This is a genomic window from Microbispora sp. NPDC046973, from assembly GCF_040644495.1.
Lineage (GTDB): Bacteria > Actinomycetota > Actinomycetes > Streptosporangiales > Streptosporangiaceae > Microbispora.
In genome coordinates this window covers 169,317-225,447 of sequence record NZ_JBEYWQ010000002.1, presented here as the reverse complement: position 1 = coordinate 225,447, position 56,131 = coordinate 169,317, and the positions used below count along the sequence as shown (strand labels likewise).

54 protein-coding genes and 1 pseudogene (2 of these 55 only partly in view) are annotated in these 56,131 nt (G+C 72.6%); 32 read left to right on the top strand and 23 right to left on the bottom strand.

From position 1 onward, the window contains the following. A protein-coding gene (locus tag ABZ860_RS05105) for a GNAT family N-acetyltransferase (protein ID WP_357215258.1) crosses the window boundary here: on the bottom strand, positions 1-251 show its start. The gene continues 472 nt to the left of window position 1, outside the view; only the first 251 of its 723 coding nucleotides appear in the window; the start codon lies at positions 249-251; the stop codon falls past the left edge of the window. Between the two features lie 345 nt (positions 252-596). Here ABZ860_RS05105 and ABZ860_RS05100 point away from each other — a divergent pair, with 345 nt between their 5' ends. Further along, positions 597-1,370 (top strand): MerR family transcriptional regulator, encoded by a 774-nt coding sequence (locus tag ABZ860_RS05100; protein WP_357215255.1) that lies wholly within the window; start codon positions 597-599, stop codon positions 1,368-1,370. A 231-nt stretch (positions 1,371-1,601) separates the two neighbouring features. Here the strand turns inward: ABZ860_RS05100 and ABZ860_RS05095 are convergent, their stop codons facing one another. Next, positions 1,602-4,181 carry a protein kinase gene (locus tag ABZ860_RS05095; RefSeq protein ID WP_357215253.1) on the bottom strand — a complete coding sequence of 860 codons (2,580 nt, stop codon included), beginning with the start codon at positions 4,179-4,181 and terminating at the stop codon, positions 1,602-1,604. A gap of 298 nt (positions 4,182-4,479) precedes the next feature. On the opposite strand from ABZ860_RS05095, the pseudogene ABZ860_RS05090 reads away from it, so the two are divergent. The 3 genes and pseudogenes from ABZ860_RS05090 to dnaE all read left to right on the top strand — a co-directional run. Continuing rightward, a pseudogene (locus ABZ860_RS05090) lies at positions 4,480-5,037 on the top strand (hypothetical protein); the annotation flags it as partial. Positions 5,038-5,226: 189 nt separating this feature from the next. Continuing rightward, entirely contained in the window at positions 5,227-5,535 is a 309-nt protein-coding gene (locus ABZ860_RS05085; RefSeq protein ID WP_357216305.1) for a chorismate mutase, read from the top strand. Between the two features lie 80 nt (positions 5,536-5,615). Continuing rightward, positions 5,616-9,137 (top strand): DNA polymerase III subunit alpha, encoded by a 3,522-nt coding sequence (gene dnaE / locus ABZ860_RS05080; protein ID WP_357215251.1) that lies wholly within the window; start codon positions 5,616-5,618, stop codon positions 9,135-9,137. A gap of 69 nt (positions 9,138-9,206) precedes the next feature. Here dnaE and ABZ860_RS05075 read toward each other — a convergent pair whose 3' ends face one another. From ABZ860_RS05075 to murA, 3 genes are all read right to left on the bottom strand, one after another. After that, entirely contained in the window at positions 9,207-10,301 is a 1,095-nt protein-coding gene (locus tag ABZ860_RS05075) for a non-reducing end alpha-L-arabinofuranosidase family hydrolase (RefSeq protein ID WP_357215249.1), read from the bottom strand. A gap of 634 nt (positions 10,302-10,935) precedes the next feature. Continuing rightward, complete coding sequence (locus ABZ860_RS05070; protein ID WP_357215247.1) at positions 10,936-13,704, bottom strand: transglycosylase domain-containing protein; 2,769 nt, start codon at positions 13,702-13,704, stop codon at positions 10,936-10,938. A gap of 52 nt (positions 13,705-13,756) precedes the next feature. After that, the gene (gene murA / locus ABZ860_RS05065) at positions 13,757-15,061 is read right to left on the bottom strand and encodes a UDP-N-acetylglucosamine 1-carboxyvinyltransferase (RefSeq protein WP_357051837.1); all 1,305 of its coding nucleotides are present in this window, start codon (positions 15,059-15,061) and stop codon (positions 13,757-13,759) included. A gap of 102 nt (positions 15,062-15,163) precedes the next feature. On the opposite strand from murA, the gene ABZ860_RS05060 reads away from it, so the two are divergent. After that, on the top strand, positions 15,164-15,649 hold the full coding sequence (locus ABZ860_RS05060) for a hypothetical protein (RefSeq protein ID WP_357215244.1): 486 nt from the start codon (positions 15,164-15,166) through the stop codon (positions 15,647-15,649). Positions 15,650-15,748: 99 nt separating this feature from the next. On the opposite strand, the gene ABZ860_RS05055 is transcribed toward ABZ860_RS05060, so the two are convergent. Beyond that, entirely contained in the window at positions 15,749-16,288 is a 540-nt protein-coding gene (locus ABZ860_RS05055; protein ID WP_357215241.1) for a hypothetical protein, read from the bottom strand. A gap of 153 nt (positions 16,289-16,441) precedes the next feature. Here ABZ860_RS05055 and ABZ860_RS05050 point away from each other — a divergent pair, with 153 nt between their 5' ends. Beyond that, on the top strand, positions 16,442-17,416 hold the full coding sequence (locus ABZ860_RS05050) for a winged helix-turn-helix domain-containing protein (RefSeq protein ID WP_357215238.1): 975 nt from the start codon (positions 16,442-16,444) through the stop codon (positions 17,414-17,416). A 57-nt stretch (positions 17,417-17,473) separates the two neighbouring features. Here ABZ860_RS05050 and ABZ860_RS05045 read toward each other — a convergent pair whose 3' ends face one another. The 8 genes from ABZ860_RS05045 to ABZ860_RS05010 all read right to left on the bottom strand — a co-directional run bounded on the left by ABZ860_RS05045 (position 17,474) and on the right by ABZ860_RS05010 (position 26,430). Next, positions 17,474-18,868, bottom strand: coding sequence for an amidase (locus ABZ860_RS05045; RefSeq protein ID WP_357215235.1), 1,395 nt, complete (start codon positions 18,866-18,868; stop codon positions 17,474-17,476). 77 nt (positions 18,869-18,945) lie between these two features. Continuing rightward, positions 18,946-19,443 carry a Cys-tRNA(Pro) deacylase gene (ybaK, locus tag ABZ860_RS05040; protein WP_357215232.1) on the bottom strand — a complete coding sequence of 166 codons (498 nt, stop codon included), beginning with the start codon at positions 19,441-19,443 and terminating at the stop codon, positions 18,946-18,948. A 55-nt stretch (positions 19,444-19,498) separates the two neighbouring features. Beyond that, the gene (locus tag ABZ860_RS05035) at positions 19,499-19,855 is read right to left on the bottom strand and encodes an arsenate reductase family protein (RefSeq protein ID WP_357215229.1); all 357 of its coding nucleotides are present in this window, start codon (positions 19,853-19,855) and stop codon (positions 19,499-19,501) included. A gap of 106 nt (positions 19,856-19,961) precedes the next feature. Continuing rightward, a complete protein-coding gene (locus ABZ860_RS05030; RefSeq protein WP_357215227.1) occupies positions 19,962-21,233 on the bottom strand; it encodes an FAD-dependent oxidoreductase in 1,272 nt (423 codons plus the stop codon). Further along, on the bottom strand, positions 21,230-22,663 hold the full coding sequence (locus ABZ860_RS05025; RefSeq protein WP_357215225.1) for an NAD(P)/FAD-dependent oxidoreductase: 1,434 nt from the start codon (positions 22,661-22,663) through the stop codon (positions 21,230-21,232). Before ABZ860_RS05025 ends, ABZ860_RS05030 begins: the two co-directional genes overlap by 4 nt. Continuing rightward, complete coding sequence (locus ABZ860_RS05020) at positions 22,660-24,099, bottom strand: FGGY family carbohydrate kinase (protein ID WP_357215222.1); 1,440 nt, start codon at positions 24,097-24,099, stop codon at positions 22,660-22,662. The genes ABZ860_RS05025 and ABZ860_RS05020 overlap by 4 nt, the downstream gene beginning before the upstream one ends. Beyond that, a complete protein-coding gene (locus ABZ860_RS05015; protein WP_357215219.1) occupies positions 24,096-25,589 on the bottom strand; it encodes an amino acid permease in 1,494 nt (497 codons plus the stop codon). The genes ABZ860_RS05020 and ABZ860_RS05015 overlap by 4 nt, the downstream gene beginning before the upstream one ends. A 76-nt stretch (positions 25,590-25,665) precedes the next feature. Continuing rightward, on the bottom strand, positions 25,666-26,430 hold the full coding sequence (locus ABZ860_RS05010) for a DeoR/GlpR family DNA-binding transcription regulator (protein ID WP_357215216.1): 765 nt from the start codon (positions 26,428-26,430) through the stop codon (positions 25,666-25,668). Positions 26,431-26,628: 198 nt separating this feature from the next. On the opposite strand from ABZ860_RS05010, the gene hisD reads away from it, so the two are divergent. The 9 genes from hisD (at position 26,629) to hisF (ending at position 32,798) form a co-directional block, all read left to right on the top strand. Then, positions 26,629-27,936, top strand: a complete 1,308-nt coding sequence (gene hisD / locus ABZ860_RS05005; protein WP_357215213.1) for a histidinol dehydrogenase — start codon at positions 26,629-26,631, stop codon at positions 27,934-27,936. Continuing rightward, on the top strand, positions 27,933-29,009 hold the full coding sequence (locus ABZ860_RS05000; RefSeq protein ID WP_357215210.1) for a histidinol-phosphate transaminase: 1,077 nt from the start codon (positions 27,933-27,935) through the stop codon (positions 29,007-29,009). Before hisD ends, ABZ860_RS05000 begins: the two co-directional genes overlap by 4 nt. Then, complete coding sequence (gene hisB / locus ABZ860_RS04995) at positions 29,006-29,611, top strand: imidazoleglycerol-phosphate dehydratase HisB (protein WP_357215208.1); 606 nt, start codon at positions 29,006-29,008, stop codon at positions 29,609-29,611. Before ABZ860_RS05000 ends, hisB begins: the two co-directional genes overlap by 4 nt. Further along, positions 29,611-29,763 (top strand): hypothetical protein, encoded by a 153-nt coding sequence (locus ABZ860_RS04990; protein ID WP_179155475.1) that lies wholly within the window; start codon positions 29,611-29,613, stop codon positions 29,761-29,763. The genes hisB and ABZ860_RS04990 overlap by 1 nt, the downstream gene beginning before the upstream one ends. After that, complete coding sequence (gene hisH / locus ABZ860_RS04985; RefSeq protein ID WP_357215205.1) at positions 29,760-30,392, top strand: imidazole glycerol phosphate synthase subunit HisH; 633 nt, start codon at positions 29,760-29,762, stop codon at positions 30,390-30,392. Before ABZ860_RS04990 ends, hisH begins: the two co-directional genes overlap by 4 nt. A 108-nt stretch (positions 30,393-30,500) precedes the next feature. Next, positions 30,501-30,872, top strand: a complete 372-nt coding sequence (locus ABZ860_RS04980; RefSeq protein ID WP_357215203.1) for a hypothetical protein — start codon at positions 30,501-30,503, stop codon at positions 30,870-30,872. Positions 30,873-30,876: 4 nt separating this feature from the next. Then, positions 30,877-31,602 (top strand): bifunctional 1-(5-phosphoribosyl)-5-((5-phosphoribosylamino)methylideneamino)imidazole-4-carboxamide isomerase/phosphoribosylanthranilate isomerase PriA, encoded by a 726-nt coding sequence (gene priA, locus ABZ860_RS04975; protein ID WP_357215201.1) that lies wholly within the window; start codon positions 30,877-30,879, stop codon positions 31,600-31,602. Further along, positions 31,599-32,024 carry a RidA family protein gene (locus ABZ860_RS04970; RefSeq protein ID WP_357215198.1) on the top strand — a complete coding sequence of 142 codons (426 nt, stop codon included), beginning with the start codon at positions 31,599-31,601 and terminating at the stop codon, positions 32,022-32,024. The genes priA and ABZ860_RS04970 overlap by 4 nt, the downstream gene beginning before the upstream one ends. Positions 32,025-32,027: 3 nt before the next feature. Then, positions 32,028-32,798, top strand: coding sequence for an imidazole glycerol phosphate synthase subunit HisF (gene hisF, locus ABZ860_RS04965; RefSeq protein ID WP_139574373.1), 771 nt, complete (start codon positions 32,028-32,030; stop codon positions 32,796-32,798). A gap of 43 nt (positions 32,799-32,841) precedes the next feature. Here the strand turns inward: hisF and ABZ860_RS04960 are convergent, their stop codons facing one another. Beyond that, positions 32,842-33,072, bottom strand: a complete 231-nt coding sequence (locus tag ABZ860_RS04960; protein ID WP_357215196.1) for a hypothetical protein — start codon at positions 33,070-33,072, stop codon at positions 32,842-32,844. Between the two features lie 226 nt (positions 33,073-33,298). On the opposite strand from ABZ860_RS04960, the gene ABZ860_RS04955 reads away from it, so the two are divergent. Then, positions 33,299-33,586 (top strand): chorismate mutase, encoded by a 288-nt coding sequence (locus ABZ860_RS04955; protein WP_357215193.1) that lies wholly within the window; start codon positions 33,299-33,301, stop codon positions 33,584-33,586. A gap of 298 nt (positions 33,587-33,884) precedes the next feature. On the opposite strand, the gene ABZ860_RS04950 is transcribed toward ABZ860_RS04955, so the two are convergent. From ABZ860_RS04950 to ABZ860_RS04940, 3 genes are all read right to left on the bottom strand, one after another. Continuing rightward, positions 33,885-34,046 carry a hypothetical protein gene (locus ABZ860_RS04950; RefSeq protein ID WP_167530286.1) on the bottom strand — a complete coding sequence of 54 codons (162 nt, stop codon included), beginning with the start codon at positions 34,044-34,046 and terminating at the stop codon, positions 33,885-33,887. Between the two features lie 192 nt (positions 34,047-34,238). Continuing rightward, positions 34,239-34,403: a hypothetical protein gene (locus tag ABZ860_RS04945; protein WP_357215191.1), complete on the bottom strand. Its 165-nt coding sequence runs from the start codon at positions 34,401-34,403 to the stop codon at positions 34,239-34,241. Positions 34,404-34,505: 102 nt separating this feature from the next. Next, positions 34,506-35,141, bottom strand: a complete 636-nt coding sequence (locus ABZ860_RS04940; protein ID WP_357215188.1) for a TIGR03085 family metal-binding protein — start codon at positions 35,139-35,141, stop codon at positions 34,506-34,508. A 314-nt stretch (positions 35,142-35,455) separates the two neighbouring features. On the opposite strand from ABZ860_RS04940, the gene ABZ860_RS04935 reads away from it, so the two are divergent. Both ABZ860_RS04935 and ABZ860_RS04930 read left to right on the top strand, forming a co-directional pair. Continuing rightward, positions 35,456-37,246, top strand: coding sequence for an ABC transporter ATP-binding protein (locus ABZ860_RS04935; RefSeq protein ID WP_357216302.1), 1,791 nt, complete (start codon positions 35,456-35,458; stop codon positions 37,244-37,246). Positions 37,247-37,337: 91 nt separating this feature from the next. Further along, positions 37,338-39,104, top strand: a complete 1,767-nt coding sequence (locus tag ABZ860_RS04930) for an ABC transporter ATP-binding protein (RefSeq protein ID WP_357216301.1) — start codon at positions 37,338-37,340, stop codon at positions 39,102-39,104. Here the strand turns inward: ABZ860_RS04930 and ABZ860_RS04925 are convergent, their stop codons facing one another. Further along, complete coding sequence (locus tag ABZ860_RS04925; RefSeq protein ID WP_357215185.1) at positions 39,105-39,512, bottom strand: nuclear transport factor 2 family protein; 408 nt, start codon at positions 39,510-39,512, stop codon at positions 39,105-39,107. Positions 39,513-39,597: 85 nt separating this feature from the next. Here ABZ860_RS04925 and ABZ860_RS04920 point away from each other — a divergent pair, with 85 nt between their 5' ends. Beyond that, positions 39,598-40,167, top strand: coding sequence for a TetR family transcriptional regulator (locus ABZ860_RS04920; RefSeq protein WP_357215182.1), 570 nt, complete (start codon positions 39,598-39,600; stop codon positions 40,165-40,167). A gap of 16 nt (positions 40,168-40,183) precedes the next feature. Here ABZ860_RS04920 and ABZ860_RS04915 read toward each other — a convergent pair whose 3' ends face one another. From ABZ860_RS04915 to ABZ860_RS04900, 4 genes are read right to left on the bottom strand one after another with little or no spacing between them, the layout of a single operon-like run. Next, entirely contained in the window at positions 40,184-40,984 is an 801-nt protein-coding gene (locus tag ABZ860_RS04915) for an ABC transporter permease (protein WP_183539757.1), read from the bottom strand. 10 nt (positions 40,985-40,994) lie between these two features. Beyond that, the gene (locus tag ABZ860_RS04910; protein WP_357215180.1) at positions 40,995-41,864 is read right to left on the bottom strand and encodes an ABC transporter permease; all 870 of its coding nucleotides are present in this window, start codon (positions 41,862-41,864) and stop codon (positions 40,995-40,997) included. A gap of 58 nt (positions 41,865-41,922) precedes the next feature. After that, on the bottom strand, positions 41,923-43,155 hold the full coding sequence (locus tag ABZ860_RS04905; RefSeq protein WP_357215177.1) for an ABC transporter substrate-binding protein: 1,233 nt from the start codon (positions 43,153-43,155) through the stop codon (positions 41,923-41,925). Positions 43,156-43,202: 47 nt separating this feature from the next. Then, positions 43,203-44,255 (bottom strand): ABC transporter ATP-binding protein, encoded by a 1,053-nt coding sequence (locus ABZ860_RS04900; RefSeq protein WP_357215175.1) that lies wholly within the window; start codon positions 44,253-44,255, stop codon positions 43,203-43,205. A gap of 120 nt (positions 44,256-44,375) precedes the next feature. On the opposite strand from ABZ860_RS04900, the gene ABZ860_RS04895 reads away from it, so the two are divergent. The 13 genes from ABZ860_RS04895 to ABZ860_RS04835 all read left to right on the top strand — a co-directional run. Further along, a complete protein-coding gene (locus ABZ860_RS04895) occupies positions 44,376-45,119 on the top strand; it encodes an FCD domain-containing protein (RefSeq protein ID WP_357216299.1) in 744 nt (247 codons plus the stop codon). Positions 45,120-45,124: 5 nt separating this feature from the next. Further along, the gene (locus ABZ860_RS04890; protein ID WP_357215172.1) at positions 45,125-45,913 is read left to right on the top strand and encodes a cache domain-containing protein; all 789 of its coding nucleotides are present in this window, start codon (positions 45,125-45,127) and stop codon (positions 45,911-45,913) included. A gap of 170 nt (positions 45,914-46,083) precedes the next feature. After that, on the top strand, positions 46,084-46,434 hold the full coding sequence (gene hisI, locus ABZ860_RS04885; protein WP_030509961.1) for a phosphoribosyl-AMP cyclohydrolase: 351 nt from the start codon (positions 46,084-46,086) through the stop codon (positions 46,432-46,434). After that, positions 46,431-47,057, top strand: a complete 627-nt coding sequence (locus ABZ860_RS04880) for a Trp biosynthesis-associated membrane protein (RefSeq protein WP_357215169.1) — start codon at positions 46,431-46,433, stop codon at positions 47,055-47,057. The genes hisI and ABZ860_RS04880 overlap by 4 nt, the downstream gene beginning before the upstream one ends. Before the next feature lie 435 nt (positions 47,058-47,492). Then, positions 47,493-48,176 carry an RDD family protein gene (locus tag ABZ860_RS04875; protein ID WP_357215166.1) on the top strand — a complete coding sequence of 228 codons (684 nt, stop codon included), beginning with the start codon at positions 47,493-47,495 and terminating at the stop codon, positions 48,174-48,176. A gap of 10 nt (positions 48,177-48,186) precedes the next feature. Further along, positions 48,187-48,612 (top strand): DUF2752 domain-containing protein, encoded by a 426-nt coding sequence (locus ABZ860_RS04870; protein WP_357215164.1) that lies wholly within the window; start codon positions 48,187-48,189, stop codon positions 48,610-48,612. Positions 48,613-48,756: 144 nt separating this feature from the next. Further along, on the top strand, positions 48,757-49,581 hold the full coding sequence (trpC, locus tag ABZ860_RS04865; protein ID WP_357215162.1) for an indole-3-glycerol phosphate synthase TrpC: 825 nt from the start codon (positions 48,757-48,759) through the stop codon (positions 49,579-49,581). A 65-nt stretch (positions 49,582-49,646) separates the two neighbouring features. After that, a complete protein-coding gene (gene trpB, locus ABZ860_RS04860) occupies positions 49,647-50,852 on the top strand; it encodes a tryptophan synthase subunit beta (protein ID WP_357216297.1) in 1,206 nt (401 codons plus the stop codon). 22 nt (positions 50,853-50,874) lie between these two features. Further along, positions 50,875-51,669, top strand: a complete 795-nt coding sequence (gene trpA, locus ABZ860_RS04855; protein ID WP_357215159.1) for a tryptophan synthase subunit alpha — start codon at positions 50,875-50,877, stop codon at positions 51,667-51,669. Positions 51,670-51,806: 137 nt separating this feature from the next. Further along, positions 51,807-52,376, top strand: coding sequence for a MauE/DoxX family redox-associated membrane protein (locus ABZ860_RS04850; RefSeq protein WP_357215157.1), 570 nt, complete (start codon positions 51,807-51,809; stop codon positions 52,374-52,376). A gap of 124 nt (positions 52,377-52,500) precedes the next feature. Beyond that, positions 52,501-53,247 (top strand): thioredoxin domain-containing protein, encoded by a 747-nt coding sequence (locus tag ABZ860_RS04845; RefSeq protein ID WP_357215154.1) that lies wholly within the window; start codon positions 52,501-52,503, stop codon positions 53,245-53,247. Positions 53,248-53,454: 207 nt separating this feature from the next. Continuing rightward, positions 53,455-53,616, top strand: coding sequence for an alpha helical protein (locus tag ABZ860_RS04840; RefSeq protein WP_079315866.1), 162 nt, complete (start codon positions 53,455-53,457; stop codon positions 53,614-53,616). 34 nt (positions 53,617-53,650) lie between these two features. Beyond that, positions 53,651-56,131: the 5' portion of an HAD-IC family P-type ATPase gene (locus tag ABZ860_RS04835; protein WP_357215151.1), read on the top strand. Its footprint extends 240 nt past the window's final position; 2,481 of the gene's 2,721 nt are visible here — the first part of the coding sequence; its start codon is at positions 53,651-53,653; its stop codon lies off the right edge, out of view.

The following is a 56,131-nucleotide window of genomic DNA, read 5'->3' as shown; positions in this document are numbered from 1 at the left end:
TCCGCGGGCGGGGCCGCCGGGCAGCTGAACAGATCGGCGAATTCACCGCGACCGAGCAGCCGGGCGAGGTCGGCCCACTCCGCCGGGCCGGGGTCGGCGGACACGGTGGAGAAGGTCGCGACCTCCGGCAGGTAACCGGCCGCCCCGCCGAGCCGGCGGGCCAGGTGCGCGTGGTGGCCGCGGAGCGATTCGCCGACCGGATCGTCGAGTGCGACGGCGTCGCGGTCGACCATGTGTTCTGTGCCTTTCATGTCCGCCTGCGTCGGAGGCCTTTCGTGTCCGCCCGCGTGACAGGCGTTTCGTGTCCGCCCGCGTGAGAGCCGGTGGCCGGCCGCGGGCAGGGTCGTGACCGGGGGGCTCTCGCAGCCGCAGTGTAGTCAGGCGGATTCCTCTCCTCGCCGGGGGAGGGGTGCCCCGCGATCGGCGCAAGGGGGTGCCGCGCGGCCGTGGAGCCGTCGCCGCGACCCGCGCCCGTGACCGCGGCCGCCACGTCGCGGCCTTCCGCACGTACGCGCGAGCGCACCTCGCGAGTCCCGGCGCATCGCGCGCTCTCGGGGCTTGAACCTCCCGCCGCGGGAGGTCGTAGCGTTTCTGGCGTGATCGGGGCAGACGACGCCGGACCGCGATGGTCGATCGGCGAGCTGGCACGGGCGACCGGGATGACGGTGCGCGCGCTGTACCACTACGACGAGATCGGGCTGCTGAGCGCGAGCGAGCGCACGCCCGCCGGGCACCGCCGATACACCGAGCGCGACCTGCGGCGGTTGTACCGGGTCCGCGCCCTGCGGGCGCTCGGCCTGTCGCTGGAGGAGATCGCGGGTGTTCTCGACGGCGCGGCGGACGACCCCGAGTCGATGCGTGATCTGCTGACGGCGCAGTTGCGCAGGCTCGACGAGCACGCCGAGCTGATCGGGACGCTGCGTCAGCGGATCCGCGGCCTGCTCGGGCAGACCGGCGGCTCGTCCGTCCCCGATCCGGATCGGTTGATGACCACATTGGAGTTGATGTCAGTGTTCGAGACCTACTTCACCGAAGAGCAGCGCGAGCGGCTGGCCGAGCGCAGGAACGCGCTGGGCGGCGAGGGCGTCGAGGCGGCCAGGCGCGAGTGGGCCGGGCTGGTCGAAGAGGGCCTGCGGCTCGTGGAGACCGGCGTGCCCGCGCAGGACGAGCGCGCCCGGGACCTCGTACGCCGATGGGACGCGCTGGCGGGCGGGTTCCACCCGGACGGACCGGAGGGCGAGGGGACCAAGGCGGCGGCCCGCAGGATGTGGCGGGACAACAGCGCGGAGATCGGCCGGAGCCTGCCCTGGCCGGCCGAGCGGATGGCCGGCCTGGTGGCCTACCTGGAGCAGGCCCGCCAGGCCGGCTGAGCGGCCCGTCGTCCCCCCGTCTCCGCCGCCGCGTGTGTGCGGCGGGCCCGTACAGCGGAGGGAGGGCTGATCGCTTCCGGCCGCCTCGCGGCCGTCACGCTCCACCGCACGCCGACGGGCGCACGCGGACCGGGCGGCGGGAGCCCGGCCGGGCCTTGCGCCGTTGGACGAGGGCGGCCGGTGGCCGGCCGCCCGACCCCCTCACCGCCGGCTCACCCGCGAGGGAGCGCGTCACTTCGCCGGCTTGAAGGTGGCGGCGATGGTCTCGAAGAGTTCCTTCTTCTTCTTCCAGTCCTTGTCCTGGGTCTTGTAGAGCAGCGCGTAGCCGTTGTGCTTGTCGGTGACGAAGCCGCGGTCGATCACGCGTGACCGGTAGCGGCTGTCGCCGAAGGTGAACTCCCAGTCGGCCGCGGTCTTGAAGTACCCCTTGACCTCTCTGATCTCGATGAGCTTGTAGCCGGGGAAGTTCCGGCTCATGCCCGGCACGTCGCGCCGCCAGACCTTCAGCGCGTCCGACTCGGGACTGGAGGTGTGGTGGACCTCCAGATAGGTGTGCGAGTCGCCGCGGAAGCGGACCTCGCCGTTGCCCCTGCCGTCGACGTGCCACCCCTTCGGCAGCGCGAGCGAGAACCCGCTCGAGTGCTTGTACTTGTGCCAGCCCTCGGGGACGTCGGCGGGCTTCGAGGTTTCGGGGCTCGGGGAGGGCTCGGGAGACTCCGTCGCCTCGTCCGAGGCGGACGCGGACGGCTCGGCGGAGGACGGCGCGGCCGGGGAGGGCGCCGAGGTGGAGGGCTTGTCGCCGCCCTTCCCCGTCGCGGCCGTGGCCGCGTCCGACCCGGGGTCGCCCCCCGGGTCGCCCTCGCCCGCCCGAAGGCCGAGGTAGCCCGCCACGCCCGCGATGATCAGCAGTGCGGGGATGAGGATCATCGCGACCTTCAGCAGTCCGTTCGACGACCGCGGCTGGGCCGGGCTGGTGGACACCTCGTGCCACGCCGCTCCGCCCCGCGGGGGCACCGCCGCAGGCGCCTGCCTCAGCCCGGCGATCGGGCTCCCGGCCGCGCCCGAGGCGTCCTGCGTACGGTCCGCCGTGGCGGCGCGCCGCTCGTCGCCCGCGCCCGGCGTGGGCCCGCCGCCCGCCCGGTCCGTACGGCTGTCGCTCCCGCCCCCGCCCCGGGAGCCGGAGCCGGAGCCGGTGGAACCGGAGGAGACGGACGACGCCGAACCCGCCGCGCCCTTCGACGCGGTGCTCCCTCCCGTGGCGCCCTTCGGCGTGGCACTCGCGCCGGAGGCCGCCGAGGACCGGGAGACCGGGGACTGCGGCGTCGTGGCCGGGCGCCCGGCGGAGGAGGCGCCGGAGTCCTTCGTCGTCCCCGAGGCGGCCGAGTCCTCCGGCGCCGTGCGGTCCCCAGGGCCGGAGACGGTGCCGGAGACCGCGTCTGAGGTGACGGCGGGAGCGATCTTGGTGGCGCCGTCGTGCGCGTTCGGTTCCCGTGCCGGGCCGTCTTCCTTCCCAGGCTTCTCCTGCGCGGAAGCCGCGGACGGTTTCGCGCGGGCGGGCGGGGCGGCCTGCACGCCGGTCTCCGGCATCGCTCCGGGCGCCTTTGCGGCCTTCTCCTGAGCCGGGCCGTCCTCCTGCTCCGGCGCCCCTTCGTCGCGTATGACCGGGAGGGGCGAGGTGATCTCGCCGGGGCCCGCGGCCTCGCTTCCGGACCCGGCCCCGGTCCCGGCTTCGTCGCGCCCGGCCGCCGCTCCCTTGCCGGGGGCGGGCGCACGGCCCGCCCCCGCCGCCTCGTCGCGCTCCGCGGGAGGCTCGTCCGGCCGGGCGGGGGACATGGGCGCGGGGGACACGGGCGGGGGAGACACGGGCGGGTACGGCGCCGCGCCCCGGGACGCCTTCCCCTGCCGGGAGGCGGGCGTTTCCGGCGTCGCGGGCCGCGGCGCAGCGGGCTCGGCGGGCTCGGCGGGCGCCGCGACGGGCCGGGACGCCGGCGGGGACAGTTCGCGCGACACGCGCTTGAGCAGCCGGGTCAGCTCGTCGTAGCCGGGCCGGTCGACGGGCTCCTTGGCGAGCATCCGCAGGAGAACGGGGCCCAGCGCGCCCGCGCGCCGCGGCGGGGCCGGGTCGTCGTTCAGCACGGCGTGCATGGTGGCCATCGCCATGCCGCGGTCGTGCGGGGGCTTGCCCTCCACGGCCGTGTAGAGCGTGGCGCCGAGCGACCACAGGTCCGACTCGCGCTGCGCGGCCTCGCCGCGGAGCCGTTCGGGGGCGATGAAGGCGGGGGTCCCGACGAGGCCGGTGCGGGTCATGGTGGAGTCGGCCTCGAGCCTGGCGATGCCGAAGTCGGTCAGGACCACCCGGCCGTCGTCGGTGAGCAGCACGTTCTCGGGCTTCACATCGCGGTGCAGCACGCCCTGCCGATGCGCGGCGCGCAGCGCGTCCAGGATCTGCAGGCCGATCTCCACGGTGCGCTCGGGGGACAGCGGGCCGTCCTCCCTGATCACCTGGCCGAGCGAGCGGGACGGCACCAGCTGCATGATGATCCAGGGCCGGTCGTCCTCTTCGATGACGTCGTGGACGACCACCACGTTCGGGTGGGTGAGGCGGCCGGCGGCCCGGGCCTCGCGCATGGTCCGGCGATTGAGGTCGCTGAGCTCGTCGCCCATGGCGCTGTCGTAGCGGACCTCCTTGACCGCGACCGCGCGGTCCAGCAACTGGTCGTGGGCGCGCCAGACCACGCCCATGCCACCCCGGCCGATCGGCTCCATCAACTGGTACCGGCCTCCGACGAGCCGGCCTTCCGCACGCGACACTCGAACCCCTTCCTGGACCCATGAATCGTCCCACGGATGGCAAAGGGATCAACCGCGTCCATGACTGGCGATCCCGGAATCCGAGACAGATCGGTTCGAGTCGTGGCCCGTCGCTGCTAAGGTCCTTGTTATGGGTAGGTACAGCTCGTTTACGAGGCCGGCTTCGGGAGGGCCGGTCGCGTGAGGTGAGCTAGCGACCATCCGGAGCCGGCTTGAGGCAGGGACGCCAGCGTCTCTGCCTTTTTCGTTCTCCCGGACGTCCGATCTCAGCGAGTCCCCATGGCAGGCGGCCGGTTCCATGGGGCCGGCCCACGGAGGAGCCCACATGTCGAAGGCAGCCCAACTCGACCGCGACGCCGTACGGATCGGCGACCTCGTGATCGGCGACGGGCTCCCCGTTGTGGTCATCGGGGGCCGGGACGCCCGCTGGCTGCGCCTGCCCGGCGACGGCGGCACCCTCGGCGGCGGAGCCGAGACCGCACAGGACACGCCGGGAGACTCTCCGGGGAACTCTGCGGACGACAGGTCCTCGGTGGACGGCTCTTCGGGGGACGGGGCGGTCGCCGCGGCCAGGGCGCGCTGGGCGGGCCCGCTCCTGGTGGAGCCCGCCACGGTCGCCGACCTGCCCGCCGTGGCCCGGCACGCCGACGGAGTGGTGGTCGGGGCGGCCTGGGCGGCCGACCCCGATCTCGTCCGCGCCGCGGCCCGGCTCGGGCTCCCCGTCGTCCTCCAGCGCGCAATCGTCCAGGGCGGGCGCGCGGCGACGCTGGAGGAGTGGCTGGCCGCGGCGGACCACTGCGCCGCCGAGGGCAACGAGGCGGTCGTGCTCTGCGAGAGCGGCGGCCGCGGCGAGCCGGAGGACGCCGCGCCCGACCTCGGGCTCATGCGCGCCGCCCGGGAGCGCACCGGCCGCCCCGTGCTCGCCGGGCTGGGCGGCGACGGCGGGCTGGCGGACGCGGCGGTGGCGGCGGGGGCGGACGGCTTGCTGGTCGGCCCGGGCGCGCCCGCGCGGGCCCTTGCGGCGGCGCACGAGGCGGCGACCGTCATGGCGGCGCTCGTACGGCCGGACGATCCCGAGACCCTCGACGCGGCCCGGGCCGCGATCGACCGGGTGGACGCGGCCCTCGCCACGCTCCTCGAACGCCGGGCCGCGCTGGCCGGGCGGATCCAGCGGCTCAAGCCCGTGGGCGGGTTCCGGGGGCGGGACATGGAGCGCGAGCGGCGCCTCGTCGCGGCCATGGCCCGCCGCGCCCCCAGCCTCGGCGCGGGTCTGCTCGCCCCCATCATGAACGCCGTGATCGAGGCGGGGTTGCGCCTGTCGGAGGAGAAGCGGGACGGCGAGGAACGGAGATAGGATTCTGTTTCACCTGAGTCCCACTGGTTCGCGATCACGGCGTAGGCTCTGGACCGCGGTCCGGTGACGATGGGGGTCTCATGGGTGATTCGTTTGTTCATCTGCACGTCCACACCGAGTATTCGATGCTCGACGGAGCGGCGCGGCTGAAGCAGATGTTCAAACTCGTGGGCGAGCTGGAGATGCCCGCGATCGCGATCACCGACCACGGCAACATGCACGGCGCCTACGACTTCTACAAGCAGGCGACCGGCGCCGGGGTGAAGCCCATCCTCGGCATCGAGGCGTACGTCGCGCCCGAGTCGCGCATGCACAAGAAGCCGGTGCTGTGGGGCGAGCCGCACCAGAAGAGCGACGACGTGTCGGCGGGTGGCTACTACACCCACATGACCATCTGGGCGCGGAACAAGACCGGCCTGCAGAACCTGATGAAGCTCAGCTCGCGCGCCTACACCGAGGGCTTCGTCCGCAAGTGGGCCCGGATGGACGCCGACATCCTCGCCGAGCACGCCGAGGGACTGATGGCCACCACCGGCTGCCCGTCCGGAGAGGTGCAGACCCGGCTGCGGCTCGGCCAGTACGACGAGGCGCTCAAGGCCGCAGCGAAGTTCCAGGACATCTTCGGGAAGGACAACTACTTCCTGGAGATCATGGACCACGGCCTCGACATCGAGCGCCGGGTCCGCGACGGCCTGGTCCGGATCAGCCGCGAGCTCGACATCCCCCCGGTGGTCACCAACGACTCCCACTACACCTACGAGTCCGACGCCGCGGGCCACGACGCGCTCCTGTGCATCCAGACCGGCAAGCAGCTGAGCGACCCCGACCGGTTCCGGTTCGACGGCAGCGGCTACTACATCAAGACCGCCGACGAGATGCGGGCGGTCGACTCCTCCGACATCTGGCAGGAGGGCTGCCGCAACACGCTGCTGGTCGCGGAGAAGGTCGACCCCGAGGGCTTCTTCCCCTACCACAACCTGATGCCGACCTACCCGATCCCCGAGGGGCTGTCGGAGGAGGAGTACTTCCGGCAGCAGGTCTGGGAGGGCATGCGGCGCCGCTTCCCGGGCGGGGTGGACGAGGAGCACCGCACCTGGGTCGAGAACGAGATCGGCGTCATCCTGCAGATGGGCTTCCCGAGCTACTTCCTCGTGGTCGCCGACTTCATCATGTGGGCCAAGAACAACGGCATCCGGGTCGGCCCCGGCCGTGGTTCGGCCGCCGGCTCGCTGGTCGCGTACGCGCTGGGCATCACCGACCTCGACCCGATCCCGCACGGCCTGATCTTCGAGCGGTTCCTCAACCCCGAGCGCGTCTCGATGCCCGACATCGACATCGACTTCGACGAGCGCCGGCGCGCCGACGTGATCCGCTACGTGACCGAGAAGTGGGGCGCCGACAAGGTCGCCATGATCGCCACGTTCGGCACCATCAAGGCGAAGGCGGCCGTGAAGGACGCCGGCCGCGTCCTCGGCTACCCGTACGCGCTGGGCGACCGCATCTCCAAGGCGTTCCCCCCCGCGGTGATGGGCAAGGACATCCCGCTGTCGGGCATCTTCGACTCCGACCACCCGCGCTACAACGAGGCGGGCGAGCTGCGCAAACTGTACGAGGAGGACGTCGACGTCAAGGCGACGATCGACCTCGGGCGCGGCCTGGAGGGCCTGATCCGGCAGACCGGCGTGCACGCCGCCGGCGTCATCATGTCGGCCGAGCCGCTGACCGACCACATCCCGATCATGCGCCGCGACTCGGACGGCGCGATCATCACGCAGTTCGACTACCCGACCTGCGAGACGCTCGGCCTGCTGAAGATGGACTTCCTGGGCCTGCGCAACCTCACGATCATCGACGACTGCCTGAAGATGATCGAGACGAACACCGGGAACAGGATCGAGCTGCTCGAGCTCCCGCTCGACGACACCAGGACGTACGAGCTGCTGGCCAAGGGCGACACGCTCGGCATCTTCCAGCTGGACGGCGGCGGCATGCGCACGCTGCTGCGGCTGATGAAGCCCGACAACTTCGAGGACATCTCCGCGGCCCTCGCGCTCTACCGGCCCGGCCCGATGGGCGCCAACTCGCACACCAACTACGCGCTGCGCAAGAACGGCCAGCAGGAGATCACCCCGATCCACCCCGAGCTGGAAGAGCCGCTCAAGGACATCCTCAGCACGACCTACGGCCTGATCGTCTATCAGGAGCAGGTCATGGCCATCGCCCAGAAGGTGGCCAACTACACGCTCGGCGGCGCGGACCTGCTCCGGCGCGCGATGGGCAAGAAGAAGAAGTCCGAGCTGGACAAGCAGTTCGAGTTCTTCGAGAAGGGCATGAAGGAGAACGGGTTCTCCGCCGCGGCCATCAAGGCCCTGTGGGACATCCTTCTCCCGTTCTCCGACTACGCCTTCAACAAGGCGCACACCGCCGGATACGGCCTGGTGTCCTACTGGACCGCCTATCTCAAGGCCAACTACCCGGCCGAGTACATGGCGGCGCTGCTGACCAGCGTCAAGGACGACAAGGACAAGTCGGCGCTCTACCTCAACGAGTGCCGCCGCATGGGCATCAAGGTGCTCCCGCCGGACGTCAACGACTCCGACTTCGACTTCACCCCGCGCGGCACCGACATCCGGTTCGGCCTGTCGGCCATCCGCAACGTCGGCGCGAACGTCGTGGACGGGATCATCGCGGCGCGCAAGGAGAAGGGCAGGTTCACCGACTTCAAGGACTTCCTGCGCAAGGTCCCCGCGATCGTCTGCAACAAGCGCGTCATCGAGTCGCTGATCAAGTCGGGTGCGTTCGACTCGTTCGGGCACGTGCGCAAGGGCCTGCTGATGGTGCACGAGCAGGCCGTGGACGCGATCATCGACATCAAGAAGAACGAGGCGATCGGCCAGGACTCGCTGTTCGGCGCGATCGACGGCGCCGAGGACCAGACCTTCGACGTGCAGATCCCGCCGGGGGAGTGGGACAAGACGACGCTGCTGCAGTTCGAGCGGGAGATGCTCGGCCTGTACGTCTCCGACCACCCGCTGTTCGGCGTCGAGCACATCCTGTCGGCCGGCGCCGACTGCTCGATCGCCGCGCTGCAGGACGACAGCCGCCCCGACGGGCAGGTCGTCACGGTCGGCGGCATCCTGTCGGGCCTGCAGCGGAAGGTGACCAAGAAGGGCGACACCTGGGTCCTCACCATGCTGGAGGACCTGGAGGGCTCGATCGAGGTCATGATCTTCCCGTCGGCCTACCAGCTCTGCGCGACCGTGCTCGCCGAGGACGCGATCGTCTTCGTCAAGGGCAGGATCGACAAGCGGGAGGACGTCGCGAAGATCATCGCGATGGAGGTGACCGCGCCGGACCTCACGGCGGAGTCGGGCGGGCCGCTGGTGGTGAGCATGCCGATCAACCGCTGCACGCCGCCCGTGGTGGGCCGGCTCAAGGAGGTGCTGACCACCCACCCCGGGACCACGGAGGTCCACCTCCAGGTGCACAACGGGCCGCGTACGACGGTCATGCGGCTGGACGACCGGCTCCGCGTGACCCCGTCACCCGCCCTGATGGGCGACCTCAAGCAACTGCTCGGGCCGGCCTGCCTGGCCGGTTGACCGGCCGCCCGGACGACGAGGTGACGGGGCGGGCCGCCGGGCGGCCCGCCGCGCGGGTGAACCGGACGCTCAGGGCTTCTTGACCTGGGTCAGCAGTGCCAGCCGCCAGGGCAGCTGGTTGTAGTCGCCGCCGGCCGACGGGTCCTCGCCCTGGTACAGGTACTGCAGAGGGCGATGCGGATTGATCTCCATCTTCTGGTCGATCCCGGAGCGGATCATCTCGCCGTGGCTGATGTCCGCCGTCCAGGCGCCGTCGGGGAAGGCGACGTTGTTCGCGCGGGCGAAGGGGTTGTCCTCGGTGTCGGCGAGCGGCGTCCACTGGCCGTCGAGGCTGGTGGAGGTCCAGGAGCGGAAGTAGCGGCGGTTGTCGCTGCCGATCGCCTCGACCAGGAGCAGGTACTGGTCCTTGCCCTTGATCTTGTAGACGTTGCTGGCCTCGAACAGCTTGTACTTCGAGTCCTGCAGGGCGATCTGCGTGTTGCCGAAGCCGTTGGGGAAGTCGGCCACGGTGGTCTCCGACCGGTACAGGTGGCCGTTGTCGTCGGAGGAGAACAGGTAGCACTTGGCGTCGTCGCAGACGACCCACATGTCGACCCAGTAGCCGTTGCCGATGTTCTGCTTGATGATGTCGGGCATCGAGCTCAGGAAGTCGGCCGGCTTGGACCAGCTTCCGGGATTGGTGGGGTCGTCGGTGGTGGAGTAGGACGGCAGGCCGGTCTGGTAGACCATGTACCACTTCTTCTGCGGCGCGAAGTAGAACACCTGCGGCGCGGCCCGGTAGCCGGGGCCGATCGCCGACTGGTCGAGGTAGTACTGCGGTGCGGAGGCGGCGTCCTCCCACTTCCTGAAGCTGGTGTACATCAGGTTCCAGCCGCCGGAGCGCAGCGCCGTGGTCGCGAAGACGAGCCACTGGCCCTTGTAGCGGACCACCGAGGGGTCCTTGACCGCAGCGATGTCGTGGGTCGCGTCGGACTTCGGGCTGATCAGCGGCCCGCTGGAGACCCACTGGAAGCTGGACGGCAGAGCGGCCCCGTGCGCGGGGGCGCCGGCCCCGGGAGTGCCGGCGGGAGCGTCGGCGGTCGCCGCGCCCGCAGGGGCGACGGCCAGGCCCCCGGCGGAGATGAGTGCCGCGGCCAGAGCCGCGTACCAGCGGTTTTTGGGCATGGAGACTCCTCGGATCGGTGATGGAGGGCACGCCGGAACGGGCATGCCGGGCTGAGCCGGCGATCGGGTGATCGCTGGGCGGAAGGAAGCCGTGCCGGTGGGACGGAACCGGTGGGACGGAACCACTGAAACCAGGCGGGCGCGCCCCGGCGCCGTCCGGCGGCCTGCCGGGATGTGGGCGGAGCGCGCGGCCCGCGGCGGATTCGCGAGCGCCGCCGGATGAGGATGCGCCGGCCGGGAGGTTCCCCGGGGGCGCGGGCCGAGTGGCCGTCAGGGCAGAGGTTCGAGCCCCTCCCGGCCGGTGCGGCGGGCGAGGCCGTGCGACCTGCGAGAGCGGAGGCGAGGGAAGGCGACGATGCGTCCGGGACAGGGGGGAATCGCTGCCATGAGTCGGAGAGACCTCACTGTTAGCGTTAACATTTCCGGCACTTGCGCGTTACGAATGAGACATCTGTGACGGTAGGTCGTGTCTGATTCCGCTGTCAAGAGTCAGTAAATTCTCCAGCACACGTCGACTTCCGCCCATCGTCGGCGAAAGTCGCGGGTAGGGGTGGGCCTCCTCCGGTCCGGCCGCCAGCTCAGAGCGCCGTCAGCGCCCAGGCCCGCGCACAATAGCGGGCGCGGCATCGTCCGCTCAGGCGTGGCGCCGTACGCCGTGGACAGGGCGGTGGTGCCGGGCGGGCGGTTCGGCTCGACGGGTTGCCCGGTTCGGCGCCGGATGCGTGGCCGCGTGCGCCGCGCCGTGGGGCGTTCGCCGGTGCCGGCCGTCGTGGCTCACGGCGTGGTGCCGGCCCCGGGACGTGCGGGTCGAAGTCGCCGCGCGGTGTTCCGCCGTCCCGTGTTTCGGCGACCCGCGCTCTGCCGCGCCGTGCCGTGGCGCGTCACGGTGGGCTTCGGCGCGTCGGACGGCGGGCCGCGCCGCCGGGGGAGCGGTGTCGGGGCGGGTGAGACTCGCCCAGCCCGTCCTGCCGGACGTCGCGGGCACGCCGCCGGGGCCGCTGCGCAGGGGCGCGCGGGGCGAGGTGCCACGGACCACCGAGTGGGCTCCAGCCGGGGACGGCGAGTCGCGGCCGGAGCGGGCCCCGGTGGAACGCCTCACAGAGGCGGCGGGAGCGGCAGGGGCGGCCCGGCCGCCGGTGGGGGTGGTGCCGCTACCGGCCAGGGGAGTGGTCCCGGCGCCGCCGGAAGCCTCCTCGCCGCCGCTCGCCGCGCCGGCCGCCGCGTCACCCTCGGAGGCCGAGGCGTTGTCGCCGTCGTCGTGCTTGCCGCGCTCGGCCTCCCGCTTCTTCTTCTCCTTCTCGCGCTGCTTCTCCAGCGCCTCCTTCAGGCCGGGCGTGAAGCCGCCGCCGAACCGGGCCATGTCGGGCGGGACGAATCCGTACACCGGGGTGTCCCGCAGGGCCGAGCGCATCGAGTCCACCCAGATCGGGCCGGGCAGCGAGGCGCCCTGCACCGCGCCGTAGTAGCGGCCGCCGATGGTGACGCCGGTGAGGGGATAGCGGTAGGAGCCGCGGATGTCGCCCACGCTGACGGCGGCGGCGAGGCCGGGGGTGTACCCGGCGAACCAGGCCGAGGTGTAGCCGTTGTTCGTGCCGGTCTTGCCCGCGGCGGGCCGGCCGATGGACTGGCCGCGCATCGTGCCCTTGGTGAACACTCCCGTGAGCACATGGCTCACCGCGTCGGCGACCGCGGGTTCGAGCGCGGTCACGCAGGCGGGCGGTATCTCGGTGCGGGTGCCGTCGCGCTCCACGACGGCGGTGACGGCCATCGGCCGGCAGTAGCGGCCGCGGGCGGCGAGCCCTGCGTAGGCCGCCGCCACGGTCGTGGGGTCCATCTCGTTGGCGCCCAGTGTGAACGTCGGCACCTCGTGGAGCGGCGTGCCGTCCGCCCGCCTGATGCCGAGCGACTTGGCCGTCTGCACGACGTCGCACAGGCCGACCTCGCGCTCCAGTCGCATGTAGAAGATGTTCACCGACTGCCAGGTGCCCATCTCCAGGCTGTACGGCCCGCCGCCGCCCTCGCCGCCCGCGTTGTGGATGACCGTGTTCGGGTCGTTGACGGCCCTGCCCGAGCAGTCGCGGTAGCCGTACGACGGGACGTACGCGCCCGGGATCGTGAAGCCGTCGCCGAACCGCATGCCCTGCTTGAGCGCGGTGGCCAGCGTGAACACCTTGAAGGTGGACCCGGCCTGCAGGCCGAGCCCGCCGCCGTGCGCGGTGTCGGCCGCGAGGTTGTAGGTGGTGCTGGGCCCGAGGTCGCGGTCGTGCGGGTTGCGCCCGTAGTGCTTGCTCACGGCCATCGCGCGGATGCGCCCGGTGCCCGGCTCGATCATCGTCTCCGAGGCCACCTGGGTGTCGCGGGGCCTGACCCGGGCGCCGATGGCACGCTCCGCGGCGCGCTGCGCGACGGGGTCGATGGTCGTCCAGATGGTCAGCCCGCCCCGCTGGAGGCGCCGCTCCCGGTCGGCCCTGGTGTATCCGAAGGCGGGGTTGGTGAGCACCTCGCGCTCCACGTACACGCAGAAGAAGGGGTGGGCGCTGCCCGCGCAGCCGCCGGGCTCGGGACGCAGGTGCAGCGTGAGCGGCTCGGCGGCGGCGGCGCGCGCCGCGTCCTTGCCGATCACGCCGAGCTCGGCCATCCGGCCCAGCACCAGGTCGCGCCGGGCGCGCAGCCGGTCACGATGCTCGTCGCCCAGAGAGGGATCGGTGTCGTACGGCGTGCGCACGGCGCCGGCGAGCGTCGCGGCCTGCGTGAGCGTGAGGTCGGCGGCGTCGACGCCGAAGAACCGCCTGGCCGCCGCCTGGACGCCGAACGCGCCCGCGCCGAAGTAGGCGATGTTGAGGTAGCGCTCGAGGATCTGGTCCTTGGTGTATTTGCGCTCCAGCGCCAGCGCGTACCGCAGCTCGTCCAGTTTGCGGCGGAACGAGCGGACCAGGGCCTGGGCGCGCTCCTCCTTCGACTCGGCCTGGGCCAGCATGATGTTCTTGACGAGCTGCTGGCTGATGGACGAGCCGCCCTGCCGGATCCCGCCGGCCCGCGTGTTGGTGACGAAGGCGCGCAGCGTGCCCTTGAGGTCCAGGCCGCCGTGCTCGTAGAACCGGGCGTCCTCGATGGCCACGATGGCCTGGCGCATGACCGGGGCGACCGCGCTCAGCGGCACCGACTGCCGGTTCTGGTAGTAGAACTGGGCGATCTGGCGCCCGTTGCGGTCGAGCAGCCGTGTCACCTCGGGCAGCGGCTCCTCCCGCAGGGGCGCGGGCAGGTAGGTGAGGGTGGACGCGGCGCTCCTGGCCGCCAGGCCGGCCCCGCCCACGAAGGGCATCACCAGCCCGGCGACCAGGGTGCCCCCGGCCGCGCCGCACAGGCTCAAGGCGAGGACGGCGCCGAGAAGACGAGAGGTCACGGGATATCAGTGCGACCTCTGGCGTTTGTCCAAACCCGGGGGCCGCAAAGCTTTACGTGAGCCTGTTGATCTTCAACCCGAGGGAGGTGAACTGTTCGAACGGTCTGTGGTAGCCGCGTTCGATGTGGTTGACCCCCCGCAGGGTCGAGGTGCCCTCGGCCACGGCGGCGGCCAGCACCGCGGAGAACCCGGCGCGGATGTCGGGGAGCGTGACGTCGGCCCCGCGCAGGTTGGAGACTCCGCGTACCACCGCCGAGTGCTTGGCGTTGGTGTCGTGGTAGCGGCACGCAGGTCCGCCCAGGCACTGGGCGAACACCTCGATCTCGCAGCCCATCTTCTGCAGCGCCGGCACGTACACGAGCCGGTTCTCGAACACCGTCTCGTGCAGCACCGACATGCCCTCGGCGCGGGTGAACAGCACCATCAGCGGCGTCTGCCAGTCCGTCATGAAACCGGGGTGGGTGTCGGTCTGCACCGCCGCCGCGCGCAGGCCGTCGGGAGCGGAGGCGCACAGCCACTCGTCGGTTATCTCGAACCGCGCGCCCATCCTCGCCAGCGTGGTGATGGCGGTGACGAGCCGGTCCTGGTGGCAGCCGTGCACGCGCACCTCGCCGCCCGTCACCAGGCCCGCCACGAGGTAGGAGAACGCCTCGATGCGGTCCCCGGCCAGCCAGGTGGAGGCGCCGTGCAGCCGCTCGACGCCCTCGATGACGATGCGGCGGTCGGGGCTCAGCTCGATCATCGCGCCCATGCGCTGGAGGAACAGCGCCAGCTCCACCACTTCGGGCTCCATCGCCGCGCCCTTGATGACGGTCTTGCCCTCCGCCAGCACCGCCGTCATGAGGATCGTCTCGGTGGCGCCCACGCTGGGGTAGGGGAGCGTGATGCGGCTGCCGCGCAGCCGGGCCGCCTTGGCGGTGATGCCGTTGTCGCCGACCTCGATCTCCGCGCCCATCGACCGCAGCGCCTCGACGTGGAAGTTGACCGGCCTCCTGCCGATCGGGTCGCCGCCGACGAGGGGGACGAACGCCTCGCCCGCCAGGTGCAGCAGCGGGCCGAGCATCAGGATCGGGATGCGGTTGAGCCCGGTGTACTCCTCGGGCACCCGCGGCCGGATCTCCGTGCCCCGCTCGATGGTGATCTCACCGGGTGTGATCTCCACGTGGATGCCGAGGGCTTCGAGCATGGCGGCGGTGAGCCCCACCTCGCCGACCTCGGGGGCGTTGTGCAGCGTGCTCGGACCCGTGCCGAGCATCGCCGCCACCATGTGTTTCGAGACCGCGTTCTTCGATCCCCGCACCTCCACGTCCCCCCGCAGGGGGCCGGACGGGTCGATCTGCCATACCTCTTCGCTCACTCGGCCTCCTTGGCCCACGCCGATTGCCGGGTGTCCCCTGCACCCGGCTCCAGCAAGAGTAACGGGACCGGACCCGATCACCACGTGGGTACTATCGGGACGGTGCGGCATCTGAGGGGCAATCTGGCGACGATCGGCGTGACCGTCATCGTGCTCGCCGTCCTCGGAGTGGTCGCCGGATACGTCTGGCAGGCCTTCGCCCCCGCCGCGCAGTACGTGCTGATCGACGGGACGCCGCATCTGGCCGATCCCGAGACGCAGTCGCTCATCGAGGCCGACGGCTGGTTCGCCGTGGTCACCGGCGCGTTCGGCCTGGCCTGCGGGATCGCGGGGTATGTGCTGTCGCGCGGCCGGCCGGTCGAGGTCCTCGTGGGGCTCGCGGCCGGCGGGCTGCTCGCCGGATACGTCGCGATGCTGGTCGGCGGCACGGCCAAGGGCGGGGTCCAGGCGGCGGGGCCGGGCGGCTACACCACCACGACCTCGCTGGGCCTGACCGCGCACGGCGTGCTGTTCGCCTGGCCGCTCGTGGCCACCGCGGTCTTCTGGGTCATCGAGTTCGCGGTGACCTACAACGAGCGGGGCCGCTGAGTCCTGTCCACGGCCCGCCGGCGGGTCCCCTCCCCGCCGAGTCGCCACCGGGCCTGGTGCTGTTTCCGGGCGGGCCCCCGGTAGCCGTCCGGTGAGGGATCAGGTCGAGTCGCCGGTCTCGTCGTCGTTGTCGCCGTACCAGATATTCGTGCACTGGAGAGCGCCGGAGCGGCGAAGGCAGACCCGGACGTAGCGATGAGCGCCGTCGATCCCGGCGAGTGTCGCCGAGGTGCCGCTCAGCTTTTTCTCGCAGTAGTCCCAGGTGCCCTGCGACTGGACCCAGGAGGTGGACTTGAAATAGTGCTCGGCGGTTCCGGAGACGCGGAAGTTGGACCGGTCGACCGACAGGATGTCCCCCGATCGAGCGCCGCTCACGGTCGCCTTGACGCTGGCGTCGGCGGTGTGCGAGTACAGCCGCACCGTCGCGCCATGGAGCGTCGCCGGGTAGCGCAGATCTCCCGAGGCACTGGCACTTCCGTACTTGACCTCACCGTAGTAGCCGGTGATCGCGACGTTGTTGTAATGGCAGTTGGCCGCCGCCTGAGCGGGTGCGGCGGTCACCGTACCCGCCAGCACCACCGATCCGCTCACCAGGGTGACCAGTGCGGTCACCCGCGCGGCCATGTCTTTTCTTCTCACGGACACCTCTTTCCTGACCGATCGACGTCGACGGCCACAGCCTGTCGTGGCTGGATCGGCACGACAACGGGTTTCAGCCCTGCCTGAAAGGGCCCGGGCGGGTGAGGCCTTTGTGTCCGTGACGGCAGGCCCGCCGATGCCATGATCACCAGCATGCTCAGACTGGAGTTCACCGAGGCCGACCTGCGCCGGATCACCGTGGCCGCGGCTCCGGACGTGGTGCTGGAGACGGCCCTCAGCGTGCGCCGCCTGCGCACCGGGGCGGGCGGCGGGAGCCGGGCACTCCCGGGACTGCGGCAGCTGCACCACCTGGTGAACGGCAGCCTGGCGGCCCGGGCGGGGGTGCTCCTCGAGGTGGTCCCGCCGCAGGGCTTCCTCCCGGACTTCCTGTCGCAGCCGGCGGCCCGTGACCTCGCCACCGGAGTGGAGCTGATCGCCCAGGTGCCCGCGGCGCAGCTCGCCGCCGACCTGGCCGCGCTGCCGCCCCCGTCCCCGGCGCCGAGTCGATGGTTCCGGGAACTGGCGTCCGGGGCCGTCGCGGCGCGGCGAACGCTCGCCGACGATTTCCGCACCTACTTCAGGTCGTCACTGGCTCCCGTGTGGCAGACGGTTCAGGCCGCCGCGGCCGCCGACCGCTCCCTGCGTGCCGAGACCCTGCTTCGCGGCGGGATCGACGCGCTGCTCGCCACCCTGAACACCCGCTGGCACTGGCTGCCTCCCGTGCTGCACATCCCGTCGCATCTCAGCTACGACGTACCGCTGTGCGGGCGGGGGCTGCTGCTGATCCCCTCGTACTTCGCGCCGACGCCCCTGCTGACCTGGCGGCCCGGACAGTCGACCGTGCTGGTCTACCCGATCTGCCGTGACGACGACCGGGCCGGCTCGGCCGACGCCCTCGGCCCGCTGCTCGGCCGCACCAGGGCGGCCGTCCTGGCCGCCCTGCGCGATCCGGCGACGACGACCGCCCTGGCCGAACGGGCCGGGGTGTCCCTGGCCTCCGCCAGCCAGCACGCGACGGTTCTGCGGAACGCCGGGCTGGTCTCCACGACCCGGATCGGCGGAGCCGTGCTGCATGCGCTGACCCCCTTGGGCGCGGCCCTCCTGCGGGGAGACGCGGTCGCCGGGTGAGACGGCGGCCGGCGAGCACGAGCCGCGCGACCGGCGGGGCGACCCGCGCGGGAGTGATCAGCTGAGCCGGGGTTCGGTCCGCCGGAAGCCGGTGGCCTGCTCGAAGGCGTGCCCGAGGCGCAGGACGTCCATGTCGGCCCACGGCCTGCCCACGATCTGCAGGCCGACCGGGAGCCCCTCGGGCGTGAACCCGCACGGCACCGACATCGCGGGCGAGTGCAGCACGCTGATCCAGTAGCACGACCGCATCCAGGCCAGGTAGTCGGGCATCTCCACCCCGGCCACCTCCGTGACGTACGGCTGCTCGACCGGGAACGGCGGCACCTGGCTGACGGGCGCGACCAGGAAGTCGTGGCGGCCGAAGAACTCGCGCATGCGGTGGAACAGGCCGGTGCGCAGCCGCTCGGCCCTGGCGAGGTCGGCCCCGGTGACCTTCCGTCCCTGCTCCACGTTCCAGGCCACGTTGGGGCCCACTTCGGGGAGGTCGCCGAAGCTGAGCGCGTAGTACCACGACCGGTAGACGCGGAACGCCTCCTCGGCGTCGGACAGGTCCAGGTCGACCCGCTCGACCTTGGCCCCCAGCCCGGCCAGCGTCTCGGCCGCCCGTGCCGTCACGGCGGCCGTGCAGGGGTCCACCGGGAGGCCGCCGAGGTCGGGGCTGAAGGCGACGCGGACTCCGGTGAGGTCCATGTCGAGGGACGCCGCGAACGCCGATCCGTCCTCGCGGATCGAGAAGGGCGAGACCGGGTCGAACCCGGCGATGGCCGACATGAACAGCGCCAGGTCGCCGGCCGTGCGGGCCATCGGCCCCGGCACGCCGAGCGTGAACCAGGCCGCCGTCGCCGACTTCGCCGGCACCCGCCCCGGGGTGGGCCGCAGGCCCGCCACGTTGCAGAACGACGCGGGGTTGCGCAGCGAGCCGCCCATGTCGGAGCCGTCGGCGAGCGGCACCATCCGGCACGCCAGCGCCGCCGCCGCCCCGCCGCTGCTGCCGCCCGCGCTCTTCGACAGGTCGTAGGGGTTGCGGGTCGCCCCGAACACCTCGTTGACCGTGTGCGAGCCGGTGCCGAACTCCGGGGTGTTCGTCTTGCCCAGCGCGATCCCGCCCGCCTCGCGGATGCGCCGCACGAGCGGGTCGTCCTCGGCGGGGACGTGGTCGGCGAACGCCCGCGAGCCGTACGTGGTCCGCACGCCCGCGGTGTCGGCGAGGTCCTTGTGCGCGACCGGGAGGCCGTGCAGCGGGCCGCGGACCAGACCGCGCCGCAGGTCCTCGTCGGCGCGCGCGGCCTGGTCGAGCGCCCGCTCGGCGGTCAGCGTCACGACGGCGTTGACCCGCGGGTTCGTCTCTTCGACGCGCCGCAGGCACGCCTCGGTCAGTTCGACCGCGCTCACCTCGCGCGCCCGCAGCAGCGCGGCCATCTCCGTCGCGGTGAGGTCGACCAGCTCGTTCACGTTTCCCCCGTTCGGTGCGGTTCCCGGCTAGTTTTACGGCCGGTGAGCCGTACGGGCGATGGCAACAGTAGACAGGCTCAGAGCTTCGCGATGGGGGCGGTCACGGCCTGGGCGAGCCGGATGAGGTTGCCGGGCGCCGTCTCGATCTGCAGGCCGCGCCGCCCGGCGGAGAAGTAGATCGTCTCGAAGCCGAGCGCGGACTCGTCCACCACGGTCGGCAGCCGCTTGCGCTGCCCGAGTGGGCTGATGCCGCCGACCACGTAGCCGGTGACCCGCTCCACCTTGGCCGCGTCGGCCATCGCCGCCCGCTTGCCCTTCAGCGCCGCCGCGAACGCCTTGAGGTCGAGCTTGCCCGCCACCGGCACGACCGCGACCGCCAGGCCCGCCTCGGTCTCCGCCACCAGCGTCTTGAAGATCCGCTCGTAGGGCAGCCCGAGCGCGTCGGCCGCCTCCTCGCCGTACGCCTGGGCGTTCGGGTCGTGGTCGTAGGGGTGGAGGGTGAACTCCGCCTTCGCCTGGGTGAGGGCGACCGTCGCCGGAGTGCTCTGGCCGCCCTTGCTCTTGGTCTTGCTCACGACCGCAAGCCTAGTGGCGGCACTCCTCGCCGCTCCGCCCTCTGTGGACGACCGGTCACGGCAGGACGGAGCGCACGGCCTCGGGGGAGCGGGCCACCACGGCCGTGCCGTCGTCGGCGGTGATGATCGGCCGCTGGATCAGGATCGGATGGGCGGCCATGGCCTCGATCCACCGTTCGCGGAACGCTTCGTCGCGCGGCCACGACTCCATGCCCAGCTCGGCCGCGACGGGCTCGCCGAGGCGGGCGACGTCCCAGGGGTCCAGGCCGAGGCGGCGCAGCACCTCCGCGAGCTCCGCCGCGCTCGGCGGGTCCTCCAGGTAGTGGCGGACCGTGTACCCGGCGCCCTCGGCGTCGAGCAGCGACAGGGCCGACCGGCACTTCGAGCAGGCCGGGTTGATCCAGATCTCCATGCGGCCATTGTCCCGCCCGGCCGTGCGTGGCCGGGTCTCCGTGCGCAACCGGCCGGCGGCCGCGGGCGGCGCGCCAGAAGGCGCGCCGGGCTCCGCGGCGGCGGTCTCAGCCCAGTGAGACGGTGATCGGACCCCCGCGCGGGTCCGCGCCGGACAGCAGGGACGACGGCACCCGGAACACCCGGCCGGGAGAGACCGGCCACGGCAGGGTGCGGCGCGCGATCTCGCGGCCGTCCTGCGTCACCACCACCCTGGCGACGGCGCGGTGCTCGTCCGGCCACAACAGGATCCGGTGCCGCGGCGGCGCGCCCGCGCCCGGCCTGACCAGGCCGGGGGCGACCCATCGGAACGGCGCCTCGGCCCGCAGCGCGATCCCCGGGCGCCCGTCCGCCGTGCCCGCTGTGCCCGAGGGCCCGGACAGGTACGCCAGGACGTGCCGCACCACGTGGCGGCCGTCGAGTGCCGCGACGTCGGCGGTGTCCACGGGGTGGACCAGGTTGCCGACGGCGAACACGCCGGGGCGGCTGGTCGCCAGGGTGTTGTCCACGACGGGGCTCCTGCTGCCCGGGTCCATCGCCAGCCCGGCCGCCCGGGCCAGTTCGTGGTCGGGCACCCAGTCGCCCGTGAACACCACCGTGTCGCAGGGCACCGTACGGCGCTCGCCCGTGCGCAGATCCTCGACCTCCACCGACTCCACGGCGTCGCGGCCGTCGATCCGCACGACCCGGGTGGCGGTGGCGACCGGCACGCGCAGCACGGCCCGCCCCGGCACGCTGAACGCCGCGTACGACTCGGCGCGGGCGTGCTCGCTGGTCATCAGCACCGTGCGGCAGCCCGCCTGGCGCAGGGTGAGCACGGCCGACCAGCTCACCAGCTCGGCCCCGACGACGACGGCCCGCGTGCCGACCCTGCCGTGGTGCAGGTGGATCACGTTCTGGAGCTGCCCGGTCGTCAGCACGCCCGGCGGGCGGTCGCCCGGCACCATGCGGGCCGTTCGGGGACGTTCCCTGGCGCCGGTCGCCAGGACGACGGCGCGGGCGTCCACCCGCAGGCGGCCCTCCGGGGTGGTGACGTCGAGGGCGTGCGTCCCGTCCCCGCCGGTGGCCGTCGCCCAGCCGGTGACCATGGCCGAGGTGCGCACCCGCGCCCCGGCCTCCAGCGCGCGGTCGGCCAGCAGGCGGGCGTACGCCGGGCCGGTCATCACCGTGCGCAGGTCGCGCAGGCCGTAGCCCGTGTGGTCGCTGTGCCGGGGGATGCCCCCCGCCTCGCGCTCCCGGTCGAGCACCAGGACCCGCAGGCCGGCCGCGGCGAGACCGGCGGCGGCGGTCAGCCCGGAGGGGCCGCCGCCCACGACGGCGACGTCGGTGACGAGGTTCATCGCGACTCCTTGGTGAGAGCGAGGCGTTGGCCGACCTCGGCTCCGCAGAAGAAGCCCTGGCAGCGGCCCATCATGGCCCGGGTGCGGCGGCGCAGGCCGTCGACGTCGGCCGGGGGAAGCGGGGAGGTCAGGGCGTCCCTGATCTCCCCGGCGGTGACCCGCTCGCAGAAGCAGACGACGGTCCCGTACGCCGGGTCCCGGGCGATGAGGTCGTCGCGCATGTACGGCCGGGGGAACGCCTCGCCGATGTTGGGCATCCGGGGCGGCTCCGGCAGGTCGTCGCGTACGGAGGTGACCAGGCCCGCCTCGGCCAGCAGCCCGGCGGCGTGCTCGGCGAGCGCCATGGACGAGGTCAGCCCGGTGGACCGGATGCCGCCGAGCACGAGGTAGCGCTGCGCGGCGTCGAGGTGCACCTGGTAGTCGCCGCGCTCGGTGGCCGCCCGCAGCCCCGCGTAGGAGGCCGTGACCTCCTCCTTCAGCAGCTCGGGCATGAGCGCGAGGCCCTTGTCGACCAGGAACGCGAACCCCTCTTCGGAGGTGGAGGTGTCGGCGCGGTCGCGCAGGTCCTCGGCGGTCGGGCCGAGCACCACGTTGCCGTAGATCGTCGGGCTGATCAGCACGCCCTTGCCGCGCGAGCTGGGCACCGGCAGCACGATGCGGTTCGCCAGCGGCCTGGCCATCTTGTCGAAGACCAGCAGCTCGCCCCTGCGCGGCGTCACGGTGAACCGCTCGTGCCCGAACAGGCGGTCGACGCGGTCGGAGCCGAGCCCCGCGGCGTTGACGACCCAGCGGGCCCGCAGCGTGCCCCGGTTCGTCACCAGCACGGTCTCCTCGCCGCCGTCGTGCTCGACGCCCTTGACCCGGGTGTTCAGCAGCACGACGGCGCCCCGCGCCAGCGCCTCGGTGGCGAACGCGAGCGTGGTGGTCCACGGGCAGATGATCGACTCCCCGGGCACGGTCAGCCCGCCGAGCGCGCCCGGGCCGAGGGCCGGGACCAGCCGGTAGACCTCGTCCGCGCCGACGACCTCGCACTCCCGATAGCCGTTCTTCACCGCCTTGTCCGCCAGCCCGGCGAGCGCGGCCAGCTCCTCGCCGGTCCACGCGACCAGCAGCGCGCCGGTCCGCTCGACCGGGATGCCGGCGCGCTCGGCGTACCCGCCGAGCAGCTCGTATCCGCGCCGCACCAGGCGCGACTCCAGCGTGCCCGGCGTCGCGTCGAAGCCGGTGTGCAGGATCGCGGTGTTGGCCTTGCTGGTGCCGTCGCCGACGTCCGGGCGCGCCTCGACCAGCGCGACCGACAGGGCGCGGCCGTCCGCCTCGCGTCCGGCCAGCTCACGGGCAACGGCGGCGCCCACGACTCCGCCGCCGACCACCGCCACGTCGACCGTTTCCTCCGGCAGTGGCCCGGACCTGCTCAATCGCGTCCTCACGCGTCCCTCCCCGTCTCGATCGCCGCGCGGACACCCCGCCGCCAGCGCGTCATGAACTCCTCCGCCCGCTCCGCCGGCCAGCGCGGCTCGTACGTCGTCGCCGGGGCCCACGCGGGCACGGCGTCCGCCACCGTGAGCGAGGGGGTCACGGCGAGGCGGGCCAGCGCGGCGGCGCCGAGCGCGGTCGCGTGCGGCGACGGGTAGACGTCCACCGGCGCCTGCAGCAGGTCCGCCTGGGCCTGCATGAGAGCGGCCGACCGGGTGAGCCCTCCGTCCACCCGCAGGCGGCCCGGCGGGCGGCCGAGGTCGGCCGCGACGACCGCGGCCAGGTCGGCCACCTGGGCGGCGATGCCCTCCAGGACGGCGCGGATCAGGTGCCCGGGCCGGGTGGACAGCGTCATGCCGAGGAACGCGCCGGTCGCGTCCGGCCGCCACCAGGGCGCGGCGAGGCCGGCCAGCCCGGGGACGAACAGCACGCCCTCGGCGTCCGGCGCGGCCCCTGTGTCCAGGTCGGAGGCGGCGCCGACGAGGCCGAGGTCCGTCAGCCACCGCACCGCGGAGGCCGCCGTGTAGACCTGCCCGTCCACGCAGTAGGGCGTGGCCCCCCTGGCCCGCCACGCCACCGACGTGGTCAGGCCGGAGGCCGAGCGCACGGCCCGCTCGCCGGTGTTGGCGAGCAGGAACGCCCCGGTGCCGTACGTGCACTTGGCGTCACCGGCCGACAGGCAGTCCTCGGCCAGCAGCGCGGCCTGCTGGTCGACGACCAGGCCGCCGACCGGGATCTCCCCGCCGAAGGCCCGGGTCGTCCCGACCACCTCGTCGCAGGCGACGACGGCGGGCAGCCGCTCGCCGTCCAGGCCGAACAGGCCGAGCAGCTCCCCGCTCCACTCGACCGCGTCGAGGTCGAGCAGGGCCGACCTGCTCGCGGTCGCGGCGTCGGTGACGAACTCCCCGGTCAGGTGGTGGACGAGCCAGGTGTCGCTGGTCGTCACCACCCCCTCGCGGGTGAGGTTGCGGCGGATCCAGGCCATCTTGGGCGCGGAGAAGTACGGATCGAGCACGAGCCCGGTCAGCTCGGCGACCCTCTCCGCGTGCCCGGCGAGACCGGCGCACACCTCCTCGGCCCGCCGGTCCTGCCACACCAGCGCGGTGGTCAGCGGTTCGCCGGTCGCCGGGTCCCAGGCCAGCACGGTCTCGCCCTGGTTGGCCAGCGTGACCGCGCCGACGGGCACGCCCGCCGCCGCGACGGCCTCCCGCCCGGCGGCCAGGACCGAGTCGAGCAGCTCCCGTGGGTCCTGCTCCACCCGCCCGCCCGGCAGGTACGCGGGGCGGACCGGCGCCTCGGCCAGCGCGAGGACGGCGCCGTCGGCGCCGACCACGACCGCCTTCGTGCCCGAGGTGCCCTGGTCGATCGCCAGCACGGCCGGCGCGCTCACAGGAGCTCCGCGGAGTCGCCGGGCTCCTTCGTCAGGCGCTCACGCCCGCGCGCCCATACGACGGCGAACACGACCGCGCCGAGCACGAGCGAGCCCAGGGCGTACACCTGCGCGGTGCGGAAGTCCGACGGGATGAGGAAGATCGCCAGCTCGATCAGCAGCCAGATCACCGCCCCCGCCACGACCAGCGGCTCCCACCGTCCGAGGCGGAAGTCGTCGGGCCGCGGCCGGTGCCGGCGACGGGTGCCGAGATAGAGCGCGACCGTGCCGGCGTACAGCAGGGCCGGCATGAGCGTGCCCGCCCCGAGGAGCTGCGACAGGGCGTCGGCGTTCCCGGAGAAGGCGAGCACGATGGCGATCGACGCGCCGGCCGCGAGCACGGTGGCCCAGGTGGGGCCGCCGGTGGCGCGCGGCACCCGGCTCAGCGCCCCGGAGAACGGCAGCCGGCCGTCACGGGCCATCGCGTGGACCAGGCGGCTGCAGCTCACCATGATGACCAGGCCGCAAGCGAAGATCGCGAGGCTCACGACGACGAGGAAGGCCCGCGCCACCCCGGCGCCGAGGACGTTCTCGACCACCTGGGCGACGGGCGCGGAGGAGGCGGTGATCGCCGCCACGTCGTCCCCGAGGGCGGCGGTGACCACGACGAGGAACAGCATGCCGAGGGCGACGCTGAGCAGGATCGCGCGGACCATCGCCCGGGGCACCACCTGCTTGGGGTTGATCGTCTCCTCGGCGAGGTTGGCCGCCGACTCCCAGCCGACCAGCGTGAACGCGCCGAGCAGGGCCGACAGCATGAACGGCCCGAGCCAGCCGAAATAGCCGTCGCCGGAGACCGCGCCGGTGGAGGTGAGGTTGGACCACTCCGCGTGCCCGCCGAAGATCGCGAACCCGGCGATCAGCAGGGTCAGCCCGATCATCGCGATCACCTCGGCGCTCACCGCCAGGTTGTTGATCCTCGTGGTGATCGGGGTGGACCAGATGATCTGAGCCATCTGGACGACCAGCACGACGAGCGTGGTGAGCGCGCCGGCCATGGGCGTGTACTCCCAGCCGAACAGGGGGAACAGCGCCACCTGGGCGAGGCCGTAGTCGACCGCCACCGCGACGATCGCGAGGAACGCGAACGACACCCAGCCGAACCACCAGCCCAGCACCGGCGAGGCGAGCCTGCTCGCCCACTGGTAGCTGTAGCCCGACAGCGGGATGCGGCTGGCCAGCGCGCCGTACAGGAGGGCGACCGCGACCGTGCCCGCGCCGACGATCGGCCAGGTCCAGATGCCCGCGGGCCCGCCCGAGTTGAGCACGGTGCCGTACGTCGTGAACAGGCCCGTGGTGATCGAGATGAAGGAGAACGCGACGGCGAAGGACTCGAACGACTTCAGCGTGCGGGAGAACTGCTGGGCGTACCCGGCGTGGGAGATGGCCGCGTCGGCCTGATCCGCGTTGTTCAGATCAGGCGTTGGCGGGCGCGTGGAAGGATGGGTCATGGATCGTCTCCTGGCTGGAGCTGGGGAGATTGCAACGGTCCGGGCCCGGCGGCGTGGCCGCGCCGCCGGGCACTCCCTACGGGCTGATCGCCTCGGCGCCCGCCCTGACCAGGGCGGACGCGAGCTCGGGAGGGGGTTCCCCGTCCGTGATGAGGCCGGACAGATCGTCCAGGGCGCACACCCGGTAGGCGGCGACCCTGCCGTGCTTCGAGCTGTCGGCGAGCACGTAGGTCCGGGCGGTGTTGGCGAGGATGACGCGCTTGGTCGCGACCTCGTCCAGGAAGTAGTCGGTGAGCCCGGCTTCGGCGTCCACCCCGCCCGAGCCGAGGAACGCCACGTCGGCGCGCAGGTCCTGGAAGAACCCCAGCGTGTGGGCGTTGGAGACGGCGAGGTCGCCCTGCCGGACGCGCCCGCCCGCCACCAGCACCTCCACGCCGGGACGGCCCGCGAGCTCGGCCGCCACCAGCAGCGAGCAGGTGGCGACCACCCCCCGGAAGGACGGGGGGACGGCCCTGGCGACGTGGACGGCCGTGGTGCCGACGTCGATGATCACGGTCTGGCCCGGCCGCAGGAGCTGCGCCGCGAGCTCGCCGATCACCGCCTTCGCCTCCGACTGGCTGGTGGAGCGCTCCAGGTAGGACAGCTCTTCCCCGGTGCCGGACGGGGCCGAGGTCGCCCCGCCGTGCACGCGGACGAGCAGCGCGCGGCGCTCCAGGATCGCCAGGTCGCGCCGGACCGTCTCGTGCGAGACGCCGAGCAGCGCGGCCAGGTCCTCGGTGCGCACGGTCCCCTTCCGCCCGAGGGCTTCGATGATCCGCTGGTGGCGCTGTGCCGGAAGCAAGAGATCCGCCTTTGACCGAATGTGACTGTTATTGCCCGAGAGTGTGGATTAGTGCCCGAAAATCTGTCAAGAGTGTGACCCGGAAAACGGACGGCGGGGAAGATTCCCAGCTCCCGAGCGGTGCGCGCGCCGGTGAAACGCCTGTCCCGAATGCTGGACACACGCGGATCCGTCCCTGGTCATCCGTAGACTGGGACGGTGATTTCCCGTATCGACCTGCGCGGGTCCCTTCCTGCCGACCTGCGCGACGTGCTGCCCCGCGCCGAACTCGACGTCGAGGCCGCCCTGGAGAAGGTGCGGCCCATCTGTGAGGACGTACGCCATCGTGGCGCGGCAGCCGTACGGGAGCTGACCGCGAGATTCGACGGCGTCGAGCTGGAGTCCGCCCGGGTGCCCGCCGAGGCGATCACGCGTGCCCTGGAGGAGCTGGACCCGGCCGTGCGCGCGGCGCTTGAGGAGTCGATCCGCCGCGCCCGCCTGGTGCACCGCGACCAGCGGCGCACCGACACCACGACGCAGGTCGTGCCGGGCGGCACGGTCACCGAGCGCTGGGTGCCGGTCGACCGCGTGGGGCTGTACGTCCCCGGCGGCCGGGCCGTCTACCCGTCGAGCGTGGTCATGAACGTCGTTCCCGCCCAGGAGGCGGGCGTGCCCTCGCTGGCCGTCAGCTCGCCCGCGCAGAAGGAGTTCGGCGGGCTCCCGCACCCCACCATCCTCGCCGCCTGCGCGCTGCTCGGCGTCGACGAGGTGTACGCCGTTGGCGGCGCCCAGGCCGTCGCGATGTTCGCCTACGGCACCGAGGAGTGCCGCCCGGCCACGATGGTGACCGGTCCCGGCAACATCTGGGTGGCCGCGGCCAAGCGCCTGCTCAAGGGGCGTATCGGCATCGACTCCGAGGCCGGGCCCACCGAGATCGCGGTCCTCGCCGACGAGACCGCCGACCCCGTGCACGTCGCGGCCGACCTGATCAGCCAGGCCGAGCACGACGTCATCGCCGCCTCCGTGCTGGTCACCACCAGCGTGGAGCTGGCCGACGCGGTGGAGAAGGAACTGCCCGGGCAGGTGGCGGCGACCCGGCACAGTGAGCGGATCACCGAGGCCCTCGCCGGCCGTCAGTCGGGCATCGTGCTCGTCTCGGACATCGAGGACGGGCTGAAGGTCGTGGACGCCTACGCCGCCGAGCACCTGGAGATCCAGACGGCCGACGCCCGCGCGGTCGCCGCCCGGGTGCGCAACGCCGGCGCGATCTTCGTCGGGCCGTACGCGCCGGTGTCGCTCGGCGACTACATGGCGGGCTCCAACCACGTGCTGCCGACCGGCGGCTGCGCCTGCCACTCCTCGGGGCTGTCAGTGCAGACGTTCCTGCGCGGCATCCACGTGGTGGACTACAGCCGCGAGGCGCTGGCCGGCGCCGCACCGTACGTGTGCGCGCTCGCCGACGCGGAGGACCTGCCCGCCCACGGCGCCGCCATCCGCGCCCGCTTCGACTGGGAAGTGCCCGCATGACGACCCTCGACGACCTGCCGATCCGCGACGACCTGCGCGGCAAGCAGCCCTACGGCGCGCCGCAGCTCGACGTGCCGGTGCAGCTCAACACCAACGAGAACCCCTACCCCCCGTCGGCCGCGCTGATCGACGACCTCGCCCGTGCCGTACGGCAGGGCGCGGCGACGCTGAACCGCTACCCCGACAGGGACGCCGTCGAGCTGCGCAAGGACCTCGCCGACTATCTCGGCCACGGGCTGACTGCCCGCCAGCTGTGGGCGGCCAACGGCTCCAACGAGATCATCCAGCAGATCCTCCAGGCGTTCGGCGGCCCCGGCCGCTCCGCCATCGGATTCGAACCGTCGTACTCGATGCACCCGATCATCGCGGGCGGCACGAGCACCCGCTGGATCGAGGGCCTGCGCGAGGAGGACTTCGCGATCGACCCCGACGCCGCCGTGGCCGCTATCGAGGAGCACCGCCCCGACGTGGTGTTCCTGACCTCGCCGAACAACCCGACCGGCACGGCCCTGCCGCTGGAGGTCATCGAGCGGATCCTCGCCGCCGCGCCCGGCGTGGTCGTGGTGGACGAGGCGTACGCCGAGTTCGCCCGCACCGGCACGCGGTCGGCGCTGACCCTGCTGCCGGGCAACCCCCGGCTGATCGTGACGCGCACCATGTCCAAGGCGTTCGCGATGGCCGGCACCCGGCTCGGCTACCTCGCCGCCGACCCGGCGGTGGTCGACGCCATGCTGCTGGTCCGCCTGCCCTACCACCTGTCCACGCTGACCCAGGCGGCGGCCCGGGTGGCGCTGGCGCACCGCGAGGAGCTGCTGGGCACGGTGGACGCGCTGCGCGCCGAGCGGGACGCCACCGTGGCCTGGCTGCGGGGGCGTGGCCTGGTGGCCGCCGACTCCGACGCCAACTTCGTGCTGTTCGGTACGTTCGCGGATCGGCGGTCCGTCTGGGAGGGACTGCTCGATCGCGGGGTGCTGATCCGGGAGACCGGCCCCGCGGGCTGGCTGCGCGTGTCGATCGGCACGCCGGAAGAGATGGCGGCGTTCCGCGCCGCGCTGGAGGGGGTCCTCGCATGACCGAGCTGAACGGGCGCCGCGGCCGCGTCGAGCGCACGACCAAGGAGACGTCGGTGCTGGTCGAGGTGGGCCTCGACGGCACCGGGATCGTCGACGTGTCCACCGGCGTCGGGTTCTACGACCACATGCTCGCCCAGCTCGGCAAGCACGGCCTGTTCGACCTGACCGTGAAGACCGAGGGCGACCTGCACATCGACGCCCACCACACGATCGAGGACACCTCGATCGCGCTCGGCGCGGCGTTCCGCGAGGCCCTGGGCGACAAGTCGGGCATCCGGCGGTTCGGCAGCGCGTCCTGCCCGCTGGACGAGGCGCTCGCGCAGGTCACGGTGGACCTGTCCGGCCGGCCCTACCTCGTCCACACCGAGCCCGAGGGCATGGCTCCGATGATCGGGCCCGACTACGACACCACCATGACCCGGCACATCCTGGAGTCGTTCGTCGCGCAGGCGGCGGTCTGCCTCCACGTGCACGTGCCGTACGGGCGCAACGCGCACCACATCGTGGAGGCGCAGTTCAAGGCGCTCGCGCGGGCGCTGCGCGAGGCGTCGGAGCGGGACCCCCGGGCGACCGGCGTGCCCAGCACCAAGGGCGTCCTCTGATGACCTTCGCGTCCGGAGGGATGATCTTCATCGGCCTCTTCCTGATCGGCGGGGTCATCTCGGGCATACGGCAGGGCCTCAAGCTGCTGGCGGCGCTCGCCGGCGTCGGGGCCGCCATGGCGATCACCGCGGGAGTGATGTGGTGGCAATGAGCAGACGGGTCGTCGTTCTCGACTACGGCTCGGGCAACCTCCGCTCGGCGGAGCGGGCGCTGGCCCGGGTGGGTGCGGACGTCACCGTCACCGCCGACTTCGACGCGGCCCTGGAGGCGGAGGGGCTCGTCGTCCCCGGCGTCGGGGCGTTCGCCGCGTGCATGGAGGGGCTGAAGGGCGTGCGCGGCGACCAGATCGTCGGCCGCCGCCTGGCCGGCGGGCGCCCGGTGCTCGGGATCTGCGTCGGCATGCAGATCCTGTTCGAGAAAGGCGTCGAGCACGGCGTCCACACCGAGGGCTGCGGCGAGTGGCCCGGCACGGTCGAGCGGCTCGACGCGCCCGTGCTGCCCCACATGGGGTGGAACACCGTGACCGCGCCCGAGGGCAGCGTGCTGTTCCGCGGCCTGGAGGAGGGGACGCGCTTCTACTTCGTCCACTCCTACGGCGTGCGCGACTGGCGGCTGGAGGCCGGCGACGGCTTCCGTCAGCCGCTGGTCACCTGGGCCGAGCACGGCGTGCCGTTCGTGGCCGCAGCCGAGAACGGCCCCCTCATGGCCACCCAGTTCCACCCGGAGAAGTCCGGGGACGCGGGGGCCGTGCTGCTGTCCAACTGGCTGAGCACGTTGTGAGCGTGTCCAGCAGGCGAAATCTCAAGGCAGCGGTGCGACACTGGGAACCGGCGGGGCTGCGGCGCGTACGGCCGGCCAGGCCGTGACCGGACCTGAGCGGGAGGCCCGATGAGCAAGGAACGGGCCCGCCGGAGGGCGGAGCGCGAAGCCGAGCGCGAACGCCTCGCGGCGGCCCGGGCCGAGCGCGAGGCGAGGGCCGCCAGACGGCGCGAGATGCGCGCGCGGCTCGTCGGGCCCGTCGCCGGAGCCGTGGCCGCGGTGCTGCCGCGGCCGTCCCGACCGGTTCGGGTGGCCCGGCAGCGCGGCTATCTCGCCCGCCGCCGCCGCACGGAGAACGCCGTCCTCGCCGTGCTGTGGTTCCTCGTCCAGGTGCTCGCCTGGATCCTGCTCGACTCGTGGATGGCCCGGCTGGGCGTGTTCCTCGGCTCGATCCTGCTGCTCCCGGTGCTCGTCACCATCGTCTTCGACCGGAGGTCATGACCAAATGTCGCTCGTATTGCTCCCAGCCGTCGACGTCGCCGACGGCCAAGCCGTCCGCCTCGTGCAGGGCGAGGCGGGGACGGAGACCTCGTACGGGGATCCGCTCGCCGCCGCCCTGGCCTGGCAGAAGGCCGGTGCGGAGTGGGTCCACCTGGTCGACCTCGACGCGGCGTTCGGCCGGGGGAGCAACCGCGAGCTGCTCGCCTCCGTCGTCGGCGCGCTCGACGTGCACGTGGAGCTGTCCGGCGGGATCCGCGACGACGCCTCGCTCGAGGCCGCGCTGAGCACCGGCTGCCGCCGCGTGAACATCGGCACCGCCGCGCTGGAGAACCCGGAGTGGTGCGCCAAGGCGATCGCCGAGCACGGCGACCGCATCGCGGTCGGGCTCGACGTGCGCGGCACCACGCTGGCCGCCCGCGGCTGGACCCAGGAGGGCGGCGACCTGTGGGAGGTGCTCGACCGGCTGGAGTCGGAGGGCTGCCCCCGCTACGTCGTCACCGACGTCACCAAGGACGGCACGCTGCGCGGTCCCAACCTCGACCTGCTGCGCGAGGTCTGCGCGCGGACCGACCGCCCGGTCGTCGCCAGCGGCGGCGTGTCCTCGCTCGACGACCTGCGGGCGATCGCGACGCTCGTGCCGGACGGCGTCGAAGGCGCGATCGTGGGCAAGGCGCTGTACGCCCAGGCGTTCACCCTGGAAGAGGCGCTCGCGGCGGTGAAGACCGCATGAGCGAGCGCAGCGAGCGAACCGAAGGGCGGATCTCCTCCGGCGGCCCCTGGGAGGACCGGTACGGCTACGCCCGCGCGGTCGTCGCCGGGCCGCACGTGCTCGTGTCGGGCTGCACCGCCACCGTGGGCGGCGAGGTCCGGCACGTGGGCGACGCCTACCAGCAGACGCTCACCGCCTTCTCCATCGCGCTGGACGCGGTGGAGAAGGCCGGCACCAGCCGGGCCGACGTGGTGCGCACCCGCATGTACGTGGTGAACGCCGACGACTTCGACGCGGCGGGCAAGGCCCACGGTGAGATCTTCGGCGACGTGCGGCCCGCCTGCACGAGCGTGCAGGTCGCCGGGCTGGTCGACGCGCGCATGCTGGTCGAGGTCGAGGTCGAGGCCTACCGGCCGGTGGAACGCGGCAACGATGAGGGCTGAACGATGACCGTAGCGGTACGGGTGATCCCCTGCCTGGACGTCGACGCGGGCCGGGTAGTCAAGGGGGTCAACTTCGAGAACCTCAGGGACGCCGGCGATCCGGTCGAGCTGGCCGCGCGCTACGACGCCGAGGGGGCCGACGAGCTGACCTTCCTCGACATCACCGCCTCATCGGGCGAGCGCGAGACGATGCTCGACGTGGTGCGCCGGACGGCCGAGCAGGTGTTCATCCCGCTGACGGTCGGCGGCGGCGTGCGGTCGGCCGACGACGTCGACCGGCTGCTGCGCGCGGGCGCCGACAAGGTCGGCATCAACACCGCCGCCATCGCCCGGCCGGAACTGCTGACCGAGACCTCGCGCCGGTTCGGGTCGCAGTGCATCGTGCTGTCGGTGGACGCGCGCCGGGTGGTCGACGGGCCGCCCACGCCGTCCGGGTTCGAGGTGACCACCCACGGCGGGCGCCGGGGGACCGGCATCGACGCGGTGGAGTGGGCGCGGCGCGGGGAGGAGCTCGGCGTCGGCGAGATCCTGCTCAACTCGATGGACGGCGACGGCACCAAGTCGGGATACGACCTGGAGATGCTCCGGGCCGTACGGGCGGCGGTGAGCGTCCCGCTGATCGCCTCCGGCGGCGCCGGGCGGCTCGAGGACTTCCCGCCCGCGGTGGACGCCGGAGCGGACGCCGTGCTGGCCGCCTCGGTCTTCCACTTCGGGCAGCTCAAGATCCACGAGGTCAAGGACACGCTTCGCGCGGCCGGTCACCCGGTCCGCTGAGCGCCCACCGGGGGCCGGGATCCGGCCCCCGGTCGGTGGGTCCTCAGTCGATGTCGACGATCGCCGTGGGGAAGGCGTCCGGGCCGGTGCCGAGCGAGGAGGACGCCATGGACTGGGACTGCCACTGCCCCTGGAACGAGCCGCCGTGGCCGCACCCGTCGTCGCCCCAGCAGGTCGCGGTCGCGGACGCCTCGTGGGCCGGTTGGGCCGCAGCGAGACCGACGGCGGCGAGGAACGCCAGGCCCAGCAGGCTCGGAAAACGCTTGGCACGCATAGCTGTCTCCTGTCCGTCGAGGGATCACGCGGCGCTCCGGAGTCCGCCCTCTCAATGGTCAGCCGCACGCCACGCGATCGTCCATACCAATCGCCGCAAATAGGGTCATAGCGGGCGAAAACCGGCATGCGTGATTATGTGCCCTTTATCGGCCATGCCCGCCCGACGTGCCCTAAGGTTGCCAGTGATCATCCCAGTGATCATCGCTGACCATCGGAGGGAACGCATGTCCGACCCCACCTCGCTCGACGACGTCCGCCGCCGGATCGACGAGCTCGACGCCCGTCTGACGACGCTGCTGGCCGAGCGGCAGCGTCTCGTGCGCGCCGCGGCCGCGTTCAAGACGGACGAGCAGGCCGTGCGGGCTCCGGACCGGGTGGAGCGGGTCGTGACCGCGGCGCGGGAGCGCGCGGAGCGCGAGGGGCTGTCCCCGGAGGTCGCCGAGGCCGTCTGGCGGGCGATGATCGGGGCGTTCGTGGAGTACGAGCTCGCGGAGCATCGGCAGCACGGGTAGCACGTCGCGGCGCGCCCGCTCACCGGAGTCCTGCGGGACGAGCGGGTGTGAGAACGGGACGCGGGGGCAGAGGTGCCGGTCTCGGAGCGGGCCGCTCGCCGGTCACGAAGGGATGCGAAACCGCTCGCCGGTCATGGAGGGATGCGAAAAGAGAGGCCGGCGGAGCAAGGGCGAATGCCCTGCCGGCCTGTGCACGGAGAGCCTCGGGGCTCTGACGGTCACTACGGTTCGATAGTCGTTCGTCGCTGCTTGTGGTCGGGGGCACCTGAGGGAGAGCGGCTGCGGGCGGTCCGCGGCCTCAACTCAGGACCGAGGTGAAGAAGGTCGCCAGCCGGCTGGCTCCGGTGTTGACCGTGTCGAACACGCCTCGCACGGCGCCTGCCGCCGCTTGCGGCTGGCTGTAGAGGTAGAAGACCACGAACGCGATGGCCGCGTACGTAAGAACCTTCTTCGCCTTCATCGGGGGGCCTCCTGCAGTCGGTATCCCGGTCGTTTGTACCCGGCGGCAGTAATGATCATAACTAGCCGAGAGGACATGAGGCCGTTCCGCCCTCATAGTGAGACGGCGGGACCGGCCGCCTCGTCGCGGCGTGGTCCGGGCTCCTCGGGGACCGGTCCGCGTCCCGCCTGCTCGGCCCGGACAGAGCCCGGCTCAGCCCGAGAAGAGCGAGGTGAAGAACGCCGACAGGCGTTCGGCTCCCGTGGTGACGCCCCCGAACAGGTTCTTCACCGCGCCGGCGGCGTTCGCCGGCTGCGTGAACAAATAAAAGATCACAAACGCGATGGCCAGGTAGGTCAGGACCTTTTTGAGGTTCATCCGGGGCTCCCAAACGCTCCCACACATCGTGCGCTGGTCTCATGCTGCCCCATTGCATGACGTTTACGTGGAGAATTTCGGACAACTCCCGAGACTTCGTCCTCATGGCCCCAATCGGGCCTGCTGGAGCCGGGCGACCGCCGCGTCGTCCCCGTCGTACGTCACCCGGGCGTGCGCCTGCCGGCCGAACGCGAACAGCAGCAGCTCCGAGGGCTCGCCGGTGACCACCACCGCGGGCTCCGCCATCCGCCCGGCGGCCTTGGCCCCGTCGGGGCGGCGGAGCACGACCCCCACCGGAGCCTTGCGCAGGAAGAGCCGGGCGGTGCCGCGCAGCCGGTTCCAGAACGCCTCCTGCAGGTCCCGCGGGATGACACGGGGCTCCCAGCCGGCCTGCGCCCGGCGCACGTCCTCGTGATGGATGAAAAGCTCCACCGTGTTGACGATCTCGTCCAGGCGGGGGACCAGTCCGTACGGCGTCCAGCGCGGCGGCCCGTGACGCACGAGCCCGACCAGCTCGGGATAGGAGTGGCGCCGCTTGATGCGGTCCTGTACGGCGGCGGTGTAGCCCGCCAGGAACGGCAGCGCGATGCCGGGCGCGGCGTCGAGCCGGCGCTCGCGCAGGACGAGATGGGCCGTGAGGTCCGCGGTCGCCCACCCCTCGCACAGCGTGGGAGCCTCGGGACCGAGGCGGTCGAGCAGGTCGCAGAGCGCCGCGCGCTCCGTCTGGGCGTGTGTCACGTGATCAGCCTATGCGTCCGTCGTCTCGCCGGGACCGGCGGCCGCGCATGCCCGAGGAATAAACAGGTTGATCAGGATGATAGGGAGTAACTAGGACTGTCTGGCAGATGCCGCCCGTCACGGCGATCAGTCAGACACTTCCTAGGACCAAGGGCTTGGGCGGCGTCGGTCCGGTGACCGATCCGGTGGCGTCCCCGAGTGAGTAACGTCCCCTCCGGGACGCTCGCAGGGAGCGGCCCCGGCTGGTCCCCCGATCGGAAGGAACGCACCGCGTGCCGACGAAGGAGTCCCCCGCGCGGCCCGGCAGCTCAGTCATGCTCCAGGGTCTCAAGGTCATCGGCGTGGCGATCAGAACCGAGCCGAGGATCTTCACCGGCGCGGTCCTCGCCAGCGCCCTCTACGGCGCGATGACCGTCGCCTCGTCCTGGGCGCTCGGCTGGGCGACCGACAACGCGGTGCTGCCCGCGTTCCGGGACGGCGAGGCCGGCACCGGCGCGCTGGTCGTGGCGGCCCTGCTGATCGTGGGCGTGGCGGTGCTCAAGGCCGCGGGGATCATGGGCCGGCGCATCATGGCCGGGATCCACCAGTACCGCATGCAGGCCCACTCCCGTCGCGCCGTCACCCGGCAGTACCTGCGGCTGCCCCTCGCCTGGCACCACCGCCACCCGACCGGGCAGCTGCTGTCCAACGCCAACTCCGACGTCGAGGCGGCCTGGGGGCCGCTCGCCCCGCTGCCGATGGCGGTGGGCGTGGTCGTGATGCTCGTGACGGCCGCCGTGGCGATCGTGCTGGTCGACCCGGTGCTCGCCGTCGTCGGCTTCCTGATCTTCCCTGCCGTGGCCGTGCTCAACCTGGTCTACCAGCGCAGGCTCTCACCGCTCGCGATGCGGGCCCAGCAGTTGCGGGCCGAGGTGAGCGAGGTCGCGCACGAGAGCTTCGACGGCGCGCTCGTCGTCAAGACCCTCGGCAGGGAGGACGCGGAGACCGCGCGGTTCCAGGCGAAGGCCGACGCGCTGCGCGACGCCAACGTCGCCGTCGGCCGGGTGCGCGGGCTGTTCGACCCCATGCTCGAGGCGCTGCCCACGCTGGGCGTGCTCGCCGTGCTGCTCGTCGGGTCGCTGCGGCTGGAGTCCGGCGGTGTCGCGGCCGGCGACCTGATCCAGGTCGCCTACCTGTTCACCCTTCTCGCCTTCCCCATTCGGGCGCTCGGCTGGGTGCTGGCCGAACTGCCGCGCAGCGTCGTCGGCTGGACGCGGGTCAGGGAGGTCCTCGACGCCACCGGCTCCATGGAGTACGGCACCGCCCGCCTGGACGCCTCCGGCCCGGCCCGGGTGGAGGCCGAGGGCGTCTCCTACGCGTACGTGCCGGGAAGCCCGGTGCTGCGGGACGTGAGCTTCGCCGTCGCGCCGGGCCGCACGATCGCGGTCGTCGGGCCGACGGGGGCGGGCAAGTCGACGCTCACCCAGCTGCTCGCGCGCCTGATCGACCCCGGCGAGGGCGTCGTCCGGGTCGACGGCGTCGACCTGCGCGAGGTGGCCAGGGGGGAGGTGAGCGCCTCGGTGGCGCTCGTGCCGCAGCAGACGTTCCTGTTCGACGACACCGTGCGCGGCAACATCGCGCTCGGCGGGCAGGTGCCGGACGAGCGGGTGTGGGCCGCGCTGCGGCTCGCGCAGGCCGACGGCTTCGTCAGCGCGCTGCCGTCCGGCCTGGACACCCGGATCGGCGAGCGCGGCGCGACGCTGTCGGGCGGTCAGCGCCAGCGCCTCGCGCTGGCCCGCGCGCTCGTGCGCGAGCCCCGGCTGCTCATCCTCGACGACGCCACCTCCAGCGTCGACCCTCAGGTCGAAAAGCGCATCCTGTACGGCCTGCGCGACGGCGCCGCGGAGGCCACGGTGATGGTGGTCGCCTACCGGATGGCGACGATCGCGCTGGCCGACGAGGTCGTCTACCTGGAGCAGGGCGTGGTCGCCGACCACGGCACGCACGAGGAGCTGCTGGTCCGCTGCGCGGGCTACCGCGAGCTCGTCACCGCCTACGAGCGCGAGGAGGCCGAGCGGGCCGCGCTCGACATCCGCGAAGACACCGATGAGGAGGTCGTCGCATGACGCACGGCCACAAGCCACTGACGAGGAGTGTGACGCGGTGACCGCCGTGACCGACCCTGCGACGGGCACGGCCGCAGGACAGACCTCGGCTCTGCGGTCGGCCGACCGGGGCGCCCTGGAGACGCTGAGGCAGGGCCTGCGGCTGTCGCCGGAGTTCCGCCGCGGGCTCGCAGGGACGCTCGTGCTGGCCGTGCTGGCCACACTGGGCAAGGTCGTCGTGCCGATCGCCGTGCAGCAGGTGATCGACCGCGGCCTGCGCTCGGGCGTGCCCGACCTGCCGTTCATCCGGAACGCGGTGGCCCTGTGCGCGCTCGCCGTCGTGCTGACCGCGCTGTGCGGCTACCTCATGAACGTCCGGCTCTACCGTTCCACCGAGGCGGGCCTGGCGGCCCTGCGCGGCAAGGGCTTCCGCCACGTGCACGACCTGTCGGTGCTGACGCAGAACACCGAGCGGCGCGGCGGCCTGGTCTCCCGCGTGACCGGAGACGTCGACCAGATCAGCACGTTCATGCAGTGGGGCGGGCTGATGGTCATCGTGTCCGCCGGCCAGCTGGTGGTGGCGACCGTGCTGATGGCCGTCTACTCCTGGCAGCTCACGCTGATCGTGTGGGCCTGCTTCCTGCCGCTGGTGCTGGCCCTGCCCCGGTTCCAGCGCCTGGTGGCCGGCGCCTACACCCGGGTGCGCGAGCGCGCCGGCGACGTCCTCGCCGCCGTCAGCGAGTCGGTCGTCGGCAGCGCGGTGATCCGGGCGTACGGCTCGGAGGACCGCACGGCCGAGCGGATCGACACGGCGGTGGACGGGATGCGCGCGGCGCAGTCCAGGGCCCAGAAGATCGTCGGGTTCACGTTCCCGGCCACCGAGCTGGTCGCTTCGATCACGGTCGCGCTGGTGGTCGTGGCCGGGGTCTGGCTGGGCGTCGCCGACTCGATCACGGCGGGGCGGCTCATCGCGTTCCTGTTCCTGATCACGCTGTTCATCAGCCCGCTGCAGACCGCGACCGAGGTGCTGAACGAGGCGCAGAACGCGATCGCCGGATGGCGGCGCATCCTGGGCGTGCTCGACACCCCGGCCGACGTGGCCGACCCGGAGAACGGCGCCACCCTGCCGCGCGGCCCGATCTCGGTCCGCTTCGACGACGTGGGCTTCGCCTACCCCGGCGGGCCGCCGGTGCTGCACGAGGTGTCGGTCGAGATCCCGCCGCGCACCCGCGTGGCCGTCGTGGGGGAGACCGGCTCGGGCAAGACGACCTTCGCCAAGCTGCTCACCCGGCTCATGGACCCGACCTCCGGCCGGATCCTCGTGGACGGGACCGACCTGCGCACGGTCAGCTTCTCCTCGCTCAGGGAGCGGATCGTCATGGTCCCGCAGGACGGCTTCCTGTTCGACTCGACGCTTGAGGACAACATCCGCTTCGGACGGCCTTCGGCCACCCGGGAGGAGATCACCCGCGCCCTGACCGAGCTCGGCCTGGCCGACTGGCTCGACGGCCTGCCCGCCGGCCTGGACACCCCGGTCGGCCAGCGGGGCGAGTCCCTGTCGGCCGGAGAGCGGCAGCTCGTCGCGCTCGCCCGCGCCTACCTCGCCGACCCCGACCTGCTGTTGCTCGACGAGGCCACCTCCGCCGTGGACCCCGCCACCGAGGTGCGCCTCGCCCGCGCCCTCGACGGCGTCACCCGCGGCCGTACGGCCGTCTCGATCGCGCACCGCCTGTCCACCGCCCAGGCGGCCGACGAGGTGCTGGTGTTCGAGCACGGCCGGATCGTCCAGCGCGGCCCGCACGCCGTCCTGGTCGAGCAACCCGGCGTGTACGCCGACCTCTACGCCTCCTGGACCACCGCCACCTCTTCCGGGTCCTGATCAGGCCCGCAGCGCGTCGGCGAGGCCCATCGGGTTCCAGCAGTCGCGCAGCAGGAGGATCCGCCCGTCGCGGATGCGGAACACCTGCACGGACCGGCCCTGATAGGGGGCGCCCGTCGCGGTCACCACGGCCCTGGTCTCGAGTTCGACGACGAGCACCTCCGGATCCGTCGTCTCGTAGACGCTCGTGGTCCACATGTCCTCGATCCGCATCGCCGCGGTCGCCTGCCCGGAGGAGAAGGCGCGGATGGCCTCCCGGCCCTCCACGCGCACGGGCATCCCCGGCGGGGCGAACGGCAGCTCGATCACCCCGTCGGGGGCGAACAGATCGGCGAAGCCGTCCAGGTCGCCGTCGACGATCAGGGCGCGTCTGCGGGCGAGGACGTCTCGCGGGGTCGGCCGGTCCATCGGCCCTCCTTCGTTGAACGGCTGTTCATTGAACGACCGTACAACGAAATGCGGGAAGGGATCAATCACGCCGTAGAATCGTCCGGTGACCGAGGCCGGAGCCCGCATGACGCGGGCGGAGCGTCGCCGCAGCACCGAGGCGCGAATCCTCGCTGCGGCGGCTCGCCTGTTCGCCGAGTCGGGATACGCGGACACGACGATCCGGGCCGTCGCCGCGGCCGCCGGAGTGAACCCCGGGCTCGTCATGCACTACTTCGGTTCCAAGGAGGAGCTCTTCCTGCGCGTCGCCCGGGCCCGGCCGTCCGGGCCTCTCGAAGGCGAGCCGGAAGGGGTCGTCGAGGAGTTGCTCGACCGGCTCGCCGCCTCGATGGCCGACGAGCCGGTCGAGTCGCTGGCCGTGCTGCGCTCGATGCTCACCCATCCCGGAGCCTCCGAGGCCGCCGCCGAGGGAGCGGCCCGCTACCGCGCGCAGCTCGCCGAGGCCCTCCCCGCCGCCGACGCGGGCGTACGGGCGGCGCTGGTCAGCGCGGTGCTCATCGGCGTGGTCCTCGGGCGACACCTGCTGAAGCTCGAAGAGCTGCGCGACGCGCCTCCGGAGCAGATCGCCGCCCTGCTGCGCCCCTGCCTGCGCTCCCTCACGGGCGCGGACGGCTGATCCGTCCGCGCGCCCGTCAGTGCGTCTGGGGGTCGCCGCCGGACAGGCGCTGGGCCAGGTAGATCGGGATCACCGACAGCAGGATCAGCGCGGCGGCCACCACGTTGACCACCGGCGCCTGGTTGGGCCGGAACAGGTTCTCGAAGATCCAGATCGGCAGCGTGCGGACACCGGCACCGGCGGTGAACGTCGTGACGATGATCTCGTCGAACGACAGCGCGAAGGCGAGCAGCCCGCCCGCGAGCAGCGCCGAGCGCATCATCGGGAACGTCACCAGGCGGAACGTGGTGAACGTGTCCGCCCCGAGGTCGGCCGACGCCTCCTCCAGGTTCAGGCCCATGCGGCGCAGCCGGGCCAGCACGTTGTTGTAGACGGTGACCACGCAGAACGTCGCGTGGCCCACGATCACGGTCAGCAGCCCGAGGGGGAGGCCGAGCACCGTGTGGAAGGTGTTGCTCAGCGCGATGCCGGTCACGATGCCGGGCAGGGCGATGGGCAGCACGATCACCAGCGAGACCGTCTCCCGGCCGAAGAACCGGTAGCGCTGCACCGCGAAGGCGGCCATCGTGCCGAGCACGAGCGCGATCGCGGTCGCGCCGAGACCGGCCTGGACCGAGGTCCACAGCGCGTCGCGCAGGCCGGCGGAGTCCCAGGCGGCGCCCCACCACCGCAGCGTGAACCCGGCGGGCGGCCAGGAGAAGGTCCGGTCGGAGTTGAACGAGTTGAGCAGCACCACGGCCAGCGGCACGTAGACGACGGCCAGGCCGGCCACCAGCGCCGCCCGCAGCAGCGTCCGGGACGTACGAGACAGGTTCACCGCGCCTCCTTCACAGATTGTCCAGAGCGCCGGTGCGGCGTACGGCCGCGAGGTAGACCAGCATGATCACGACGGGGACGGTGGCGACGGCGGCGGCGAAGGGCAGGTTGTTGGCCGCGCCGATGTTGTCGTAGACCACGTTGCCGATGAGCTGGGTCTTGCCGCCGACGATCTTCACGGTGATGTAGTCGCCCAGCGACAGCGAGAACGTGAAGATCGACCCCGCCACGGCGGCGGGGAAGGTCAGCGGCCAGACCACCGTGCGGAAGGTCCGCCACCCGCGCGCGCCGAGGTCGCCGGCCGCGTCGAGCAGTGAGTTCGGCAGCCGTTCGAGCCCCGCGTAGATCGGCAAAATCATGTACGGCAGCCACAGGTACGACAGGGTCACCACGGTGGCGGTCAGGCCGTAGCCCCAGCCGAGCACGCCGTCCGAGGACAGCATCACCCGCCACGCGTACGCCTTGACCAGGTAGGACGCCCACAGCGGGGTGAGCACGGCGATCACCAGCCAGCGCTGGGCCCGCGGCGAGGCCAGCTTGGCCATCGCGAAGGCCATGGGGAAGGCCACCACCAGGTCGATCAGCGTGACCGCCGCGGCCACGCCGATCGAGCGCAGGGCGACCGTGCGGTAGACCTCACCGGTGACCAGGTCGGTGAAGTTGGCCCAGGTGAACACCTTGACCACGTCGCCGGTGAACACGTCGGTCGACCAGAACGCGGTGACGAGAAGGGCCGCGAGCGCGCCCAGGTAGGCCAGCCCCAGCCAGGCCAGGGGCGCCGACAGCAGCAGCGACAGCCGCACCCCGGCGTGCCGGTGCAGGAATGAGGCGGCCCGCCTGCGCATCCCGGGGGAGGCGGCCGTCGTCGTGAGGGTCGTCATCGTCTTCTCTCCGTGCGGGCGGGGGGACGGCCGGGCGGCCGTCCCCCCGGGGGATCGCTCAGCCCTTGATCTCGGTCCAGGCCCGGGTCCACTCGGAGTAGTCGGTGCACTTGACGTCGGTGCGCCCGTCGAGGCACTGCGCGATCGGCGTGGTCCAGTAGTGGACCTTGGAGAAGTACTCCTCGTCGGTCGCGTGGTAGGTGTCGCAGAACGACTTGTCGGAGGTCTGCTCGCACGCCTTGGCGTTGGACGGCGCCTCGCCGAACCACTCGGCCACCTGCGCGTTGGCCTTGGGGGAGATGATCCAGTCGAGCCACTTGTAAGCGCAGTTGGGGTGCTTGGCCTTCGCGGCGACCATCCAGGTGTCCGACCAGCCGGTGGAGCCCTCCTTCGGCAGCGTCGTCTCGACCGGTGCCTTGTCGGCCTCCACCAGGTTGGCGATCACCTGCCAGGTCGTGCCCACGACCGTGTCGCCGGACTTGAACGACTGCACCGCCTTGGTGTAGTCGGACCAGTACTCGCCGATGTTCTGCTTCTGCTGCTTGAGCAGGTCGACCGCCGCCTGGAGCTGCTTGTCGTCCAGCGCGTACGGGTCCTTGATGCCCAGCTCCGGCTTGGCCGACATGAGGTAGAGCGCGGCGTCGGCGATGTAGATGGGCGAGTCGTACGCCGTCACCTTGCCCTTGTACGGCGAGGCGGGGTCGAACACGACGCCCCAGGAGTCGGGGGCCGGCTTCACCGCGTCCGTGCGCCACATGAGCAGGTTCGCGCCGCGGCCGTGCGGGATGCCGTACGCGACGCCGTCGACCGAGTTCCACGGCTTGAGCTTCAGGCCGTCGAACACGTCCTTGTAGTTCGGCACGAGGGCGGTGTTGACCGGCGCGACCGTGCCCGAGGCGATCAGGCGCAGCGAGGCGTCGCCCGAGGCGGACACGGCGTCGTACTCGCCGGTCTTCATCAGGTTGACCATCTCGTCGGAGGTGCCGGCCGTCTTGGTGTTGACCGTGCAGCCCGTGGCCTTCTCGAACGGGTGGACCCAGTCGACCTTGGGGTCGTTGGAGCCGTCCTCCGCGTACCCGGCCCAGGCGACGAGGTTGACCTGCCCCTCGCCGGGGCCGAGGGACTTCAGGGCCTCGATCTTCGGCGGCGTGAAGGCGCCGCCGCCGGGGGCCGCGCCCGAGCCGCCGGTGGCGGGGGACGACCCGCCGCCGCAGCCCGCGACGGCGGCGAGCGCCAGCGCGGCGGTGACGACGAGGGAAGGCCTGGCGAAACGCGGACGGGGGGACCGCATCGTGGTTCTCCTTGCTGTGAGTGGTGCTGTGGGCGCGGTGGCGGAGCTCAACCGGCGGTGACCGGCTCGGCGGGGGCGTCGATGGGGAACTCGTGCCGGCGGTTCCACACGAGGCGGACGCGGGCGCCGCGCAGGCCCGTCACGTCCATGGACGACGCCTGCAGGTTCTGCTGGAGGGCGATCAGGCGCCCGCCCGCGTCGAGGTCCACGACGAACCGGGTCGCGGGACCGGCGTACACGACCTCGCGGATCACGCCGGCGGCCTCGTGCTCGTCCGGGCCCGGAGGCTCCTCGCCGAGCACGACGCGCAGCTTCTCCGGCCGGACGCTGAAGGTCCCCTCCCTGCCCAGCACGGCCCGCGCGGCCTCGCCGGAGATGAGGTTGGAGGTGCCGACGAAGGAGGCGACGAAGGCGGTGGCCGGGCGCTCGTACACCTCGGCGGGGGTGCCGACCTGCTCGATCCTGCCCTGGTTGAACACCGCGATCCGGTCGCTCATCGTCAGCGCCTCCTCCTGGTCGTGGGTCACGAACAGGAACGTGATGCCGACCTCCCGCTGGATCGCCTTCAGCTCGACCTGCATCTCCTCGCGGAGCTTGAGGTCGAGCGCGCCGAGCGGCTCGTCGAGCAGGAGCACGCGCGGCCGGTTGACCAGCGCGCGGGCCAGCGCGACCCGCTGACGCTGGCCGCCGGACAGCTGGGCCGGGCGCCGCTTCTCGAAGCCCTCCAGCCGCACCGAGCGCAGGGCGGCGAGCGCCCGCTCGCGCCGTTCGGCTCTGGGCACCTTCTTCACGCGCAGGCCGTACTCGACGTTGTCCAGCACGCTCATGTGGGGAAACAGCGCGTAGTCCTGGAAGACCGTGTTCACGTCCCGCTCGAACGGCGCGAGCCGCGTGACGTCGCGCCCGCCCAGCTCCACCGTCCCTGCCGTGGGCGACTCGAACCCCGCGATCATGCGCAGCACGGTGGTCTTCCCCGAGCCGGACGGCCCGAGCATCGCGAAGAACTCCCCGTCGGCGACGTCGAGGTCGATCCCGGCCACCGCCTCGACCGGCCCGAAGCTCTTGCGCAGGCCGCGGAGACTGACTGCTTGGTCTGGCATGACCTGAAACATATGGAGTTAAATGTTTCACGTAAAGACCCGATCCGGTATCACTGTTGTCAACTTTCGCGGGTGTCAACCCTCGCGACGGCGTGGGCGAACAGGAGTGCGACCGTGAACATGGCCCGCCTGGCCGTCTTCTCGCCGGTGGACAGCACGGCCAGAGTGGACGCCGTCGTGCGGCGGCTCGCCGACGCGATCGCGGTCGGCCTGCTCGCCGACGGAGAGCAGCTGCCCAGCGAGACCGAGCTCGCGGGCCGGCTCGGCGTCTCCACCGTGACCCTGCGGGAGGCGCTCATGGCGCTGCGGCAGCGGGGGATGGTCGAGACGCGGCGCGGCCGGGGCGGCGGCAGCTTCGTGCGCCTGCCCGCCGAGTTCGACCCCCTTGCGCGGCTGCGCGTGTTCGCCGCCGACGAGCTGCGCGACTTCGGCGACCACTACGCGGCGATCGCCGGGACGGCGGCGAGGCTCGCCGCCGAGCGCTCGCTGCCCTCGGACGTCGCGCCCCTGTGGCGCACCCTGGACGAGATGGACGCCGTCGCCGCCGCGCCGCAGGCGGCCGGGTCAGGAGAGGCGTGCGCCCGGCTGCGCAGGCTCGACGGCCGGTTCCACATCGAGGTGGCGGCGGCCTCGCAGTCGGCCCGCCTCACTCGGGAGGAGATCCGGTTACAGGCTGACATCGGACCGTTGCTCTGGCTTCCGCACGAGGCCCTGAGCGGGCACGATGAGACGGCGGCACAGCATCGCGCCATCGCCGGGGCCGTCGAGCGCGGCGACGGCGAGCAGGCCAGGGCCGTCGCCGAGCGGCACGTGCTCGACGCGACACGACACCTCATCGAGCTTCGGCTGCGGCTGCGGGAGTAGAAAGCATGAGCACACCGGCGTCACTTGTGCAGGCCGGGCACGACCACGCCGCCGCGGCGGTGGAGCGGGTGCGCGAGGCGGCCGAGGGTGTCTTCGAGGCGCTGCGCGAGGTCCGCGACGCCGCCGTCGCCTGCGTCCTGCCCGCGGGCGGCACGCGCCGCCCGGTCGTGGCCGACCTCGCGGCGCTGCGCCCGCTGCTGTGGGCCCGGCTGCGCGGCGGCGCGCTGCCGGCCGGTCTGCCCGCTCGCCTGCCGGCCCATCTTCCGGCGCTGATCGCGGGGATCGGCTTCATCGCCGCGCCCGGCCTGCTGGCCGACGCGCCGTGGTACCTCGAATGGTGGCAGGAGAACCCCTCCGGCGCCCCGGTGCAGCTGCTGCGGGACATGGACCCGGCGAGCAGCGCCTTCTACGACTACACCCACTGGGACTGGTACGCCGGCCCGTCCTCCGGCGCCGAGCGCACGATCTGCGGCCCGTACGTCGACTACCTGTGCACCGACGAGTACAGCCTCACGCTGTCGGTGCCCGTGACGGCCGGGGGGAGCTTCGCCGGGGTGGCCGCGGCCGACGTGTTCGTCCGGCGGTTCGAGGCCGCGGTGCTCCCCGCGCTACGGGAGATCCCGGGCCCGGCGTTCCTGGTCAACGCCGAGGGCCGGGTCGTCGCGTCCAACACCGCGAGCTGGGTCGCGGGGTCGGTCTACCGTGGCGGCCCGCACGACGGCGACCACGCCGTACGCCGGGTGGGCGACCTGCCGCTCTCGCTGGTGACCGCGACGGCCGGCGCACCCGTGTAGCGCAGCGAGGCGAGCAGGGTGCGCAGCGAGGCGAGCAGGGTGCGCAGCGAGGCGAGCAGGGTGCGCAGCGAGGCGAGCAGGGTGCGGCAGCGCGGAAAGCAGGGTGCGGCAGCGGGGGAGGCCGGGTAGGGGCGGCGGGGGCGGCCGGGACCTGCGGCACAATTGGCCTCATGGCCCTCGACCCGAAGATCGCCGACCGGCTCAAGCGGACGCCGGACGGCCTGGTGCCCGCGATCGTCCAGCAGCACGACACCGGCGAGGTGCTCATGCTCGCCTGGATGGACGACGAGGCGCTGCACCGCACGCTCACCACCGGCCGGGCGACCTACTGGTCCCGCAGCCGGGGGGAGTACTGGGTGAAGGGCGACACCTCCGGCCACGTGCAGTGGGTCAAGCACGTGGCGCTCGACTGCGACGGCGACACGATCCTGCTCAAGGTCGACCAGGTGGGGGCGGCCTGCCACACCGGCGACCGCACCTGCTTCGACGCCGACGTCCTCGACGTGAGCGGCGCGCCGTGACCGCTCCCGCGCCCGCCCGCGACCAGGCGCGCACGGCGCGGCGCTCGCTGCTCGTCTGGCTGGCCGCCTGCGCCGTGGGCGGCGGGGTCGCGCTGCTGGCCGCGGGCCGCGTGTGGGTCACGCTCGGCACGGCGGGAAGCCCCGCGGGAGCGGGCGGCGGCTCCCTCACCGGCGACGACCTGGTCGCCTGGCTCACCCCCGCGGCGCTGGCCGCGCTCGCCGCCGTGCTGGCCGTCCTGGCGACCCGGGGGGTCGCGCGGCGGGTGACGAGCGTGGTGGTCGCCCTGCTCGGCGTGGCGGTGGCGGCAGGGGCGTGGGACGGCACGCGCGGCGTGACGATCGCTTCGGCGGCCGCGCAGCACATGACGACCGCGGTGACGTCCTCCGGTCACATCTCCCTGGAGTCGCGCGCCTGGGTCTGGCCGGTGCTGGCCGCGGCGGGCGGGCTCGTCCTGGCCGTGGCGGGCGTGGCGGCGGCCGTCCTGAGCGTGCGCTGGCCTGGCATGTCGAGCAGGTACGAGCGGAAGGCCGGGCCCGGGGGCACGGGCGGGGCCGCCCGGGTGAAGGACGCCGACAGGGCGATGTGGGACGCGATCGACGAGGGCGAGGACCCCACCGCGTAGCCGGTCCGACGGCGGGGGAGTCCCTCCCGCGCATTGGATCGTTCCCACCTCAGATTACAAATTGTCCACAAAGCGGATTCCTGCCCGGCCCGACCGCCCTGCTGCCGATAGGCTTCGCGCCGACCTCTGATCATCGCAGGAGACCGAATGAGCCACGGGAGCCGGCCGGGCGGCGCGGGCGGCCATGACCGCCCGCGCGGCCGGGATGATCGGCAGCCGGCCTCCGACGGCCATCGCCATCCGCTCCGGCCGGTCCGCACCGGCGCCGGCCACCCTCCGGCGCCGGCGGGAACGGCATGGTCGTCGCGTCGCTCCTCCCCGGCATCCCCGGCCCGTTCCCATGCGGTGCTTCGCGGATTCTCGGGGCCGTCTCCGGTCTCGTCGCGCTGAAGAAGATCCGAGACTCCTTTTCCCCCACTCACGCAGGAGCACCACATGACGTATGGCAACGACCCGGGCTACAACCCGGGTGGTTACCCCCAGAACCAGCCCGGCCCGCAGGGCGGGTACCCCCCGCCGCAGGGCGGCTACCCGCCGCCTTCCCAGGGCGGCTACCCGCAGGGCGGCGGCTACCCGCCGCCGCAGGGCTCGTACCCGGCCGCGCCCGGCGGCGACCAGTACGGCGGCGCGTACGGCCAGCCCGGCGGCTACCCGGCTCCCGAGCTCGCCCACTGGGGCCTGCGCGTCGGCGCCTACCTGATCGACGCTGTGATCGTCGGCGTGCCGTCGAGCATCCTCTACGCCATCGGCGGCTCCATGACCGCCAACTCGCTGCAGGTTGACCCGAACACGGGCGAGCTCACCTCCTCGGGTGGCAGCGGGATCGGCATGGTCATCTACCTCCTCGGCTTCGTCGTCGCCATCGGCCTCGGTCTGTGGCTGAAGTACAAGGAGGGCACCACCGGCCAGACGGTGGGCAAGAAGGTCGTCGGCATCCAGACGGTCAAGGAGCAGACCGGCGAGTACATCGGCTTCGGCATGGCCTTCGTCCGCTACCTCTGCCACATCATCGACGGCCTGCCCTGCTACATCGGCTTCCTGTGGCCGCTGTGGGACGCCAAGCGGCAGACGTTCGCCGACAAGATCGTCGGCACCGTGGTCGTGCGCGCCCCGCGTTAGGCTGACCTTCATGGAGGTGACCGGACGGCGCGCGTGGGACCGGGTGTGGTCGCTGCGCGCGCCGTTCGGCGCCGCGGCCGTTCTGACCGCGGCGGTGACATACCTGGCGGTGGTCGACCCGCACGAGCCGGGTCACTACCCCGTCTGCCCTCTCTATTACCTGACCGGCCTGTACTGCCCCGGATGCGGCGCGCTGCGCGCCGTGCACGACCTTGCCCACGCCGACCTCGCCGGGGCGGCGCGGATGAACCTGCTCTTTGTCTTCTGCGTCCCTGTCGTAATCACACTGTGGGCCCGATGGGCGTTACGATCATGGCAGGGACGGCCCATGCGCCCGGACGGCGCGCGCCCCGCGTACCTGTGGGGACTCCTCGTCGTCGCGGCCGTCTTCGGGGTGGTGCGTAATACGCCTTTCGGGCAATTCCTCGCACCGTGAATCGACCCGGTGGCGGATCGACGCGAGACGGGCCGATACCATCGCAGGGCAGGACACGCAGAGCAGCCGACCGGAGGGACCCTTACGCGTGAGCGAGCGGACAGGCAAATCGCGCGAGCTCCGAGCCGAAGGCGAGGAGGACGCGTGAGTGTTCTTGAGGACATCATCCTGGGCGTGCGGGAGGACCTCGAGGAGCGGCAGCGCAACGTGCCGATCGAGGAGCTCAAGCGGCTCGCCGCCCGCGCCCCCGAGCCCCGGGACGCCTACGCCGCGCTCGGCGGCGACCGGGTGTCGGTCATCGCGGAGGTGAAGCGGTCGAGCCCCTCGAAGGGCGCGCTCGCCGCCATCGCCGACCCCGCCGCCCTCGCCGCGGACTACGAGGAGGGCGGCGCCCACGTCATCAGCGTGCTCACGGAGCGGCGCAGGTTCGGCGGGACGCTCGCCGACCTCGCGGCCGTGCGCGCGGCCGTGGACATCCCCGTCCTGCGCAAGGACTTCATCGTCACCTCCTACCAGCTGTGGGAGGCCAGGGCGCACGGCGCGGACCTCGCCCTGCTCATCGTGGCGGCCCTCGACCAGCAGGCGCTCGTCTCGCTGATCGAGCGGGCCGAGTCGATCGGGCTCGCCCCGCTCGTCGAGGTGCACACCGAGGAGGAGCTGGACCGCGCGGTCGACGCCGGAGCGAAGATCATCGGGGTCAACGCCCGCGACCTCAAGACGCTCGAGGTGGACCGCGAGGTGTTCGCCAAGCTCGCGCCCAAGGTGCCGGACGGCGTCATCAAGGTGGCCGAGTCCGGGGTGCGCGGCCCGCACGACCTGCTCGCGTACGCGCGGGCGGGCGCGGACGCCGTGCTGGTGGGCGAGAGCCTGGTCACCGGCAGGGACCCCAAGACGGCGGTCAACGACCTCGTGACCGCGGGCGCCCACCCGGCCTCCCGGCAGGACACCGGCTCCGAGAGGCACTCGTGAACGACAGCGCATCGGAAGGAGGCCACGTGACCGCGACGGAGGGGACCATCCTCACCTCCGCGGACCTGGCCGGCAACGGGGTCCACGGAAACGACCCGGACGTCAACGGCAAGTTCGGCAGGTTCGGCGGAAGGTACGTGCCGGAGGCGCTCATCCCGGCCCTCGACGAGGTCGCCGCGGAGTACGAGAAGGCCAAGACCGACCTGGGCTTCCTGCGCGAGTTCGACCACCTGCTGCGCACGTACGCCGGCCGTCCCACGACGCTGACCGAGGTGTCGCGCTTCGCCGAGCACGCGGGCGGCGCGCGGATCCTGCTCAAGCGCGAGGACCTGACCCACACCGGCGCGCACAAGATCAACAACGTGCTCGGGCAGGCGCTGCTGACCAAGCGGCTGGGCAAGCGGCGCGTCATCGCGGAGACCGGGGCGGGCCAGCACGGCGTCGCCACCGCCACCGCCGCGGCGCTCATGGGCCTGGAGTGCGTCATCTACATGGGCGCGGTCGACTGCGAGCGCCAGGCGCTCAACGTGGCCAGGATGAAGCTCCTCGGCGCGACCGTCGTACCGGTCACCAACGGCAGCCAGACCCTCAAGGACGCCATCAACGAGGCGTTCCGCGACTGGGTCACCAACGTCGACCACACCCACTACCTGTTCGGCACCGTCGCCGGTCCGCACCCGTTCCCGGAGATCGTGCGGGACTTCGCCCGGATCATCGGCGTGGAGGCCCGCCGCCAGGTGCTGGAGCTCACCGGCAAGCTGCCGGACGCGGTCTGCGCCGCCGTCGGCGGCGGGTCGAACGCCATCGGCGTCTTCCACGCCTTCATCGAGGACGAGGACGTCCGGCTGTACGGCTACGAGGCCGGCGGCCGGGGCGCGGACACCGGCGAGCACGCGCTGACCCTGACCGAGGGCAGCGTCGGCGTGCTGCACGGCGCCCGCACCTACGTCCTGCAGGACGAGGAGGGCCAGACGATCGAGTCGCACTCGATCTCGGCCGGCCTCGACTACCCCGGCGTGGGCCCGGAGCACGCGTGGCTCAAGGACACCGGCCGGGCCACCTACGAGGGCGTGACCGACGAGGAGGCCATGGAGGCCTTCGCTCTGCTCGCCCGCACCGAGGGCATCATCCCGGCCATCGAGTCCTCGCACGCGCTCGCGGGCGCGCTGCGGCTGGGCCGCGAGCTCGGTCCTGACGCCGTCATCCTGGTGAACCTGTCGGGCCGCGGTGACAAGGACATGGGCACCGCTATGAAGTACTTCAACCTCTGATCAGCATCGATAGGGCATCCCGATGACGACACTCCACGCGGTGTTCGACAAGGCCCGCGCCGAGGACAGGGCCGCGCTGGTCGGCTACCTGCCGGCCGGCTTCCCGACCAAGGACGGCGCGGTCGCCGCGGCGACGGCGATGGTCGAGGCCGGCTGCGACGTGATCGAGATCGGCCTGCCGTACTCCGATCCGCTCATGGACGGCCCGACCATCCAGGACGCGGTGCACCGGTCGCTGGTCAACGGCACCCGGATCGCCGACGTGCTGCGCACCGTCGAGGGCGTGGCGAAGTCGGGGGCCGCGACGCTGGTCATGACGTACTGGAACCCGATCGACCGCTACGGCGCCGAGCGCTTCGCGCGCGACCTCGCCTCGGCGGGCGGCGTCGGGACCATCACGCCGGACCTGACGCCCGAGGAGTCCGAGCCCTGGCTCGCCGCGAGCAAGGAGGCCGGCATCGACACGGTCTTCCTCGTCGCGCCCAGCTCGCCGGACGAGCGCATCGCCAGGGTCGCCGCCTGCTGCACCGGCTTCGTGTACGCGGCCTCGCTGATGGGCGTGACCGGTGCGAGGGAGACAGTAAGCTCGGCGGCGGAGGGCCTGGTCAAGCGGACCAGGGCGAACACGTCGCTGCCCGTCTGCGTCGGCCTCGGTGTCGGGAACGGCGCCCAGGCCGCCGAGGTCGCGGCGTACGCCGACGGCGTCATCGTCGGGTCCGCCTTCATCCGGCGCCTGCTCGACGCGCCGGACGAGAAGTCCGGTCTTGCGGCGGTACGCGAGCTCGGAGCCGAACTCGCCCGGGGCGTCCGGCGCTGAGACGCCCTGGGGTTTCCTTCCCGTACACTCGCCGCGAGCAGCCAAGATAAGGCGGCTTACCATGCTCTTATCCAGCACATGGTGAGGTTGGGTCCCGGTACTGTTCAGTCGGTGTTGCCTACCGGGCGAGGAGACTCATGGTTCAGTTGGCATCCGGCGCCTCGGTGTCCGAACGGTTACAGCCTGCGAAACCCGTGCTCTCCTGGGTCACGACCGCCGCACGGGTCGTGCTCGCCGGCGTTCTGATCGTCGCCGGGGCGCTCAAGATCGGAGCGCCCGCGTTGTCGGTGCAGGCGGTGCGGGCCTACCAGCTCCTGCCCGACTCCGTCGCGCAGGTCGTGGGATACGGCCTGCCCGTGCTGGAGATCATCACGGGCCTGCTGCTGCTCGTCGGCCTGTTCACGCGCGCGGTGGCGGTCGTCGGCGGAGTGCTGATGGTGGCGTTCGTCATCGGCATCGCGTCGGCCTGGGCCAGGGGGCTGCGCATCGACTGCGGCTGCTTCGGCGGGGACGGCACGCTGGCCGCGGGACAGGACCCCAACTACTTCTGGGAGCTGCTGCGCGACCTCGGGCTGCTGGTCTGCGCGGCGTGGATCGTGGTCAGGCCGGCGAGCCGCCTGTCGCTGGACTCCGCGCTTGGCTTCACGGGGGAGCGGGATACGGCGGACGAGGACGACTCGGACGGCGGCGAGGGCGACGGTGCGTGACCGCGGACGACGTCGCCGGGCACGGAGACCGATCGCGGGTCCTTCGGCCCTACCGTCCCCGGCCGCACGGGGCCAACGGTAGTGCGCGAAGGGAACCGGACAGCAAAGCCAGGGGGGAAGCTTCGTGAGCAAGCGGACGAGTGAGGCGGCCAGGGCCCGGATCGCGGCCCAGCGGGAGGCCTTGCGCAAGCAGGAGCAGCGCAAGCGCATCACGATGATCGTCACCATCGCGGTGATCGTCGTGATCGCCGCCGCGTTCACGGTGTGGTCGGTGCGGCAGGGAACCGCGGAGGAGGCCTCCGGGGGCGCCGCTCCCGTCACCGTGGAGAAGGACGGGACGGTCGTGATGGCCAAGTCCGGCGTGACCAAGCCCGTGGTCGACGTGTACGAGGACTTCCAGTGCCCGGCCTGCAAGCAGTTCGAGGAGACCAGCGGCTCGACGCTGAAGAACCTGGCCGCCGAGGGCAAGGCCAAGGTCGTGTACCACCCGATCACGATCTTCACCCAGGAGCCGACCAAGAGCAACTCGTTGCGCGCTGCCTCCGCCGCCCGCTGCGTCACCGACGGCCGGCAGTGGCTGGCGTTCCACGACACGCTCTACAAGAACCAGCCGAGCGAGACCGTGACCGGCTTCACCGTCGACGAGCTGATCAAGTGGGGCAAGGAGGCCGGCGTCACCGCCCCCGACTTCGACAACTGCGTACGGCAGCAGCGCAACGTCGCCGCGCACCAGCAGTTCTCCCAGCAGACCATGAGCGCGCAGAAGCTGACCGGCACGCCGACCATCAAGCTCGACGGCAAGGACCTCGACACCAACGTCGCCTTCGTGCCGAGCTCGCTGCGTGACGCGGTGGAGAGCGCCGGCAAGTGACCTCTCACGGGGACGGCCCCACGCGGGCCGTCCCCCCGCCCGGCCGTCGTCAAGAATCGGGCAAGGGCCGCGTGGTCTCCCGTGACCGGGGTATCGAGCGCGATGTCACGAGCTCCGCACGGGGCGGGGGAGGGGCCGGTCCGACCGGAGTCCCGCCCGCGCCTGCCGTGAGCGGTTCCGCCGCGACGAGCTGAGCGAGGAGGCGCCGTGCCCGCCCACACCGGTGAGAAGGCCCGCAAGACCGGCGTCTTCCACTGCGCCGTCTGCGGGGAGAAGGTGTCGGTCCAGGAGGGCGACACGATCCCGAAGTGCCCGAACGGTCACACCGAGTTCGACAGCCGCACCCAGGAGCCGGACAACCGATCATGACGGAGCGGCGGCCGATGCCGGTGCCGCCGGGCCGATGAGCGGGCGCGACCGCCCCGGGGAGCAGGCCGGCGGACACCGCCCCGCCGCGTCGCCCGTGGCCGTTCGCGTCGCCCGTGGTCGTTCGCGTCACCCTGTCGGACTCACGACCGGACTGACGGCGGGGCTCACCGACGAGCAGGCCGCCGAGACCCGGCGCCGGGTCGGCCCGAACGCCGTCCGCGACCACCGCGCCCGCCCGCTGCCGGTGCTCGCGCGGCAGGTGCGCAGCCCGTTGCTGGTGCTGCTGCTGGTGGCGGCCACGGTGTCGTTCTTCGTCGGCGAGCGGACCGACGCGGTGGTGATCGGCGTCATCGTCGCTCTGAGCGTCGGGCTGGGTTTCGCCAACGAATACCGCGCCGAGCGCGCGGTGGAGGCCCTGCACGAGCGCATGCGCCACCGCGCCCAGGTGCTGCGCGGGGGAGCGTGGACCACGCGTGACGTGACCGACCTGGTGCCGGGCGACGTGGTCGGCCTGCGGCTCGGCGCGGTGGTCCCCGCCGACGTACGGCTCGCCGAGGCGCACGGCCTGGAGTGCGACGAGTCGGTGCTGACCGGAGAGGCCATGCCGGTGCGCAAGCAGCCGGGCGACACGGCGCTCATGGGCACCGTCGTCACCGGGGGCACGGCGACCGGGGTCGTCTCGGGGACGGGGGCCGCGACCGCGTTCGGCGAGATCGCCGCCGGGCTCGGCGAGCGGCACGCCGAGACGGCGTTCCAGACGGGACTGCGCCGCTTCTCCGGGCTGCTGGTGTGGGTGGCGGCGGTCCTGACCGCCGGGGTCCTCGCGGTCAACCTCGTGCTGGGCCGCCCGCTCCTCGGCGCGCTGCTCTTCTCGCTGGCCATCGCGGTCGGCGTGACCCCGCAACTGCTGCCCGCCGTCGTGACCACCAGCCTGGCCACCGGCGCCCGCCGGCTCACCCGGCTCAAGGTCCTCGTCAAACGGCTCGTGGTGATCGAGGACTTGGGCGACGTGGAGGTGTTGTTCACCGACAAGACCGGCACCCTGACCCAGGCCAGGATCGAGCTGCGCGCCTCGCTCGCTCCGGACGGCACGGACGACGCGGCCGAACCGCTCCGGTGGGGGCTGCTGTGCGCCGACCCGCCCGGCTCCGATCCGCTCGACGACGCGCTGCATCAGGCGGCGCGGCCCGGCGGGCTCGCGGACGGCGTGGCCGCCCGCGGCTACCGAAGGCTGGCGGAACGGCCGTTCGACCACGAGCGCCGGGTGGCGTCGGTCCTGGTCGAGGACGCGGCGGGGCAACGGACGACGATCACGAAGGGGGCGCCCGAGCAGGTGCTCGCGCGCTGCCGCGCCGTGCCCGGCGGGGCCCGCGAGACGGCGGACCGGCTGTTCGGCGAGGGGGCGCGGCTGATCGCGGTGGCGATCCGGCCGCACGCCCCGGCGAACGGCCCCCAGGAAAACGGACCGCAGGAAAACGGCCCCCAGGAAAACGGGCCGCAGGAGGACGGGCCGCGGGAGAACGGGCCGCGGGACGACAGGCCGTCCGCAGAAGCCGCGGGAGTAGGCGGCCCGCAGGAGTGCGGCCTGGAACTCGCCGGCTTCCTCGTCTTCAGCGACCCGCCCAAGCCCGGCGCGGCACAGGCGGTGGAGCGGCTGGCCGCGCTCGGCGTCACCGTGAAGATCCTCACCGGCGACAACGCGCTGGTCGCCGCGAAGGTCGGCGAGTCGATCGGCCTGCCGGGAGGCGGCGTGCTGACCGGGGCCGACCTCGACGGCCTCGACGACAACGCGCTGGCCGGGGCCCTGGCCACGACCTCCGTCTTCGCGCGGGTCAGCCCCGAGCAGAAGGCCCGGATCGTGGCGGTCCAGCGGCGCGGGGGCCTCGACGTCGCCTTCCTGGGCGACGGGGTGAACGACGCCCTCGCCCTGCACCGCGCCGACGTGGGGATCTCCGTCGACTCCGGCACCGACGTGGCCAAGGACGCCGCCGACGTGGTGCTGCTGGAGAAGGACCTCGGCGTGCTCGCCGACGGCATCGTCGAGGGACGCAGGATCTTCGCCAACACGATCAAGTATCTGCTGATGGGAACGGCCAGTAACGTCGGCAACATGGTCTCCGCCGCCGCGGCGTCGGCGGTGCTGCCCTTCCTGCCGATGCTGCCGAGCCAGGTGCTGCTGAACAACCTGCTGTACGACGCGAGCCAGCTGGCGATCCCGGCCGACCGGGTGGACGCCGAGCAGCTCGCCCGGCCCGCGCGCTTCGACCTGGGGCTCATCCGGCGGTTCATGCTGGTCTTCGGCCCGATCAGCTCGGTGTTCGACCTGCTCATGTTCGCCGTGCTGCTGCGGGTGTTCCACGCCGGGCCGGCGCTGTTCCGTGCCTCGTGGTTCGTGGAGTCGCTCGCCACCCAGACCTTGGTGATCTTCGTGGTGCGCACCCGGCGGGCCCCGTTCTGGCGCAGCCGTCCCGGCGCGGCCCTCGCCGCCGCCGTCACGGCGGTCGTGCTCTCCGGC

What these genes read in the sequence shown, in the direction of transcription:
- ABZ860_RS05085 (WP_357216305.1), top strand. Translation starts at nt 5,227, where the DNA reads ATGGCGGCGCTCGTACGGCCGGACGATCCCGAGACCCTCGACGCGGCC.
- dnaE (WP_357215251.1), top strand. Translation starts at nt 5,616, where the DNA reads ATGGGTGATTCGTTTGTTCATCTGCACGTCCACACCGAGTATTCGATG.
- ABZ860_RS05075 (WP_357215249.1), bottom strand. Translation starts at nt 10,301, where the DNA reads ATGCCCAAAAACCGCTGGTACGCGGCTCTGGCCGCGGCACTCATCTCC.
- ABZ860_RS05050 (WP_357215238.1), top strand. Translation starts at nt 16,442, where the DNA reads ATGCTCAGACTGGAGTTCACCGAGGCCGACCTGCGCCGGATCACCGTG.
- ABZ860_RS05035 (WP_357215229.1), bottom strand. Translation starts at nt 19,855, where the DNA reads ATGGAGATCTGGATCAACCCGGCCTGCTCGAAGTGCCGGTCGGCCCTG.
- ABZ860_RS05030 (WP_357215227.1), bottom strand. Translation starts at nt 21,233, where the DNA reads ATGAACCTCGTCACCGACGTCGCCGTCGTGGGCGGCGGCCCCTCCGGG.
- ABZ860_RS05015 (WP_357215219.1), bottom strand. Translation starts at nt 25,589, where the DNA reads ATGACCCATCCTTCCACGCGCCCGCCAACGCCTGATCTGAACAACGCG.
- ABZ860_RS05000 (WP_357215210.1), top strand. Translation starts at nt 27,933, where the DNA reads ATGACGACCCTCGACGACCTGCCGATCCGCGACGACCTGCGCGGCAAG.
- hisB (WP_357215208.1), top strand. Translation starts at nt 29,006, where the DNA reads ATGACCGAGCTGAACGGGCGCCGCGGCCGCGTCGAGCGCACGACCAAG.
- ABZ860_RS04990 (WP_179155475.1), top strand. Translation starts at nt 29,611, where the DNA reads ATGACCTTCGCGTCCGGAGGGATGATCTTCATCGGCCTCTTCCTGATC.
- hisH (WP_357215205.1), top strand. Translation starts at nt 29,760, where the DNA reads ATGAGCAGACGGGTCGTCGTTCTCGACTACGGCTCGGGCAACCTCCGC.
- ABZ860_RS04980 (WP_357215203.1), top strand. Translation starts at nt 30,501, where the DNA reads ATGAGCAAGGAACGGGCCCGCCGGAGGGCGGAGCGCGAAGCCGAGCGC.
- priA (WP_357215201.1), top strand. Translation starts at nt 30,877, where the DNA reads ATGTCGCTCGTATTGCTCCCAGCCGTCGACGTCGCCGACGGCCAAGCC.
- ABZ860_RS04970 (WP_357215198.1), top strand. Translation starts at nt 31,599, where the DNA reads ATGAGCGAGCGCAGCGAGCGAACCGAAGGGCGGATCTCCTCCGGCGGC.
- hisF (WP_139574373.1), top strand. Translation starts at nt 32,028, where the DNA reads ATGACCGTAGCGGTACGGGTGATCCCCTGCCTGGACGTCGACGCGGGC.
- ABZ860_RS04960 (WP_357215196.1), bottom strand. Translation starts at nt 33,072, where the DNA reads ATGCGTGCCAAGCGTTTTCCGAGCCTGCTGGGCCTGGCGTTCCTCGCC.
- ABZ860_RS04955 (WP_357215193.1), top strand. Translation starts at nt 33,299, where the DNA reads ATGTCCGACCCCACCTCGCTCGACGACGTCCGCCGCCGGATCGACGAG.
- ABZ860_RS04950 (WP_167530286.1), bottom strand. Translation starts at nt 34,046, where the DNA reads ATGAAGGCGAAGAAGGTTCTTACGTACGCGGCCATCGCGTTCGTGGTC.
- ABZ860_RS04945 (WP_357215191.1), bottom strand. Translation starts at nt 34,403, where the DNA reads ATGAACCTCAAAAAGGTCCTGACCTACCTGGCCATCGCGTTTGTGATC.
- ABZ860_RS04935 (WP_357216302.1), top strand. Translation starts at nt 35,456, where the DNA reads ATGCTCCAGGGTCTCAAGGTCATCGGCGTGGCGATCAGAACCGAGCCG.
- ABZ860_RS04925 (WP_357215185.1), bottom strand. Translation starts at nt 39,512, where the DNA reads ATGGACCGGCCGACCCCGCGAGACGTCCTCGCCCGCAGACGCGCCCTG.
- ABZ860_RS04910 (WP_357215180.1), bottom strand. Translation starts at nt 41,864, where the DNA reads ATGACGACCCTCACGACGACGGCCGCCTCCCCCGGGATGCGCAGGCGG.
- ABZ860_RS04905 (WP_357215177.1), bottom strand. Translation starts at nt 43,155, where the DNA reads ATGCGGTCCCCCCGTCCGCGTTTCGCCAGGCCTTCCCTCGTCGTCACC.
- ABZ860_RS04900 (WP_357215175.1), bottom strand. Translation starts at nt 44,255, where the DNA reads ATGCCAGACCAAGCAGTCAGTCTCCGCGGCCTGCGCAAGAGCTTCGGG.
- ABZ860_RS04895 (WP_357216299.1), top strand. Translation starts at nt 44,376, where the DNA reads ATGGCCCGCCTGGCCGTCTTCTCGCCGGTGGACAGCACGGCCAGAGTG.
- ABZ860_RS04890 (WP_357215172.1), top strand. Translation starts at nt 45,125, where the DNA reads ATGAGCACACCGGCGTCACTTGTGCAGGCCGGGCACGACCACGCCGCC.
- hisI (WP_030509961.1), top strand. Translation starts at nt 46,084, where the DNA reads ATGGCCCTCGACCCGAAGATCGCCGACCGGCTCAAGCGGACGCCGGAC.
- ABZ860_RS04875 (WP_357215166.1), top strand. Translation starts at nt 47,493, where the DNA reads ATGACGTATGGCAACGACCCGGGCTACAACCCGGGTGGTTACCCCCAG.
- ABZ860_RS04870 (WP_357215164.1), top strand. Translation starts at nt 48,187, where the DNA reads ATGGAGGTGACCGGACGGCGCGCGTGGGACCGGGTGTGGTCGCTGCGC.
- trpA (WP_357215159.1), top strand. Translation starts at nt 50,875, where the DNA reads ATGACGACACTCCACGCGGTGTTCGACAAGGCCCGCGCCGAGGACAGG.
- ABZ860_RS04850 (WP_357215157.1), top strand. Translation starts at nt 51,807, where the DNA reads ATGGTTCAGTTGGCATCCGGCGCCTCGGTGTCCGAACGGTTACAGCCT.